This is a genomic window from Ruegeria sp. YKSF070 (genome assembly GCF_059612725.1).
Map to the genome: position 1 here is coordinate 1 of NZ_JBXWRD010000029.1, position 55,010 is coordinate 55,010.

The following is a 55,010-nucleotide window of genomic DNA, read 5'->3' on the forward strand; positions in this document are numbered from 1 at the left end:
CTGCAATGACGGGGAGTATGCCGATCATCGGGCGGACGGATGTTTCGCAGGCTTTCGTGTCTTGTGAACAACGAAACACATGGCGCGCGTCGGGCAGTGTCAGCCAGCGACGGAGCGAATGTCGATACCCATGCGTCCCGCTGCGCGCTTGAATTCGGATCGGGCCATTGCACGGCGATGTACCTCGTCCGGCCCATCGGCAAGCCGCAGAGCGCGCTGCGCCGCATACATCCACGCCAGCGGCGTGTCATCGCAGACACCGGCCCCACCAAAGGCCTGAATCGCATCGTCGATCACCTTTGCAGCCATGCTCGGGGCGGCAATCTTGATCATTGCGATCTCGTCTTTGGCCGCCTTGTTGCCGACAGAACCCATCATCCACGCCGCCTTGAGACAGATCAGGCGGGTCATTTCGATGTTCAAACGCGCATTGGCGACGCGTTCTTCCCAGACCGAGTGCATGCCGATGGCTCTGCCGAATGCCTTGCGGCTCAGCAGTCGGTCGGTCATCAGTTCCAGCGCCCGCTCGGCGGCACCGATAGAGCGCATGCAATGGTGGATCCGTCCAGGACCAAGGCGCCCTTGCGCGATTTCGAAACCCCGGCCCTCGCCGAGCAACACATTCGAGACCGGCACGCGCACCTCGGCAAGCGATACCTCCATATGACCATGTGGCGCGTCGTCATAGCCAAACACGGGCAGATGGCGTTCCACCGTGACACCGGGCGTGTCCGCGGGCACCAGCACCATGGATTGCTGCGCATGAACCGACGCCGAGGGGTCAGTCTTGCCCATCACGATAAAGATCCGACAGCGCGGGTCCCCCGCCCCGGAAGACCACCATTTCCGCCCGTTGATCACATAGTCGTCGCCATCGCGGCGCATTTCACATTCGATATTTGTCGCATCCGATGAAGCAACATCCGGTTCGGTCATCAGGAAGGCCGAGCGGATTTCACCCGCCAGCAACGGACGCAGCCAACGATCCTTCTGCTCCTCGGTTCCATAGAGAAAGAGCGTTTCCATGTTGCCGCTGTCGGGAGCGTTACAGTTGAATACTTCGGGCGCGATATGGCTGCGGCCCGTCAACTCTGCCAACGGTGCGTATTCCAGCACCGACAGCCCGGCGCCAAGTTCAGGATCGGGCAGGAACAGGTTCCACAAGCCCTCGGCGCGCGCCTTGGCTTTCAACTCTTCGATCACCGGCGGGACCGCCCAACGGGATGACGCCTGGCGTTGTTGTTCATGATACACCTGTTCGGCAGGATAGACATGGGCCGCCATGAAGGCGGCGAGCCGGGCTTCGTATTCTCTGGCCTTGGGGGATGGTGCAAAATCCATGAAACGGCCTCCTTGTCGTTGCCTAGGGTCAGCTTTGCGCCGCGATCTCTGCCAGGCGCATACGGTCCACCTTGTCCACGGGCGTGCGTGGCATGGTGTCGATCACGCTGATGCGCTTGGGCACCTTGAAATCCGCCAGCCGCCCCCTGCACCAGCCTTTGATCTCGTCGGCGGTCAACTCGGCGGCCAGTTCGACAAAGGCATGACCCACCTGCCCCCATTGCGGATCGTCAACGCCCAGTACGGCGGCCGCCCGAATGTCCGGATGCGCCTCGAGCGCGATCTCGATCTCGCGCGGATAGACATTGAAGCCACCCGATTTGTACATTTCCTTGCTGCGTCCGCAAAAAACGAGATAGCCATCCTCGCGGATCTTTGCCCGGTCACCCGTGTGCAGGAACCCGTCTGCCGTAAAGGCGGCGGCGCTGGCTTCGGGATTGCCCAAATAGCCTGCGAAAGGATGCGGGTTTCTGACCTGCACCTCGCCTTCGGTTCCGATGGGCACCGGAACATCGGCCTCGTCGGCGATGCGCAACTCAAGGCGAGGATCAGGTTTGCCCGTCGTCTGCAACAGGATGTCCACGTCTCGCGTGGGCGGGGTAAAGACGATGGGACCGTTGCTTTCGGTCATGCCGTATTGCTGCGAGAAAACCGCGTCGCTCGCGCTCATCAGCCGCTTTAGCACGGCCTCGGGGATGGGTCCCGCACCCCAGCTGATCGCCTTGATCGAAGACAGATCCGTCGACCCGAAGTCGGGATGATCGACAAGCCGCGCAAGCATCGCGGGAACGCCACTCAGGATCGCCAGGTTCTCTTGCTCGACCGTCCTCAGCGTGACTCCCGGATCGAACTGTTCCGAGAGGATCATTTTTCCGCCCGACACCATGGCAACGCCAATGCCACTGGCCAGTGCGCCGATGTGATTGACCGGCAGGTCGATAAGCTGCGTCGGGGCCGGCAGATCGAACCGGTCCGTGTGCAGTGTATGCGAGCGGAACGCCAGACCGACATGGGTGATCAGAGCGCCTTTTGGCTTGCCGGTCGACCCGGAGGTATAGATCACCACGGCTGGCTGTTCGGGGTCCAGCTGTTCGAGCGCCACATGCCACCGGGCCATGGCGGTATCGCGAGGGACCGGAGCAGGCAGGCCCTCGATCATAAACTCTTGCTGGAAGCGGATGATGTCGAGCCCCAGCTCAGCTTCATGGCCTGCCAGGTCTTCGGAAAGGTCCCGGTTGCCGATACGGGTCATCGACATCAAAAGCGTCACATCTGCGTCGATGAGGATTTGCGCCTGTTCACGGCGCTGATAGCGGGGATTGATACCAATCCACGTCGCCCCTACTAGCCAGCACGCGAGCATGGACAGGATGGCTTCGGGTCGCGGGGGAAAAATTGCGGCGACACGGTCGCCCCGTTTTACCCCGTGGTCGCGCAGAACATCGGCTTGCGCGACCGCGAGGCAGGCCATCTCGGCAAAGGTCAGGCGATGAGCGCCAAAAACAAGCGCTTCCTTGTCCGGTTCACCAGCCAGAAACGGTTGCAATGCATGTAGAAGCGATTGGGGCGGTTTCATGGTCGTCCTTTCCGGCATCTCGCTCAGCTCCTGGAGGCAGACAACAGGTCGTCCAGATGCGTATCGATGAAACCCGTCCATACGTCGCCACCCTTGAACGTCGGATTCGATGTGACGGCGATCAGGAAATCCCGGTTCGTGACAAGACCTTCGACTTCGGTCGCGCGCAGCGCTGCATTGATCCGACCGATGGCCTGATCGCGGCTGTCCCCATAGGCGATGATCTTGGCAATCATCGGGTCATAGAACGGGGTGATCGTGTCTCCCTCGCGCACACCCGTGTCGATACGGATGCCCTCCATCCCTTCAGGCAGGGTGAAACGTTCCAGTGTGCCGGGTGAAGGGAGGAACTTTTTCGCAGGGTTCTCGGCGTAAAGCCGACACTCGACCGCATGGCCTGCAAGGGGTCGACCGCTCAGGTCGTCGGTCAGATCCTCGCCTGCAGCCAGACGCAGCTGGGCAGCGACGAGATCGGTTCCCGTGACCATTTCACTTACGGGGTGCTCAACCTGAATGCGCGTATTCATCTCGAGAAAGAAGAACTCTCCGGTGTCGGCATCCAACACGAATTCGACCGTCCCCGCGCCGCTATAATGCACAGCGCCTGCCAGCGCGCAGGCGACCTCTCCCATCCGCTCTGCAATCGTCCGATCCAGTTGTGGCGCAGGGCTTTCCTCGACCACTTTCTGGAAACGGCGCTGCAACGAACAGTCGCGTTCGAACAGATGCACCGCGCGCCCGTCACCAAAGCCGAACAGCTGGATTTCGATATGGCGCGCGCGGGCGATGTAGCGTTCCAGAAAGATGGAGCCGTCGCCGAAGCTCCGCGCAGCGGCGGACTGGGTGCGTTCGGCGATCTTGCGCAGCTTGGCCGGGTCGTCGACGCGCTGCATGCCGATACCGCCCCCGCCGGCCGTCGCCTTGACCAGCAGCGGAAACCCGACGGCGGCGCCTGCCGCCTCAAGCCCGTCGAGCTTGCCTTCGGCGAAACTTTCCGAGCCGGGCAGAACCGGCACGCCCGCCTTGATCGCAAGAACGCGGGCCTGCCCCTTGTCCCCCATGTCCGCGATCGTTTCCGGTGAAGGACCGACCCATGTCAGGCCCGCCCCGGTCACCTTGCGGGCAAACGCTGCGCTTTCGGCAAGAAACCCATAACCCGGATGCACCGCATCGGCACCGGTTGACCGAGCCGCCTCGATAAGTGCCTCCTGCTTGAGGTAGCTTTGCGCCGCCTGTGGCGGGCCAAGGCAGACGGAACGGTCTGCCATCGACACATGCATCGCGGCGGCATCGGCCTCTGAACAGACGGCGACCGTTTCGATCCCGAGTGACTTGGCCGCCCTGATGATGCGGCAGGCGATTTCTCCTCGATTGGCAATCAGCAGACGTTTCATGGTGACCTCACATCCGGAAGGTGCGGCCCTTGGGGCCCAGCTGGTCCGGAATCAGCTTCCATGCGTCATCGAGCCAGTCATTGAGCAGCGCCCGGGTGTCGCGGGGGTCGATGATGTCGGGGATGCGGAATTTCTCTGCCGTCAGGAAGGGCGATTCCATGTGGAAGAAATGGCTTTCGATCTCGGCAAGGCGCACAGCGCGGGCCTCGGGATCAAGCGCGTCCAGTTCCTTTTTGAACGCGGCCTCTGCTCCGCCATCGACCGGGATCGAGCCCCAACGTCCAGAGGGCCAGGCATAGTGCAGGTTGATCCCCTGAACCCGGCCAAAGGTGCTGCCCGCAAGCCCGTAGCACCGCCGTGTGATAATCGCACACCAGGGGACCTGGCTCTGTTCGATGGCCATGCAGACACGGACCGAGCCCTTGACGGCGCCGGTGCGCTCGGCCTCGGGACCAACAATTGTTCCGGGCTGGTCAACCATGTGAACGATCGGCAGGTGGAACGTATCGCACAGGTCTATGAACGCCTCCATCTTGCTGGCAGAGGCCTTGGTCATACCACCGCCATATTGCATCGGGTCGGTGGTGATGACGCCGACGGGCCGCCCGCCAAGCCGTGCAAAACAGGTGACGATCGAGCGTCCGTAACCCTTGGTCAGTTCAAAGACCGATCCCTTGTCAAAGACCATGTCGAGAATCTTGCGCGACTTGTAGACCTTGCGCTTGTCGCGCGGGATGATCTCGATCAGCTCTTCCTCGCGGCGGTCCTTGGGGTCATCGCAGTCGATAACAGGCGGCATTTCGTACACGCTCGACGGCAAGTAGGAGAGGAATTTGCGGACCATCTCAAAGGCCTCTTCCTCGGTCTTTGCCTCGTTGCCCATCACGCCGCTTTCGCGGGTATGAACCTTGGAACCGCCCAGCTCTTCCTTGTCGACCTTGATCCCCATGCCGCGCTCGACAACCGGCGGGCCACCGGCAAAGACCTGGCTGGTGCCCTTGATCATGACCGAATAATGCGCCGTGGCGGCCTTGATCGCGCCAAGCCCGGCGCAGGGGCCAAGGGCCAGCCCCACCACCGGGATCGTTCCCATCATCCGCGCAAGGCTCCAGGTGGGATAGGCCGGCAACTTGGTCGCGGCGTTCTGGTCGAGGATCTTGACGCTGCCACCGGCGCTTTCGACGAGGCGGATCAACGGCATGCGCATCGCCTCGGCGTAATTCTCGGCATAGATCCATTTTTCCGAAACCGTCGCCTCGGACGATCCGCCCCGAATGGTCCAATCGTCCCCGTCGATCGAGACCTTGCGCCCGTCGATCTTGCCGGTGCCGATCACCGCATTGGCCGGGGTTACATCGATCAGGTTGTGATCCTTGTCATAGGTCGCCTTGCCAGTGAGCGCGCCGAGTTCCCGAAAGCTGCCTTTGTCGACGAGCATGTCGATCCGCTCGCGCACGGTCAGCCGCCCGGCATCATGTTGCCGCTTGACTGCCTCTGCGCCACCAAGCTCCTTCGCGATCTCGCGGCGCCTGTTGATCTCGTCAACTTCTTTCTGCCAGCTCATGAGGCGCTCCCTCCGGTCTTGTCACTCGGGTCGTTCATTCAGACTACACAAAATAAGATTGTTGACAATAAGAATGATTTAAAAAGAATGAAACCTGTCGTCGCCCGGGCCTGTCGGGCGCGCGGAAATCGTGGAGGATGAAGCATGAGTGACGAAACGATCGAATCCGAGATCGCGGGCACCGTCTGGAAAATCGAGGTCAAGGTTGGTGACACCGTAGAAGAGGAAGATGTCCTGATGATCCTGGAATCCATGAAGATGGAGATCCCGGCCGAGGCCAGTTGTGACGGCACCGTTTCCGAAATCCTTGTGGCGGAAGGCGACGCCATCTCGGAGGGTCAGCCGCTTGTGCGCATCACGCCAAGCTAATAAACTTTGCTAGGGCGTAATATGCAGCTGCAGGGACAAGTAGATGTATCAACAGACAACGGCACTGCATCGCGCGATGCTTGCTTCACTTAGGCCGTCGCTCGCAGGGGGAAGTGAAGCGCTGTCGATTTCCGAGCAGATCGCCATGCAATTGGCCGATGAGATCGTGAACGAGCGCTACATGCCGAATGACCGGTTGCAGGAGATCGGCATTTCGGAGCGCTACAAGGTAAGCCGTGGCCCTGTACGCGAAGCCTTGCGCATTCTTGAAAATGCCGGGTTGGTTACGATCGCGCCCAGGCGGGGGGCGATTGTCACTCAACTGTCCGCCAAAGAGGTTGCCGATGTTTTCGACATCCGCGCCGTGCTCGCGGGTCTTGGCGCGCGCCGGCTGGCCGAGACACGTAGCAAGGATGATATCGACATGCTGCATCGGCATCTTTCGACCTTGAACAAGCTTGCCAAGAAAACGGGGCCCAAGGCCTCGGCCGACTATGTCGACGCGGTGGTCGAGTTTGGGCTGTCCATCAGCGAGGCATCGGGCAATGAACGTCTCAACTCGATGGTGACACTGCTCTTTCACCAGACCCTGCGTTACTCACGGCTTGGCCTCTCGTCGCCGGAACGCCGAGTTCAGTCCTGCGAAAACTGGTCGGAACTGGTCGATCACATTGCAGCAGGCCGGGGCGCTCAGGCCGAACAGACCGCGCGGCGCCTGGTAGAGGAATCCAAGGTCCACGCAATCCGGTTGCTGCGCGAAGAAAAAGACGCGGCCTCCTGAAATCAGATCCTGTAGAAACGTTCAGCCGTGCCGATCAGCATGGCATGGCGTTCAGCCTCGGAAAAACCTGAGAGGATCTCGTCATAGGCTCGCCAGAGCCGACCGTAATCCGACATCAGTTTGTCGACGGGAAAGTTTGAGCCGAACATGATCCGGTCCGGTTCGAACGCATCGATGCAATGCAGAGCAAAGGGGCGAATGCTTTCGGTTGACCAGTTGTTATCCACCATACCGAAGCCGCTGATTTTCATCGACAGATTTGGCAGCTCGGCAAGGCGCATGACGGCCTGCCGCCAGCCCTCGATATTCGCGTCATCCCGTTCGGCAGGCATCAGCGCGTGATCAATAACGATGTCGAGTTCGGGGAGATCACCGGCCACTTCGATCAAGGCCGCAGCCTGTTGATGATAGATCTGCGCATCAAAGCTGAGGCCCATGTCAGAAAGTCTTTGCACCCCTGTCCGCCAGTCCGGGTTGGCCAAGAAATCCTGCGGCGCGCGGTTCAGTTTCGGATCGTCGTGCCGATTAAGCACCTGCCGCACACCGCGAAAGCGAGGGTGTTCCGCATGCGCCTCAAGCACCCGCCCCACATTCATCTTGGACAGATCGGCATAACCGACAATTGCGGTCGGCAGGTTACCTGACCCCTCTTCCTGCGCGATTTCTTCAAGCCATCGGGTTTCCCCCACCGGATTCGAGAAATCGAAATTGGCCTGCACATGGACCGATTTCAGAACCGTCACCCCACCCTCTCGGGCATCTCTTTGCAGTTCGACAGGCGTGTAGTTACGCATGAGGGCCGAGGTGTCGCCCCAGCCCCGGTCGCCGTGATCCTCAGTGTACCAAGGATAGCTTGCACCGTTCTTCTCTACATCCCAGAGGTGATGATGCGCGTCGATGATGTCCATGTTTCCCATCCTGAATAGGAACGAGACCTGCCGGGAGGAAGCAGGCCTCGCAAGTGGCAGGCTTAGAGCGCGCCGGCCTCTTCGAGCAGCCCGATCAGCTCGGTCTGACCCTGCTCTTCCAGAATGCGCCGCGCAAGTGCCGGATCATAGGTGCCTTTGACAGCGACCCAAGCGTCAACTGCGCCTTTCGACCATTCGGCCAGTTCCGTCTCGGTCGGGACATAGACCGCAACCTTGTCCTGCATCGCGGCGACGGCTTCTTCCTGCCAGGCCAGATCGAAGTTCAGTGCCTCGTTGGCAATGTCCACGGCAACCTTGTCGATGGCCTCCCTTGCCCAGTCGGGCAACTCGTCATAGCGCTGCTTGCTCATCATCACCGGACGGCCACTGTAAGAGCTTTCTACGCGGGTGACGAACTTGGTTACCTCATAGAACTTGGCCGCCGAGACGAAAACGTCCTGCAGATACATGCCCTGAACGACGCCGGACTGCAGACCCTCATAGAGCGAGGCCCAGGCATACGGAATGGGAACCCCGCCCCACCCCTGCACCAGATTGAATTCGGTCGGGCTTTTGGTCACCCGGATCTTGAGACCGTTGAGATCGGAGGGCACACGGACTTCGCGCTCGGTATTGACCACGTTGCGGAAACCACCGGACGACACCGTCGCCAGCACGTGGATGCCCATTTCTTCGGCCGCCTGCTTGGCAAGCTCATCGCTCAGCCAACCGCGCATGATGGTCTCGGCTTCTTGCTGACCTTTGAACAGATAGGGCAGGTTCAGAATGTCGAACGTTTTGCCAAACGCACCCATGTTACCCGCCGAAACGGTTGTCATGTCGATCTGACCAAGCCCCAACTGCTCCATGCAGGCCGCTTCGCTGCACAATGCGCCGCGTTGATGCACCTCCAGATCAATTCGGCCATCCGAGTATTTTTCGAGATTGGGTTCGATCACATCTGTCAGCAGCTTTCCGAAACCCCAGGTTGGTTGACCTGCCACGCCAAAGACCAACTTGATCTCGGCCTCGGCCCAGGCTGTTCCCGCAGTCAGAGCTGCCAGCGCACCTCCCAGCAGGGCGCTTCTCATCCGTTTCAATTTCATTTCAACCTCCTTGTTTCTTGTCGGGTTTGCACAATCGGCAAAGGTTCAGGGAAACTCCTGTTCGTCGGTATGGGGCTCTTCATCGAGCGGGCGGACAAACGAGAGGAGAGAGGCGACCAGGATACCCGCTCCGGTGATCGGCAGGATCATCATCGGGTAGGATTTCGGCAGGTTTCCAAGCTCCCAGTATGAGCCCAGAATACGCGAAGCGGCCTCATGGCCCTTGATCAGCAACAGCAATCCAAAGCCTGCAAAAACAAGCGCCCAAAGCTTGCGGAAAAGCCTGCCGTACCGTGCGGGGATCATCTGATAGAGCGCCTCCATCGCGATGTTCGACCGTTCGCGCACGGCGATAATCAGGCCAAGAAACACCATCCAGACATTGGCGAAAAGCGCCAGTGTGTCGCCCCAGAATGGCGGATTGAGAAAGACGGTGCGCATGACCACCGTGTAGGCGATGAAAACCACCATCAGTACCAGCATGAAACCACAAATCACGGGAAGGGCGCGAAGGATCACGAAATCCGCCAGATCAGCAATGCGTTTCAAAAAGTCCATGTCAGATGAACCCCAACAGCTGCGGCAGGAAGAGCGTCAACGGCGCCAGGAAAAGCATAAGCAGCAGAACGACGATTTCGGCCATTAGGAATGGCACGAGGGCTGCTGCGGATTGCTCCAGCCGACAGCCAGCAATGGCGGTCGCCGTGAAATAGCAGACCCCGACGGGCGGGGTGACCGTGCCCAGCAGGAAACCGACAACCACGACAAGCGCCGCCTGGACCGGCTCATAGCCGGCGGTCTCGCAGGCGGCGACCAGCAAGGGGCCGAGCACAATGATATTGGCGGCGGCATCCATGATCATACCGGCAAGCAGGATAAGGCCCAGCAGCATGAGCGCGAAGAGGAACGGCGTTTCGGCAAAGCCGAGAAGCCAGTTCTGCAACATCTCAAGCGCCCCCAAACGCGCCAGAAGCCACGTGAAGGGACCGGCCGCAGCGATGATGACAAAGACCGACGCCGACATCCGCACCGTACGATTGAGCGCTCCGAGAAAAGACGCCAGATCGAGATCGCGATAGACGACGGTTCCGAGGGTAAGCGCAACCAGCGCCGTGATTGCCCCCGCCTCGACCGAGCTGAACCAGCCACCAAAAATGCCAACCACCAGGATCAGCGGAACGCTGAGCGCCAAAGACGCGCCCCATGCCGCAGCGATGAAGGCACGGATGGTAAACGGTTCATCTCCACGCTCGTGGTCTTTGGCCTTGGCGATGATCCACGCCGTCAACATGAGCAGCAAGCCGATCAGGATACCCGGCAGGACCCCCCCGGCGAACAGCGCGCCGACCGACAGATTCACAGAGCTGGCCAGCACGATCATGGCGATACTTGGCGGGATGATGCCGCCAATGGTCGAGCCGATCGCCGTGATCGCCGCCGCATAGGCCGGGGTGTACCCTTTTGCCTTCATGTCAGGGATCATGATCGTGCCTATGGTCGCGGTATCGGCCACGGCGGACCCGTTCATTCCCGCAAAGAACATGCTGGCCACAATGTTGACCTGTGCCAGCCCGCCGCGCATCCGCCCGACGATGACACGGCTGAGCCGCATGATCCGTTCGGTCACCGACGAGCCGTTCATCAGCTCGCCCGTCAGCATGAAGAAAGGAACCGCCACAAGCGGGAAATGAGCAATGCCTTCGTACATCTGATGCGGTACGGTCAGCAGCGGCGCCGCGCCCGTCAGCAGGATGTATCCCGTCGGCATCACGATCATTGCCAGCGCCACAGGAGCGCCGACCAGCACGAGGATCACAAAGCAGACCACGAGCAGGATGATTTCCATCTGGCCCCATTCCTCCCATTTCGACAATCACCGCACGGCCTTTGCGAGCGGGTTGCGATACATGTTGTATGAGCCTAAGATGCGAACATAAAGATTGTCAACAATATTGGGCGAGAGATCTAGAAGCCCCAGAACAGAGGATGGACGCCTGTGAAAGCGCTCATGAGCCATACGCCCGGAGGCCCCGAAACGCTTCGGATAGATGACATTCCTGCCCCGACACCCGCCGCAGGTGAAGTTCTGGTCAAGGTTCAGGCGGTGGGCCTCAACTTTCCTGATCTGTTGATCATAAGGGATTTGTATCAGTTCAAGCCACCCCGCCCTTTCGCCCCCGGCTCCGAAGTTTCCGGTATTGTCGAGGCCGTGGGTGACGGTGTCACCGGTCTCGCCGTTGGGGACAGGGTTCTTGCCTTCTCGGGCTGGGGCGGCCTGGCCGAACGTGTGGTTGTCGGGTCCGACAAGGTTTCAAAAATACCCGATGACATGCCATTCGAGGACGCTGCGGCCTTCATGATGACCTATGGCACATCCTATCACGCGCTCAGGGACCGCGCGGCTTTGGGCAAGGGGGACACGCTGCTGGTACTCGGCGCCTCTGGTGGTGTAGGCCTTGCCGCCGTCGAACTGGGCAAGGTCATGGGCGCACGGGTGCTGGCGGCGGTTTCATCAGAGGACAAGCTTCGCACCGCGCTGGATGCCGGGGCCGATGATGGCCTGGTCTATCCAAGAGGGGATTTCGACAAGAAGGAACTCGCAAGCCGGTTCAAGGATCTCTGTGGCAAGGCGGGTGCGCATGTCATCTATGATCCGGTAGGTGGGGACTATTCGGAACCGGCCCTGCGCGCCATCGCCTGGGAAGGCCAATATCTTGTCGTCGGCTTTCCCGCTGGTATCGCCAAGCTTCCGATGAATCTGCCGCTGCTCAAGGCCTGTTCGATCACAGGCGTGTTCTGGGGCGCCGCCGTCGAACGCAATCCCGCGCGCCATGCCGAGGCAACCGCAGAGCTGTTCGGTTTCTACACCGCTGGCAAGGTGAAACCGAAGGTCGAGGTAATTCAGGGGCTGGAAAACGCGACTGCGGCGCTGGAAAAGCTCTCTCAGCGCACCGTGCAGGGCAAGCTCGTCATCAGTCTGGGCTGAGGCGCGTCACATGCCGAAACCGCTTCACCAGTTCGACCGGCAAGAGTTGTCGACCTATCTCGCCACGCATATCGACAATTTCGGTCAGCTCGACGAGATCGAACGATTTGGCGGTGGGCAGTCAAATCCCACCTACCGGATCGTCAGTGGCCCGCATGCCTATGTTCTGCGTGCGAAACCACCCGGCCGTCTCCTGTCCTCGGCGCATCAGGTGGACCGCGAATTCCGGGTGCTCGGCGCATTGGCAGACACGCCGGTACCCGTTCCGAGGGTCTATCACCTGAGCGGCGAGCAGAACCCGCTTGGCACGATGTTCTACGTGATGGAAATGCTGGATGGCCGGATCTTCTGGGACCCGGCCCTGCCAGAACTGGTCCTCGGGGAACGCGCCGATGTCCATGATCAGATTTGTACCGCGCTGGCGCGGTTGCACGCGATTGATCCGGCATCAATCGGATTGGCCGATTTCGGTGCACCCGGCAATTACTTCTCTCGACAGCTCAGACGCTGGACAAAACAGTATCGCGAAAGCGCCGACGGATACGCGGCCGGGATTGAACACCTAATCCGCTGGCTTGAGACCCATGAACCCGAGGACGACGGGCAGGTCAGCATCGTGCACGGCGATTTCAGGATCGACAACTTGGTCTTTTCCCATGATGCCGAAACCCTGATCGGTATTTTGGATTGGGAGCTTTGCACCCTCGGCCACCCGATTGCAGATCTGGCATATTTCTGCATGTGCCTCCGGTTGCCGGAAAATGGAGTCATCAAGGGATTGGGAAAGCTGGATCGCACCGCTCTGGGCCTTCCCGACGAAAGAGCATTTGTCGAACGCTACTGCGCGCAGCGCCGGATCGACCTTCCGCAAGACTGGACGTTTGCGCTGGCCTTTTCCTTCTTTCGCCTGATCGCAATTGCAACGGGGGTCATCCAAAGGGCGCAGCAGGGCAACGCGACCAATCCCGCCAGCATGACGGAGATGCGGCAGGCGGTCGATAACCTCACGGCGCTTGCCATCGAGGTGACCCAAGGCCGGTAAGCCAATCCGCGGCTGACGCCCGACGGGCGCACCGACAAGAACCGCTGCTCGACCCATCATTTCATGATCGTATCGGTGACGGATGGCAAAACCGTGGCACCGGGCCGCGACGTTCTGGTTGTCTGCCTCTCGTTCGTGTAGCGGCCGTTTCGGTTGGTCAAAAACTCATTCGGCTCGGTCGTGGAAAGAAATTGCCAAGCCGGTCAAGCTGTGGCTTCCGCAAGACGCACAAGCGTGGATCAAGAAAGGCTTCCATACGCCGACACGTGATGCGCAACCGTGATCGATGCGTTCAGATCCAAGGTTCGGGAGGGCGCGATCACTCTCCCGAACCTGAAAATCAAAGCCATGTGCGCGCGGCCTTGTCTGCCACTCTCTTCGAGAAAAAACGCAGCGAGTTTCCGAACATCATATCCAGTGAAAACGCGATAGGCAGCGCAATCAGAATGCTTTGCCCCCAGACCCGCAGCCACAGCCACGAGACACCGAACTCCAAGAGGCTGAAGACACCCGACAACGCCATCGACATGAAGGCGGACATGACCAAAGAGCTCGCGAGCCGTTGTAGACGATCATGACGCAACATGTTCGACAACCTCCTGCATGGACAATGCCTTGGCCGCGGCGGACAGATCGGCCAGCGCGTTCGGCTCGGTGATGCGCCCGGTTTCCGCGTCATAAGCGTCATGAAAGCTCGCAACGGAAACCGCCGCCTTAAGGTCCGCGCCGAAAAACGGTGCCGAACCTTTGGCCGCGGCCAGCACGCTTCCTGCGCCCCCCGGTCCGGGAGAGGTCGCAAGGTAGACGGTCGGTTTGTTCTGGAACACTTTCTGATCGATCCGGCTCGCCCAGTCGAAGAGGTTCTTGTAGGCCGCGGAATAGGATCCATTGTGTTCGGCAAAGGATACGATCACGCCGTCGGCGGAACCGATCTTGTGGTAGAATTCTCTGGCTGCTTGCGGTTGGCCGATCTCCTTCTCGATATCTTCGCTGAAGATGGGTAGATCATAGTTGTTCAGGTCCAGGATCTCGATCTCGGCATTCGGAACCAGTGTTGCGGTAAACCGCGCCAACGCCTTGTTGATCGAGTTCTTCGTGTTACTTGCGCCAAACGCTACGATTTTCATGGGTGTTCTCCGATCGTTATTGGAAGGTTTCAGTGAATTGGATCAATACGAGGTTGCATCCGCTCTGCGTTTCCAGTTCGAGCGCATCACCCTCGATGATATCGCCAGCCTTGACCGGCTCACCATTCGCTGTGGCGTGACCGTTACTGAGAAACGCCACGAAACGATGCCCGGTACGAGCGGTTTGCCCGGGGTTCAGAAGACCGATCTGGCACGTCATCTTGCTCTCGAATGTACCATCTGACCCGCCCAGCACGGTTGTGATCCGCCCCTGTTCAAGCGCGATGTCCCGGTACTCGGGCCTGAGCCCGCGTTTCGGAGGCAGAAACCAGATCTGCACCAGTTCCGTATGTTGACCGGTCAGATTGAATTCGGCGTGTTGCAGGCCCGTTCCCGCGCGTTGCACCTGGACACCCGGCCCTGTGATGGTCGTGCCGTGGCCGATAGTGCCTTCGTGGCCAATCTTGCCGTTGGGGATAAAGCTGATGATGTCCACATTCCGATGAGGATGCATCGGCGCGCCGTCTCCGGGCTTGTAATATCCCGTCGCCAGAAAGATGAAATCTCCCAATCCATGGCTGATACCGGGGCGCTTTTCAGCGCCCGGAAAGACGCGTGGGCTCTGCACCATGCGGGTCTCGACAATACCGGCAAAGCCACCTAACGGCAGGTCATCGCGGTGAATGATGCGTATGTTTGTCTGGGTCATCTCTGTTACTCGACTGTGTCCGAGAGCAACCTAGAACCGGCAATCAGCAATTGATAATATCGTTTCTTCACTATTATGATCTAATTATTAGATCACCACGAAGGCGCGACCATGACCCTGGAACAACTGATTGTTTTAAACGCCATTGTCGAACATGGCACATTTCGCGCGGCGGCAAGCCATTTGAACAAGGCTCAATCCGCCATCAGCCATATGATGAAAAAGCTTGAAGACGAGATCGGGTTCGAGTTGCTGTCGCGCGACGCCTATCGACCATCATTGACGGAACGGGGCGAGGTGATCTACCGACATGCCACACGCGTTCTGCAACGTGTACAGGAACTCAAGTCGATCGCGGCGACGTTGCGCAGCGAGCAAGAGGCCGAAGTGGCACTGACCGTCACGGCCACTTACCCGCTGCCTCCGATCCTGTCCCTGGTCAGCGAGATGACGGCCCGGTTCCAGGCCACTCATATCAAGATGTCACGCGACAACATGGGGGGATCGCTGGAAAGGCTTCTGGCCGGAGACGTGCAGATCGCAATCTCGACGCTGGATGACGTGCCGCTGGACCGCATCGAGGCGCTGCCTCTGAAACCGGTCATGATGATCCCCGTTTCACATCCCGATTTTCCTGCCGCCCAGGACGACCGGATGAAATCGGATACCGAGATGCAAACCCATATCCAGGTTGTGGTATCCGACAGCGCTCGTTCAGCCACGCAAAGCAGGGGCATCCTGCCGGGTGGCTTGCGCTGGACGGTGTCCGACTTCGCCACCAAAAAGGAGATCCTTATAGCGAATATGGGCTGGGGCGGTTTGCCCCAGCACATGATACAGGCAGAATTGGACGAGGGTTCTTTGGTGCCGCTCAACATCGAAGGCTACCCGCCCACACGGGTTTCGCATTATGCGATGCGCAGGCGTGATGTGACGCAGGGCACGGTTGCGCAAGCCATTTGGGACAGCTTGAGGATGCCGAAGACCCAAGACGCCTGACAAGACCCCTGCGACCAAGCTTTCGGTCGGACAAGACGCCAGAAACCTGCCTTGGGGATTGCCCTTGTGCCGCTTGGTCGCTGCGGCACGATAGAAGGGCTGCACATCATTGAACGCCGTGGAGTTCGCGACGGCGAAGGGCGGCCGCTCCCAGAGATCGAAGCGCATAGCACCATCCGAGAAAATGGCCGCTCCACCTTGGCAGACGAGTGTGAACGAGGTCTTTCCCGATGCGGTTATTCTTGAGGTTTAGGCGACACGTCGCGTGGAGCAGATCACGCCGGGGCGGGAGCAACCCCGGCGTGATCCTCCTCAGGCTCAGAGCCTGGCAAGATTCCAATCACCATCTGCGGCAGGAATGCCAAAGCTCTGGCGGGAGTGGGCCCAACAGAAACGTCACAGTCGCAGCACGTGCACGGTGCAATGGGCGTGCCGAACCACCAGCGCCGCCGTCGAACCCAGAAAGAACTCCTTCATTCCCGGCCTGTGAGAGGCGAGAACGATGCAGTCTATGCCGTTGTTGTTGGCAAACTCGGTGATCGCCCGCCCGGCCGACTGGCCTTCGAGCAGAAGAGGAATGACACCGGTTTCCCCTCGCAGCCGCTCAGCCAGACTGGACTGTGCCTTGTTGTAGGATTTCTCGGAAACACCTTCGTCCATGTAGTACATGATCTGCTTGTTAGGTGGTTCATGGACATGGACTGCGGTGATTTTCCCTCCCTCGGAAGACAGGGCGCGGGCTGCCGCAAGTGCCTGTTCACTGATGCCGTGTTCCAACGAAAGAGCGACCAAAATATTGCTGTACATAGTTATCCTCGCGTTTCGGGTTTCTGTCGTTTCGCCGGCTCTCCCAGCCTGCCGCTTGTTCTCAAGTGTCATTTGTCGGGCCGGTTGCCGCGCATCCCGGAACCCAATCCGGGATGCACGATTGTTGTCTTGATCCGGCGTGCCTTGGTCTGCGTGCCTTATTTCCCCAGCAGAAGGTCAGGCAAAAACAGGGCAAGCTCGGGAACGAACGTCGTCAGCATCAGCGTTGGCAGCCAGGCAAAGATGATGAAGATCAACGTCGGCCAAAGCATCCGCGAAACCGGCTCGTCACAGACCTGAGCACCCAGATAGAGCAAAGGTGCCGTCGGCGGGGTAATGTTCGCCATGCCGAGGTTTACGCCAATGACAGCCGCAAAATGGATCGGATCCATCCCGGTGCTTTGCGCGATGGGCAACAGGATCGGCGTTGCCAGAAGAAGGCCCGAGATATCATCCATCAGCATCCCGATCAGGATCATCACGACGTTGATCATCAGCAGGATGACGATCGGATTATCGGAAACCGAATAGACCAGGTCTTTGGCCAGCTGCGGCGCGCCCTGCGCGATCAGATTGTCCGATACGATCAGAACCATGAAGATCATGACCATCACCACGCCGATGGTGACGCCCGACCCCTGGATCGTTTGAGCCAGAGTTTTCCAGGTCAGGCCGCGGTAGAAATAGATCGCGATGGGGATCGAATAAACCACTGCGATACCCGCCGCTTCGGTGGGCGTCATGATACCACCATAGATCCCGCCGAGGATGATGAGAGGCATCATCAGGGCGGGCCCTGCCAGCCGTGCCTGACGACCGAAGGTTGGCAGGAAAGGCTTTGGCCGTTCCGTCAGGTTGATACCGTCGTATTTACGCAGCATGAACTGATTGACCACGATCAGCAGCGTGATCAGGATGATCGCCGGGATCACAGTGGACAGAAAGCACTTCAGAACGTGCTGCTGAGCAACCCATCCGTACAGGATGTGGGACGAGCTTGGCGGAATCAGAAGACCAAGTGGGCTTGCGGCAACAATGAGCGCTGCCGATTGGCCCCCCGGATAATTGGCCTTTTTCAGGTGTGGCATCATGATGCCGCCGATACAGGTCAGCGTGGCGTTGGCACTGCCGGAAATCGACCCGAAGACCCCGCAAGCCAAGACGCCGGCCGCGCTGAGACCGCCCTTGATATGCCCGATGAACATTTCTGCAAGTGCGACAAGAGGCGCTGCGATCTTGCCTTTCTCCATGATACCGCCGGCAATCATGAAGAGCGGGATTGCCAGAAGAACCAGTGACCGGATCCCCGTCGAACCCGTCGGCAGGTATCCCGTGATCGATTGATCCCCGACAAGAGCGATAAAGATCAGAACCGCCCCAAAGGCCACAAAGACACTGACACCAAGAAGCAGCATCGCGCAGACGATAAGAAGACTACCGGTGATGATCATTTTGCGGCCCTCCTGGACAGGTCGGATTTCAGCGGAAGGCCAAGCCCCTTGCGGATATGAACGTAGAGGTAGGCAGCGGTGAACATCGCCATGAAGCCGAAGGCGATCATGATCCCGATCCGCCAGCTCACGAACGGAATGCGCAACACCGGGGTTGCCCGCAAACGAGGGAACGAGAAATCGTCAAGCAGCGAGACATAGCACGCGTAAACAAGAAACAGGATCACCAGCAATTCGACCATCAGCACGACAAACCCGCGCCACCAGATCAGCCGGGGGTTCTGGATCACGATCCCAAGTATGTCTGCATTGATGTGCAGATTTCGCGCCGAGGCGAGGACAGCACCGGCAAAAAAGCCGACGATGCTGATCCCCAGAAGCCATTCCTCGTAGGCAAAAAGGTCGCCGCCGAATCCGTATCTGATCACGACCACGGCGCCGAATGTGAATGCCATCAGAAACCCTGTGAACATCACGATCTGCCGCATGACCAATGCTACCAACTTCATGGGATAGCCAATGACAGCAGGCAGTTCGTCGGTGATCCTTTGCGGGCGGTTGCTTTCCTCGTCGAGGATGACCGGCGGCCGTTCGTCCAATGTACTGGACATTTTCTCCCTCCCTTCCCTTTTACGCTGCAAAGCAAAAGGGGCCGGCTGCTGTGCCGGCCCCCGCTGGTCAGTTGTTCTTGGCTGCCAGCAGACGGTCGATGATGTCCTGCCCGACGTTCTTCGCCATTGACGGCCAGACCTTTTCCTGGACATGCGCAGCCATTGCGGCTTGTTCTTCGGCGCTCAGGCTCAGGATGGTGTAGCCCTTGTCCAGCAGCTTCTGCCCAAAGACTTCGTCGTTCTCGCGATTGTACTCAAAGAAGTCGTCCGACGCCTTGCTCATTGCCGCCTGGAGGGCATTGCGCTGTTCGTCATTCAGCTTGTCCAGCGTCCGCTGCGACGCATAGAAGGTCGTCAATTCAGAGATCGAGTTGTATTCGACGAAATGCGTACCGACGTCCGACTTTGCGAAGATGGAGTAGGTTGCGGTCTTTGTGCAGCAGATCGCGCCATCGACGATGCCGGACTGGATTGCCGGAAAGATGTCACCCCAGGCCATCGTGGTAGCCTGGAAACCGAGCTCTTCGACCATCGATTTCACGACACTCGAAGACCAGACACGAATGTTCATGCCCTTGTCTTCGAAAGTGTTCCAGTTGGTCGGTTCCTGCGTGGCAACGATTCCGACGAAACCTTCCGGGTTCTGGGCCATGATCTTGACCCCATATTCCCCGGTAATTTCTTGCAGGATCTTGTTATACTCGGAATCCATGTTGCGCATGATGTTGTTCATGTCGTCCCAGCCGCTCACAAGGAACGGCATCGAAAGGAACTCGAGCCGCGGATCGGTATCCGCATAGATAAAGGCAGCGGCCAGATCGATATTGCCGCGCGCCACGTCCTCGAACAGTGCCTCGCCCGAGCCGAGCTGGTTTGCCGGAAAGACTTCGATCGTCAGTCCGACATTCGCTGCCGCGACGTCGGCCGCGACCTGCTCCATCATCTTCGTGCCCTGATGGTCGATCGGGAAAACGCCGGCAAAGCGCAGCTTGATGTCATCTGCGGCTGCCGCGGTCGACATCACTGCGCCGATGGCGCCCGCAATCACGACGTTCTTGATCTTGTTCAAACTCATTTGGGTTTGTCCTCCTGTTGGCGAGTTGCGCCCGTCCCATGACGGGCAATGATTTGCTCAAGACAGCAAATTTCTGGGATCTTCGAATTTGTGAGTAATGGTGCGGAGCGCCGTGTTGGCCCCGTTCACCAGGCGGTCATTCCGGGGCAATGCCGCCTTGGGGCCGCTGTCAGCCAAAGACAGGGCACGCGGCAGGGTCACTTTGTCAGCGACACAGACCGAGGTGAGAGCGACACTATCCGGCGCTTTGGCGATGCAATATCGCACGACACCATTCACCACATGAGAAGGGTCGGCACGATTTGTCGCCTTGGACTTGGCAACGGCAACCGCTTGGCCCAATGTCTGCACGCCTACCAGCGGGACCCGCCCGGACCGCGCACCTGTCACGGGCTTGAAGACCGGTTGGGTTTCTTCTTGTTGTGGCGAAGCAGAGATTTGGCCACGCCTGTCGTGTCCGATCAAATCGATCGGGGGGGCATCTTTCATGATCTGGGTCCTTCTGGGAAAATCAGTCAGGGGTCATGGCAGGTCCGCCAGAACCTCGCCCAGTGTTTGGCACAGAGTTACGATTTCGGGCTCAGAGATGATCAGCGGCGGAGACAACGCGATGATGTCTCCGGTGACGCGGATCATGATCCCAGCGTCCCAGGCCCGTTTCATTGCCTCGTAGGCCCGCGCTCCCGGTGCGCCATCACGCTGCGCAAGTTCAATGGCACCGACCAGCCCCAGGTTCCGAATATCCATGACATTCGGCAAACCTTTCAGCGCATGCAGCTGTTCCTCCCAAACCCGCGACAACAACGCAGCACGCCTGAAGAGATCGTTTTGTTCGTAGCTCTCAAGCGTTGCCAGGGCCGCCGCGCAGGCCATCGGGTTGGCCGAATAAGTATAGCCGTGGAACAGTTCGATAGGCGCATCCGCGTTTTCCATGGCGGAATTGTAGATTTCGTCGCGCACGATCACGGCACCCATCGGGATGACGCCGTTTGTGAGCCCCTTCGCAGTGGTGATGATATCCGGGGTAACCTCGAAATACTCCGCAGCCGTGGCCGCGCCCAAACGGCCAAAGGCGGTGATCACCTCGTCGAAAATCAGGAGGATACCGTATCGGTCACAGATTTCGCGCAGACGTTTCAGATAGCCTTTCGGCGGCAACAGAACGCCCGTCGAGCCCGCCATCGGTTCGACGATCACTGCCGCGATGGTCGAGGCATCATGCAGGGCGACAATACGCTCCAGATCATCGGCAAGCTCTGCTCCATGAGCCGGGCAGCCACGCGAGAAAGCGTTACGCTCAAGGTCATGCGTATGCGGCAAATGATCGACGCCCGTCAGCAATGACCCGAAATACATCCGGTTCTTGACAATCCCGCCGACGGAAATGCCACCAAAGCCGGTCCCGTGATAACCGCGCTCCCGTCCGATCAGCCGAGTCCGCGACGCATCGCCCCGCATCCGGTGGTAGTGCAGTGCGATCTTCAGTGCAGTATCGACCGATTCAGACCCGGAATTGGTGAAGAATGCGTGGTTCATGCCTTCGGGCATCAAGGCGGTCAGCCTTGAGGAGAGTTCGAATGCCTGCGGATGCGAGAATTGAAAACTCGGCGCATAGTCCAGCTCTTGGACCTGGCGCTGCAAGGCCTCTACAATCAACGGATCGCGATGCCCAGCGTTGACGCACCAGAGACCGGCCGTACCATCCATGACCTTCCGACCGTCGGCGCTGGTATAAAACATGCCTTCGGCAGACTGGATCATCCGTGGGTCGCGCAGGAAATCGCGATTTGCCGTGAATGGCATCCAGAACGATGTCAAAGTGTTGCGCTTATCGAGCACCGGAAATCCCTCTTGGTGAATTTTAATATTGTTGACATGTTTGCAGATGCGCCGAATGCTGTGCAGCCGGTTTTGTAGAGATCTCTAAGGCGTTGAAAACTTGGGAGTGCGAAACTATTCTGCTTTTGATCGAAAGCAGGAAAGCGCCTTGGGAGAATCCGTCACATCAGATTTGGAAGTTGCACGGCGATTGCGATTGATTCGAACGTCGAAGGGTTTGAGTCAGCGTGAAATGGCCAAGAGAGCAGGCGTCGGCAGCGGTACGATCTCACAGATCGAAAGTGCCTCGACCCAACCGTCAGTAGCGCTTCTCAAGAAAATCCTTGCCGGTGTTGATGTGAATCTGGGTTTTTTCTTCAGCTTCGAGTTGAAGGACGACGAAGGCTTCTTTTTTCCCCATAGCGGTATGCGCGACCTTGGCTCTCACGGTATTTCCTACCTTCTCGTCGCGGGTGAGCGGCGGAATCGCAAGCTTCAGATGCTGATAGAAGAATATGAAGTCGGTGCAGAGTCCGGCCGGACCGCGCTTTCGCACGAGGGCGAGGAATGCGCGGTGGTCATCGAGGGCAGGCTTGAGGTTACTGTCGATGGCCAATCCCGTGTTCTGGGACCCGGGGACGCTTACTATTTTTCCAGCATCCTTCCCCATCGGTTCCGTAATGCAGGTGACACCGCCTGCAAGGTGATCAGCGCATGCACACCATCCTCGTTTTAGGATAAACACCTGTGCGTTCGGTTTTCACGCTGGCAACTCTACCCGGTCGATATCGGGCTACTCGTCCAGATAATCTCGACATTGACAGCACCCGCTGAACCTTCGCTCAGGCTGTGATTGCGACAAGATCGTCGCCGGTCCACCTGCCCGGCAGGCCAAACGACAATCGCATCCGGGATTCGACCGCTGGGCTGGAAATGGCGACGGTCTATGCCGCGCTGGGATCAGCGGTGTTGGTGGTCGAGTTCATGGACCAGATCGCCCCCGATGCCGAGGCCGTTCGTATCCTGCATACGGCGCTATAAGCGGATGGTATCACCCTGCATACCGGTACCAAGGTTGCCTCTGTCAAGGCGACCAAGTCGGCGCTGACACTGACATGCCAACATGCGTTCGAAGGCGCGATCAGGGCTGACGCCGTCATTCAAGCGGTTGGGCGCAGCGCCAGTGGCGACAAGATCTCGGTGACAAAGGCCAATATCGAGGTCATCGACCGGGGCGTCATCCCGGTCGATGGCTCGTGCGTCACCTCGAACCCGGCGATCTTTGCGATTGGCGATGTCACCGGCGACCCAATGTTGGCGTATCGCGCCACCGTTCACGGATTTAACGCCAGAGGATCGGGCTAATGTATTTTGTCCTCATGTCCCGAAATACGCCCTGTTCAGATCATCGTCCTCCATCAACTCCTCGGGCGTGCCACTGATGCGCAGATGGCCGGTTTCGAGGACATGGACCCTGCGCGCGAGCGACATCGCGAAGTTGATGTTCTGTTCGGTGATCAGAATGGTCAGCCCGTCCTCTTCATTCAGACGACGCAGTGTCTGGGCAATCTCCGAGCAGACCTTGGGAGACAGGCCAATCGTGGGTTCGTCTACCAGCAGAAGCCGCGGAGAGGTCATCAAGGCCCGGCCCACGGACACCATCTGGCGTTCGCCGCCGGATTGGGTCGCGGTTTCCTGATTGGCGCGGGCCTTGAGAACGGGGAACAGTTCGTGCACATGGGCCAGGTTGCGGGCGATGTCGTCGCGGGCGGTGTAGCCACCTACCAGCAAGTTGTCCTCGACCGTCATGAAGGGGAACAGATGCGCCCGTTCAGGCGCGTAGCCCACGCCCATCTCGACGATTTCGGACGAGCGGCGCCCAACCAGGTTCTGCCCGTCCAGCCGGATCGCACCGGTATTCGAGACCATGCCCATGATCGAATCCATCAGTGTGGACTTGCCCGCACCATTGGTTCCGATCACCGCGACGATATCCCCCTTGTCGACCGAGAACGAGACGTCATGCAGCGATTGCGCCCGTCCGTAGAAAGCCGAGAGATTTTCGATTTCCAGCAATGCCATTGCGTGCCCCCTCAATGCCCCAGATAGGCCATGCGCACGGCCTCGTTGCTCATGACCTCCTGATAACTGCCCTGGCAGACGAATGTGCCCTGCGTCATCGCGATGGCGCGGTCGATCAGAGGTTCGAGCGAACGCAGATCGTGGCTGACGATGACATAGGTCAGCCCCTCTTGCCGCTTCTCGTTGAGCAGGCCAGAGATTTGCGAGATCTCGCCCGCTGTCAGTCCGGCGAACACCTCGTCCAACAGCATGACCTCGGGCCGGGTCGCCAGGGTTCGCGCCAGTTCGAGCTTGCGCAGGTCTCCCATGCTCAGCTCTGCCGGGTCGCGGTGCAGGTCCGCTTCGCTCAGCCCGACCGACCGGGCCAAGGCGACTCCCTCCTTGTGGTCAAAGGGCGACAGCAGCATGCCCAGGATCGAATCCGGCATCAGTCCGACCTCGATATTGGCCAGCACGTCCATGTCCGCAAAGGGGCGTGGCACCTGGTAGGTCCGCGCGACGCCCCGGCGGATACGTTTGTGGGTCGGCAGGCGCGTCAACTCCTCGCCATGCAAGCGGATCGAACCGGAATTGACCTTGTGCTCGCCCATGATCAGGGAAAAGATCGTGGTCTTGCCTGCTCCGTTTGGACCGATCAGCCCCACGCTTTCGCCCTTGTCCACCGCGAATGACATGTCATTTGTGGCCACCAGCCCGCCAAAACGCTTCACCACATGTTCGAGTTCAAGGATCGTGCTCATGTGCGGCCCCCGGTCAATCCGGCGCGGCCCTGCCGGATCACTTCGTAGAGGCCTTTGGGCTGATACATATAGAGCACCAGCGCAATGCTCCCATAGATGAAGTATCGCTCGGCCCCTGGCAGGACGGGCCGGAGGTATTCCAGCAGGAAGGTCAGGAAAAATGCTCCGCCCAGGGGGCCGATGATCGTCGAGGCCCCACCCAGAAGGGCGGCCACGATGATGGTGAATAGAAAGTTGATGTCGAAGAGCGCTCGCGGTGCGATGGAGCCCAGATAATGCACGTAGAAGGCGCCGCCAATTCCGGCGACTCCGGCGCCGACGGTAAAGGCGAACAGCTTCAGCTTGGTGGTGTTCAGGCCTGAACCTTCAACCGCTTCCTCGTTCATGCCGATGGCTGACAAAGCCGTGCCGAGTCGGGTTTTCATCATCGCCCACAGGGACATGGCGATCACCCCCATCAACCCGAGCGAAATATAATAGTTGTTCTCAGCGCCCCTGATCAGGGTCTCGACCCCCGAAATGCCGCGCGTGCCGCCGGTCAGATCGGGGCGGATCACCTGCACCAACTGATACATCAATTCCATGAAGGCCAGTGTGACCAGCGCGAAATAGGTGCCCTTGATGCGTAAGGCCGGCAGGAAGAAAAGGATTCCCGCTCCCATCGTCACCACAACGGCAATCGGGATCGAGTATCCCAAAGGCACGTCGAAACGATAGCTCAGGATCGCGCTGGTATAGGCCCCGATACCGATCAGAAAGGGGTGGCCGAAACTGATATAGCCGGTGCGCCCTGACAGCACATCCCAACTCATGGCGAAAATCGCCAGGTAATTGGCAAAGATGATGGTGCGCAGCGTCCCCTTGCCGACCAGTTGCGGCAGCAAGGCCATGCCACCGAGGAACAGCGCCCAGTAAAGCATATGTTGCCATTTGATTGCGGGTGTCATGTCAGAGCTCTCCCCGTCCGAACAGCCCTTTGGGCATCAGAACCAGCACCGTGATGATCAACAACATGGTGAACACGCCGCGTAGCTCGGCCGCGATCAGCGTCGTCGAGATGATCTCCATGAAGCCGATTATATGGGCGACGATCAGCGTGCCTATGATCGACCCGATGCCGCCGACGATCACCACGGCCACGGCAATGATCAGGGGCGCCACCCACATCGACGGCGAAAGCTGCGTGTAAGAGGCGAAGAAAACGCCCGCCACAGCGCCCAAAGCGCCCGACAGCCCCCATGTGATCATGTTGATCCGGTCCGGATTTATGCCGGAGAGCGCTGCGCCCTTCACGTCCATGCTGACCGCCGAAATGGCGCGCCCGACATGAGTCCTTCGCACAAAATGATAAAGCCCGATCAGGATCACCCAGCTGGCGATGGTCGCCGCCAGAATGTTGTAGGTGACCGTCGCCCCGCCGACCCGCCAGACCCCGTTGACGATGGGGTGCATGATTTTCGGACTGTCGTTGAACACAAGGACGATGCCCGCCTGGATCACCACTGCAAGGATCAGCGTCGAAATTTCCACGGCAACCGGGTCCGATTTCAAGGGCTTCACGATCAGACGGTGTTTCAGAAGTCCGGCAAGAATGCCGACCGCGACAGCCACCAGAATCCCGGCGATCTTTGGAAAGCCCAAGCTTTGCACTACCCAGAAATAACTGTACCCGCCCAGCATCAGATAGGCGCCATAGGCGAGGTTCAGAACGCGCCCGACGCTGAAGATCATGGTGAAACCGATGGAGATCAGCGCATAGAGGCCGCTCAGCAGCAGGCCCTGGATCAGGATCTGGCTCATGAGGTCATCCTTTGGGAAAAGTCATCGTCATCGATCCGGGGGCGTGACGAAAACGCCCCCGGACCAGCGAGGGGTCACTTGACCCAGCTTGGGACCTTGAATTCGCCGGTGGCGTATTTCGGTGGATAGACAACGGCGTTCGTGCCGTCCTCGTACCACTGGATCACCACCATCGACGGCGCGCCATCGTCATAGGGCGGCGTAATGTCAAAGCGGATGTTGTGCGGATAGGTGCGCCCGGTGCGCGGCTCCACCTCGCCCGGTTGCCAAAAGCCGTAGCGCAGCCACATCTGGCCATCCCGTTCCAACACGATGTCCTGTTTCTCCATCGCCTCGACCCAGGTCGTGTTGTTGAACCCGCCCGCCTCTTCGGCAGCTGCAAATGCCTGGTAAATGCCGTGATAGGCGTTGAACCCGTTGAAATGGGGGAATTTCGGACGGCTGTCGCCAAACCGCTCCACGTATTTGTCAGCAAATGCCTTGCTTACGGGGTCCAACGCGAAGCCGACCGAGGGCACCGGCGACAAGGTCGAGATGCCACCCCCGGCGCCGCCGGTGTCTTCCCAGTATTCCTGGCCAAGTGCCGCCACGTTGACCCCGGTCATTGCCTTGGGCACCTGCAACTTCACGTATTGCGAGCTGACCACCTGCGAGTTGACCGACGAGATGATATAGATGAAATCCGCCCCGCTATCCACGGCCCGGTTGAAGATCGGCGAGAAGTCGACCGTCGCCACGTCATAGACGATGGTGTCCACCACCTCGATGCCCGCTTCGGGTGCCAGCAGCTGACTGACCAGCCCGTTGATGGCGCCGCCGAACGCGGTGTCTTCCTGAAGGATCACCACCGATTTCCAGCCCATCTGACCGGCCAGCACGTCTTTGCCGAAATCGATATAGAGTGTCGCCAACGCCTCGTCAGAGGCGACATTCATGAAATAGGGTTTGTAGTCGTCATAGTCCTCGACCAGCTTGTCGATGATGCCGATATAGCTGGTCCAGGTGTCCAGGGTCGGGATCTGATACTCGACCATACGCGGCAGCCAGCCAAGGCTCACATCGTCGATCGACCCGGATATGATGAAATCGACCTCTTCGGTTTCGGCAAGGTACTCATAGGCCTTGATGCCCTCGGTCACGTCCTCGCCGGTATCGGCCTCGATCAGGGTAATCTGCTGACCGCCAAGAACGCCTCCCCTGGCATTCAACTCGTCGATAGCGATCTGTGCCCCGCGCAGCGTGCTGCGACCCGCGTCGGATGCAAGCGATCCGATGAACCCCACCTTAACGTCCGCAGCGGCGATCCCGGCGCTCATCAAGCAGGCGAGCGAAACCGAACTCAGCCACAGTTGCGTGTTCCAATTCATGTTGATCCTCCCAGAGATGTGTATTCCGTATACAGTACACGGTATCCCAATTCAGTCAATCCTTGCATCCGCCGTGGAGAAAATCGTGACGCAGCCTGACGGCACACGGGCCCATCGAGAGTGCGAAGGGGTCAACCCTGACACGGCAACTCGAAAAGTCCCGCCATCGATTCGGCGAACCGCACACCTTCGGCGCCGCCATCGCAACTTGATCTCGCTTCGGCCAGCAGACCGGGCTCGACGGTATCGGCAAGCACCGCCAACATGCCCTGCATGTAGTCTGGGGTGATCTCGGGTGATGCTGGATGGTGAATACATGCGCTCCGATGGAATAGGCGCTGATGTCGGCCAGCAGATCATTGCCAAGCGTTATCGTGCCCTCGGGCAGACGGGTGACGATCTCGCTATGCGCGCGCCAGAAACGCATATCCTCCAGCCGGGGCTGCATCCAGAGCATCGGCGAAGCGGCTGGCAAACTCAGACACATCGGCGTCGCTCAGAAGAATAGATATTTTCATCGGTGGCCTTGCGGTGATGGCTTGACACTCGCGGCCGGTCAGGGCCCGCCAAACCAAATGCCCGGATGTCTTGTTCCGCTCCGCCGGGCGGGGCGAACAGGGGTGGCTCAGGTCAACGGAATCGTACCATTCTCGTCATGGATCACGGCGTCGACCATGATTTCCACAACCATGCCCGGCGTGGTCAGCCCGGCCTCGACCGCCGCCATGACCGGATTAATGCCTTTGAAAGTCTCGCCATGGGCACGAACCAGCCCGGCTGCCCCCGTGGCCATGTCGGTCAGGAACCCTGTTGTACGCACAACGTGGCGCATCTCGGCGCCCACCTCCTCCAGCGCCTCGCGAATGCGGCCAAAGATATAGACCGACTGCGCATAGGCATCCCCAGGCGCGTGCAGTTTGCCGTTGGGTTCGATGGCGGTGGTGCCCGCAACCCAGACAAAGGGACCGACACGCTTTGCCCGAGCATAAGAGCCCACCTGTTCGAACCTACCGCCCGAGAAATAGGTTGCCTTGGCCATCATTCCGCCAGCCTATTGCGGATCGCCTCGGCCGCAGCCTTGAGCGCGGCCAGTTCGTCCGGCAGGAGTTTCATTTCATCCACGCTCACCAGCCCGGACTGACCCAGATGACAAGGCACCCCCAGCACCACGCCGTCGATCCCGTATTCACCTTCCAACATGACCGAGACCGGCACCGTTCCTGCGCGCGCGCCGCGAATGTGGTCCATCACCTCGACCGAGCTGTGCGCTGGTGCGATCACCGCTGATCCGGTTTTCTTGAGGGCCACGACCTGGCCGCCGCCTGTTATCGCATCCTTGACGCAGGCGGCGATCTTTTCCTCGCTTAGGAACACGTCCAAAGGCCGCCCCTTTATGCGCGAGGCCGACACGATCGGCGCCATCTCCTCGCCATGACTGCCTAGCGTCACCGCCTCGACATCCGCAGTGGTCACGCCCGCAGCCATGGCCAGCGCATTGCGAAAACGCGAACTGTCCAGCGTTCCCGCCATGCCCAGCACCTGGTTGCGGGGAAACCCGGTCGCGCGCAGCATCTCGAAGGTCATTTCGTCCAGCGGATTGGTGACGACGATAACGATAGCGTTCGGCGCATGGGCAGCGATTGCCGCACCCGCGGCATGGATCACCCGGCGGTTCACGTCGATCAGGTCGGCGCGGGTCATGCCCGGCTGGCGCGGTCGCCCCGCCGTGACCAGTACCACATCGGCGCCTTCGACCAGGGACAGCGAGGTGCCGCCATTGGCCCGTGCCCGCGAGCGGGTTACGCCGCTGGCGTGGTTCATGTCCAGTGCCGTCGCCTCGGCGACGCCCGGTGAAATGTCGATCAGGGTCAGTTCCTCGGCCATGTCCGCATTGGCGCACAGATGCGCCGCGTTGGCGCCAACGCCACCTGCACCAATAAAGGCGATCTTGCGGAACCGGCGCGGCCGGTGACTGATCCGGTTCGACGGAGCCACCCATTTTGGCGAGCGCCGCCACAGCGCCCGGCGCGCGGCGGTGTTGCCGTCGGTGCGCACCGCAAGCGGTTTTTCCAACGGCCCGACCACCAGTGCAATGCCAAGGCGATCAGCCTGATCCCTGGCCTCGGAGGTCACGATGTCCCCCGGCAGGACCTCGATCATATTACGTTGGCGCTTGCGCGCCTCGGCGACCGTTTCGGCCCCTATGACGCGCCGCCTGCTCATTTCCGGGCGGTCCCGTCAATGGCCTCGATCGCAGCCGAAGCTGCCTCCAGCGCGTTCTTTACATCATCCTCTCCGCCCGAGACGAAGAGACGCCCGAATTTGCCCACCGCGCGCACCTCGACGATGTCGATATTGGCGGCTTTTTCGGCCTCGTTGGCAGCCTGCGTGATATAGGCGGCCGGTTCACATTCCACGATGCCCAGGGTCTGACCCGGCACGATCAGCGAGCCCTTGCGCCACTTGTTCAGAAGCTGCGCCTGATAGGGTTCGACACTGGTGATCAGCTGGGTCGAGGCGACGGTTGGTTTGATCCGGTCCGACATGCTCTGACCAAGCTCGGCCAGGATCGCATCGCGGGCCGCCGTCACTTCGGCGTTGGAACTGGACCGCAGGATGAAGAACCCGAACTCACGCTCGACCAGTTGCGTTGTGGTTTCCACCGACGACGCTTTGAGCGCCCGGTCGATCAGGGTAAACACTCCGTTGCCCGGCGCGAATTCACCGATCAGCACCGTATCGCCGGCCAGCGGAACCGACCCCTGGACGGTGGCACCGTTGAAAGCCGCGAATTTCGGTTGAAGGTTGTCGATCTGCACAAGCGCGCGAATGGTGATAGCCATTTATCAAGCTCCGTAATCTTCATAGATGTCGCGCCAGGGCCGGTTCTCGTAGGCCACGCGCTTGATGTTGATCAGGTGCAACGCCGTCACGTTGTCCGATGTGATCGAGCCCGACCATGTGCCGGTGCCCAGCATGAATGAGGGTTCCAGATCGGTGGAGTAGCCCATGCCACCCAGGATGCCTGGCGTGTTGACCAGGATGCGGCCCGTCGGAATGCGGCTGAACTCGGCCACGATCGAAGGATCGTCGGAATGGATGATCGACGAATGCCCCCAGCCCTCGAACTTGGCGATGCGCTCGGCGATGTTGACGCCTTCCTCGCTGGTCGGCGCCTCGAAGAACGCCAGCACCGGGTTCAGCTTTTCAGCCGTCAACGGACGGTGCCAGCCGATCTCGGATTCCTCGCTGACAAGGCAGCGCGTGTTGGGCGGCAGCGAAATACTGGCCTGACGGGCGAGGCTTTCGGGGCTTTGTCCCACGTTGCTCGGGTTCATCGCGTGCTTGCCGGAAAAGATAACCTTGGCCAGCCGGTCGGCCTCTTGCGGTGTGCAGAAATAGGCACCGCGCATCTTCATCTCCTGGCGCAGCTCCCGGGCGATCTCCTTGTCCGCCACCACGGCCTGTTCGCTGACGCAGGCGGTACCATAGTCGAAGCATTTAGAGGTGATGATCTGCTCGGCCACTTCGCCCAGCATATGCGCCTTGGATTTGTGGACATAGCAGGGCACGTTGCCCGCCCCCACTGCCAAGGTCGGCTTGCCCGAGCTATAGGCCGCCTTGACCATCGCCGGCCCACCGGTGGCCATGACAACGCTGGTACGCTTGTGCCGCATCAGTTCGGCGGTGCCTTCCAGTGTGACTTCCTCCAGGCACTGGATCAGCCCTTTGGGGGCACCCATGCTCTCGGCGACGTCGGCAAGTATCTTGACCGTCTCGATCCCCGATTTCAGGCCGCGCGGATGCGGCGCGCAGACGATGGCGTTGCCGGCTTTCACTGCGCTCAGCACCTTGTAGATGATGGTGGAATTCGGGTTCGTCACCGGGATCAATGCAGCCACCACCCCCATCGGCACCCCGATAGCCGCGATCTTGGCGGCATCGTCGCGCCACAACACGCCCAGTGTCGTAATCTCGCGCAGGTAATCGGCCACCGACAGGGCATTGAAAAGGTTCTTCACCCGCTTGTCGGGCACGTTACCGTATCCGGTTTCCTCGACCGCCAGCACCGCCAGCCGCTCGGCCTCGGGTTCGATCGCGCGTGCCATGGCATCGACGATTTCGTCGATCAGCTTGGGGTCGGTGCCCAGAAACTTGTTGTAAGCTTCCCACGCCCGTTCGACGGTGCGGCGGGCGCTGGCGATGGATTTGAGATCCTTATCCATGGAGGCCCCCGTTCAGAATTGCATCAAACTGGAGGCGCGCTGCGCTGACATCCGTCGCCGTTACGCCGATTGAGTTGAGACTGCGCCCGGCTCCGCGCAGGTCGCGCTCGAGCACGGTCATGGCCAAGTCGATCATTGCCCGCGTCATCGGCACATTGCGTCCGGTCAGATCGGCTGCCGACACCAACGGGATCAGAGACCCGATCACCCCGGCGCGCAAAAGCTCCTTCGCCTCGGCGCTGTCGGGAATCTGCCGGGCGCCCGCGCCGCGCAGATTACCCGCGACCCTTTGTGTGGCTGCCACCGCGTCCTCGAGACCGCGCACGCCAAAATCTGCGGCTACGGCGACACGTTCTTCCCAAAGCCGCGCGATCACGGCCTGATGCGCTGCGCCGATCAGAGTGCGGAAAGTCGCGTTTTCGGCCAACGGCACGCCACCTTGCTGCACCAACGGCGCACCGTCGGAGGCGGCCGGACCACCAATCAGCAGTGCCGGAAGCTCGACCGCCGCACTGGCGTCGTCAAAGCCGGAATGCACGCACGAGAGTTCCGCACTGGCGTTGGGAAACAAGGGCTTCAACCCGGAAAGCACGTCGGAGCGACCCTGGGGGAGAGTCGCCACCGGAACCGGACCGCAAGCCGACAGGACCAGCGCCGACCTATCCCGCTGGATCCAGTAGGGTGCACCGCCGCATTCAACGATGGTCACATCGGCGGCACAACCGCCTGTCTGCAACAGCCAGGCCACCTCGACAGCGCCCAGAGAGCGGGCGTTGGGCAGAACCAGGACCTGCCCGTCCCGCAGATGATCCGCAAGAACCATTGCATAGGTGCGCTGCTTGTGGAGCGGACCGGTCAGCAGGATCAGTTCGGCCCCGGCTACGGCCTGATCCAGCGCCGCAGTGGTGCGGATGGATGGCCCCGAGGGCTGGTTTACATGGAACGAACCAATCGGGCCCTCGCCACGCAGGGTCACGCTGCCGGCGCTCCGCAAGTCGTCCAGTTCCTGCCCGTAAGCCGAAAAGAGAGTGACCTCCCGGTTTTCCGCAAGGGCCAGAGCAGCATACATGCGCGCATCGTCCCCGCCGCCCAGCACGGTCACCCGCGTCAGGGCGCGACCTGGGGTTGCGGCGCGGGTACTTGTCCGGCTGCTCACCGTGTTCGCGAATTCTTCAAATCCAGCAACGCTCATCTGTCACCTGCGCATGGGAAGCGGGTCGGCGAACTGACTGTCCGCCGCCTTGCCACTTCAGCTCTTGTTTCGGGTTCAGTCGGCGCTGCCGCCGCCAAGCGCCGAAAGGAAGCTTTCAAGTTCCTCATGCGGGCGCGCGATGACATGAACGGCAACCACTTCGCCGACCTTGTTGGCGGCAGTGGCACCGGCATCAGTTGCGGCCTTGACCGCTCCCACTTCGCCCCGGATCAGCGTCGAAATCAGGCCGCCGCCGGATTTGGTCTGACACACCATGGTGACACTGGCCGCCTTGACCATCGCGTCCGCCGCTTCGATCGACGCAACCAGGCCACGGGTTTCAATCATTCCCAGGGCGGTCTGCCCTGCAGCCGTTTTCTGAGCCATGCTCATTTCTCCTTTGATGTAGCTGTCTTTTCTGTTTGGTTCAGACCGACACGGTGTCGATCACTGCAATCAGCGTTGCATCGACCGGAAGACCGGCCGCGCCCGCGGGTATTCGTGCCGAGGAACCCTGCACCATCAGACACAGATCGCCGCGCCCGGCGCCGACCGTGTCCACGGCGACCAGCGAAGGTTCGATCACCTTGCCCCTGGCATCCTGGACGTCGACGATCAGCAACTTGTGACCCGACAGTCCGGCCGCCTTGGCCGTGGCCGTAGCCGTTCCGATGACACGAGCAATCCGCATCAGAAATTCCTCATGTAACGGTCAATCTCGACCTGCGTGACCTGTTGGGCAAAGAACTCGACCTCGCGCTCCGCCTGCTGGATCAGGATCAGTTTGCGGTCTTCACCCATCACGCGGGTCATCAACTCACTGTCCTTGGCCGCGGCAATCGCGTCGGGCAGGTTCAACGGCAGTGGATCGGCGCCTTCGAACTCATAGGCGTTGCCCATGCAGGGCTCGGTCGGACGCAAGCCCTGTTCGATCCCGTCAAGGCCGGCCGCGATGTCACAGGCCAACAGGTAATACGGGTTACAGTCGGCCGAAGCATCCCGCTTTTCGATCCGGACCGCGCTGGCATCGCCTTCGATCACCCGCAACCCGACGGTGCGGTTATCATAGCCCCAGCTGTTGTTGGTCGGGCAGAAGGTATAGGGCTGACGGCGGCGATAGGCGTTGGGCGTACTCGACCCGGCCAGCGCGATCTCGGCCATGTGCTTTTGCAGACCAGCCAGGAACGACAAACCGGTATCATTCAGCTTGCCATCGTTTGAAAACGCGTTCCTGCCGTCTTTCCACAAAGAATAGTGGGTGTGGAACCCACTGCCCGATTGATCGATGAAAGGCTTGGCCATGAAGGTTGCCATATAGCCTTCGGACTGTGCTAGCTGCCGTACAAGCGAGCGGAACATGATCACCTGATCGGCCGATTTCAGCGCCTCGTCATAGCGGATGTTCACCTCGACCTGTCCTGGTCCGTATTCGGGGTTGGACTGCTCGATGGCGATGCCCATCTCGTTGATCTGCTGACGGATCGGCCCGAGAACGTGCTCCAGCCGAGCCGCGCGGGCCAGACTATAGACCTGAATTCCCGTATCCTTTGGTCTCAGCGTTTCGGGATCGAGAAGGTAGAATTCGAGCTCTGTTCCGGTCTTGACCTCGAACCCCATTCTTGCGGCCCTTTCGACCTGAGCCACCAATGCGCCGCGCGGGTCGATCGGAACCGGCTTGTGGTCCATTCCTTCGGCCCGTGCCATGCAGAAGGCCACACCGGGTTCCCACGGTGTCGCCACCGGCTTGGTCAGCGGGAACATGTGCATGTCAGGATAGCCATTGTCGAAATTGACATAAGGCGTGTCCCAGACATCCGACGTCATATCCAGCGCCAGAAGAGCAATCGAAAGCGCATTGCCGCTCTTGCACGTCGTTTCCCAATGGCTGGCGGGAATGCGCTTTCCGCGCATGATGCCATTTAGATCGCCCATGCCAAATGCCACCGTATGAGTGCCAGGCGGCAAGCTGTAATCCTGTTCGCTCAATATTTTTTCCTCCCGGTTCGCGACAAAAGTCTTTTGCGCTCACGTTATGTATACTGTATACAGAATGCAGCACCGTGCAAGAAGAAAGTTGGACGAGATGAAAAAACCCCAAGCAATCGTTGCCGGCGGGGGAATTGCCGGCCTCATGACCGCTGTTTCCCTGGCCCGCCGTGGCGTTCAGGTCGAGTTGATCGACCGATGGGAACCCGGCCACGCCCGCGCCACGTCCTCTGACTACAACCGTGTGATTCGCGCCATTCACGGCAAGGATCATTTCTATACCCGCTGGGCGCGCGAAGCGCGGTTGCGATGGCTCGAGCTCGAGCAGGAAACCGGGCAGAAACTCTATTACGAATGCGGAGCACTCATTCTTGCGACCGAGGGGCATTGCGCCTGGGAAGACAACACCTGCGCCACCTTCGACGCACTTGGCGTGCCCTATCACACCTATCGCCCCGATGATGTCAGAACCTTCTTTCCGCAGTTCGATCCGAAGGGGATCAAATATGCGATTCATGAACCCGAGGCCGGCATGATCATGGCGCATCGCGCCCTGATCACGGCTGTGGCCCTGCTCAAGCGGCTGGGTGGCACGATCCGGCGCGGGCATGTCACCACGGACGCGGCCGAACGCCCCTGTCTGGATGGCAAGCCGCTGGAGGCGGATCTGGTCGTTGTGGCCACCGGTCCCTGGATGGCCGCCATGTTCCCGCGCACGGTCAAGCCGATCTCGGTCGTGGCCGGGGTGAACGTTCTCTATCACTCAACGCCGGACGGTTCGGAACTCTTCGACCAAAGCCGGATGCCTTGCTGGATCGACCACGGAAAAGGCAGCTTCGGCCTGCCATCCGTCGAAGGCTCGGGTGTCAAGGCTGCGGTCGTGATCCCCGACCAGATCGACCTGGACAACGACGAACGGCTGATCCGGCAAAAGATGATTTCGCGCACCCGGCAATACATTGACCACCGCCTGCCCGGATTGAAGGGGCAGCGCGTTGTGGACAGCAAGTTCAACCAGATCATCATCACGCCCGACACCCACTTCATCCTGGACTTCCACCCCGAGCATAAAAACGTGCTGCTGGCCGGTGGATGTTCGGGGCACCTGTTGAAGCATGGGCCTGTGTTCGGCGAGTTTGCCGCCGGTGTCGGGCTCCGCGATTTCGGAACTCCGGACCGGTTCAAGCTGGGACCGCGCAAGAAGCTTTCTCCGAACGAAAGCCCTTCGGGGAGATAAAGCACCTCGGCTGGTTGCACCGCCCGGCGCGATCAGCCGAAGGCGATCCCGACCCAGTTCCCGAGGATACGTTCAGCATCCGCTTCGAACTGCGGCGCGCGGTGCCGGTTCGTCACGATAAAGTCGCGCACCCCATCCTCGCCCAGCATCGCGTCGAAATCCGCCTTGTATTCGGGCAGCTTCAGGCAGGCGTCGATCATCTCCGGTGTCAGCTCCATGTGAAATTGCAGGCTGAACGCCCGGCGACCTGCTTGCATGGCCTGAACCCCGCATGCGGGTGACCGCGCAAGTGAAATCGCCCCTGGCGGAAGTCGCGAAACCTCGGCTCCGTGCCCCTGCACGCAGGTCATGACCGGACCGAGGCCGGAGAACAACACGTGCGCGGCACCGTCTTCCGTCAAGTCGACGGGCAGGATGCCGACTTCGGGCGATTTGCTTGGCCCAACCTCGCCGCCCAACGCGTCGGCAAGCAATTGATGGCCAAGACACAGCCCGAAGAACGGCAATCCGAAATCCCGAACTGCGGTGCGGATTGCCGCTTTCTCTGTCACCAACCAAGGGTATTGCTGCTCTTGCCATACCTGTTGCGGACCACCCAGAACCCACAACCCGTCAAATCCGCTCAGGTCGGGCACAGCCTCGCCCTGATCCAGTTGGACGGTGACCGGAACCAGACCATGCGCATCGAACATCGGCAGGAAACGTCCAAGATGCTCGGCGGGATGATGCTGGAACACCAGAATGCGGTGACGCGCCATTACCATTCTCCTATGAAAAAGGACCGCGCCGGGGAGATGGCACGGTCCTTCACAACCAAGGGCAAGTCCAGAACGAACTCAGCCCTTGCGTCCGCCCGCCCAATCGAATGGGCGGTCGATGCCAGCCATCTTGACGCCGGTAAAGGCCGATGCCTCGAAGCTCAGCGCGCGCAGGTCCTCGGTTTCGAGATTGTGCACAGACGACTTGCCGCAGGCTTTCGCCAGCGCCGTTACTTCCATGGTCATCGCGGTCAGCAGACGGGCGATCCGCTCGGCCCCGGCGGCCACGTTCATGCGCGCTTCCAGTTTCGGGTCCTGCGTGGCGATGCCGACCGGACAACGCCCGGTGTGGCAATGGTGGCAGGCTCCGGGTGAGGTACCAAGCGCCAGATAGTCCTCGAGATACCGGGGCGAGTTGCAGCCCAGGCCCATCATTGCGCCATTGCCGATCATCACCGCGTCGGCCCCAAGCGCCAGCGCCTTGGCCACGTCGGTTCCGGTGCGGATACCGCCGGCGGCCACCAGCGAGACCTTGCCGGACATGCCGCATTCGTCCAGCGCCTCGCGCGCGGCCGGAATGGCGGACATCGCGGGAATGCCGGTGTGGTTCAGCAGCAGTTCGGGTGAAGCGCCGGTGCCACCTTCGGCACCGTCGACCACGACCACGTCCGCTCCTGCCTTGGCGGCCACCGCCACGTCATAGCGCGGGCGGGTCGCACCCATCTTGACGAAGATCGGCACCTTGTAGTCGGTGGCGATCCGCAGCTCCTCGATCTTGACCGCAAGGTCATCCGCACCCAGCCAGTCAGGGTGGCGGATGGTCGACCGCTGGTCGACACCTTCGGGCAGGGTGCGCATCTTCGACACGCGCGGAGAAACCTTCATCCCCAGAAGCAGGCCGCCAGTGCCAGGTTTTGCGCCCTGCCCAACCACCAGTTCCAGTCCGTTTGCCCGGCGCAGGTGATCCAGGTCCAGCCCGTAACGCGCCGGAGACATCTGGTAGACCAGCGTCTTCGATGCCGCGCGCTCTTCCTCCAGCATGCCACCCTCGCCGGTGCAGGTCATCGTGCCCGCCTTGGACGCGCCATGACCCAGTGCTTCCTTTGCGCTGGCCGACAGAGCGCCAAAGGACATCGACGCGATGTAGATCGGGATATCCAGCTCGATAGGGTTCTCCACCAGCCCCCGGCCACCGCCCAGCACTGTCCTGGTCTCGCATTTCTCGCGATACCCTTCCAGCGGCAGCCGCGTCATGGTGGCCGGGACAAAGGTCAGGTCGTCCCAGGTAGGCAACCGTTTGTTGAAGGTGTTGTAACCCCGGACCTGATATCGCCCCAGCTGCGCCAGCGCGTGCATTTCCGAGATCGCTTCGGGTGTCCAGCGGGTCGAACCGCCTTCGTCATAGGATGACGGAACACCGGCGGGCCGCCCGTCTATGGCTCCGTCACCGAACTTGATCAGTTCTTCCGATGCTTCCTCGAACGGGAACTCGTAGGGTTGTTTTATATCATCAGCCATGCTTTTGCGTCCCTGCTTTCGAAGTACCAAAGGCGCTGTCCGGCAACGATCCGGCGCCAGTTGCGAGAAGTGTCTTTCAGACCCAAGGGATCGAGGATCGCATCGACCTCGGACACCTGTTCGGCCGTGGGTTCGGTCACGACAGCGTCAACCCCGAGATCCTCGATATCGCCTGTAACCCAGACCTCCCCTTGCCACAGGGCATCGGCACAGGACGGCCCTGCACCGCCCAATGCGATGATCTTGCCACCATGCGCCATAAAGCCCGACTGATAACCGATCTTGCCTTCGACAATGATGTTGCCGCCCTTCATGGCGACACCGGCGCGAGGGCCGCAGTCTCCCTTGACGTGGATGGTTCCGCCCAGCATCGCAGCACCAACCGACATGCCGGCATATCCGCCAACGGTGATAAGGCCCGAGTCCATGGCCTCTCCGCAGCCCCAGCCGGCATTGCGCTGGATCTCGATGGTGGCGCCGTTGTTCAGGCCACCGCAATAGTAGCCCACCGACCCCTCGAACCGGATCTTGCAACCCGCGGGCAGGCCGACACCCAGATTGTGGCGCGACATCGTGTGGCGCACGACGATCGACTTGCCCGCCTTGGCCGCGGCCTGAATCTCTTCGTGGACTTCCCGGACCGGACGGTCGCCGACTTCGATGATGACGTCGCTCATGCCGCCGCCTCCCGGTTGCCGACACCCCAGATGCCGTGCAGGCTGGGACCGTCGTAATTGATAATATCGACGTCATCTTGGTCGAACACGCGACGCACGGCCTGTTCTTCGGTCGCGGCGGCGATGTCGCCATTCTGATTGACCACAACCAGCGGCTTCATCGCGAAGCGGTCCTTGGCCCAACCGATCCGGCCCGGCATTCCGATCATGTAGGTGAACACGCCGTCGATCTCCCTGATCGAACGGGTCAGCGCGGCCTCCAGGTCCAGCCCCTGTTTCATCCGGTCCGACACCCAGACGGCGATCAGCTCGCTGTCGTTGTAGGTCAGGAAGCGATAGCCCTTTCGCTGCAACCTGTCGCGCCAGGAGTAATAGTCGGTGATCTGACCATTGTGCACGATGGCCACATCGGCAAACGGACGTGCCCAGAACGGGTGGCTGGCATTTGGACGAACGTCGCTTTCAGTCGCCAGGCGGGCATGGCCCAGCCCATGTGTACCGATCATGTCGCGCACACCGTGCTTGTCGGCCACGGCATAGGCGCCGCCGGTGTCCTTGATGATCTCCAGCGACCGGCCCACGGATTGCATCTCCAGCCGGTCGCAGATCTCGTCGGCGGCTTGTGTCCAGTGGGCCAGATCCGCAGGATCCGTGATGGTCATGCGCACCGAATAGTGCTTGTCGCGGCTGTCATCCCAGGTCGGGTCATCGACGAAGTCGCCGCCGTGTTCCCGAAGGATCGCGTGAAAATCCTCAAGGTCCTTGCCCAGGGTGGCGCGGTCAAATCCCATCGCGCGCACGACATAGCCGCTGTCCCTCGGGACACCGTAGATCGCAAATCCGGTGGAATCCGCCCCGCGATGCTCTTGCGCATGCATGAGCTCCACGAGATCGCGCCCCACCTTGCCCGGCGCGTTCAGTATTCGCCCAGCGATTCCGCACATATTCGTTTACCTCCAGTATTCGCCCATGGCGCACGGTTTCTTTCTCCGTATACTGTATACAGTACTCAAGAATGCGCAAGGGAAATTCGTCGCGTTCACACTTCCGCCGGACAGTTGTATCCTGTATCCCGGAACAAAAGGGCACATTGCATGGCTTTCAAATCTTTGTCGCAACCCCGACTTCGACTGGCGGATCAGGTCTATGAGCAGATCATGGCCGCGATTCGGGCGGGCGATATCTCCGCTCAGGATCGGATCGTTCAGGAAAAGCTTGCCGAACAGTTCGAAATCAGCCGCACGCCGGTCCGCGAGGCTCTGTTCCGGATGGAGCAGGAAGGCATTCTCGAGGTTGCCGGCCACGGCGGTTTCCGTATTCGTCAGCTTGATCTGGCCGAGATCCGCGAACTCTATGGCTCACGCTGCGCGATCGAAGCCTACGCCGCTCGGTTGCTTGCCAGCAACGGAAACAAGGCCGTTTACGATTCTCTGCGTGAAACGATTTCCAAGGCAGAAGACCTCCGAAACGACTCGGTTGAAGCCTATTTCATGGCCAACTACCAGATTCACCGCGCCATCGTGGAAGCATCGGAAAACCGCTACCTGCTGGAGTTCTCGGAAAACATCTGGAACCGGGGATCTTCCTTTACCGTGTTTTCGACGATCCGGTCCGGCGATCTGGCCAAATCACTTGGCGGGCACATGGCACTGATCGATGCCATCGAGACCAAGGACGGCTCGATCGCCGCTGCGGCCATGATCGACCATATCAACGACGGACTGGAATTGCAGATCGCGTCCGGCCAGTGGGAATAGTGGTTCTGACTTTGCTCGGTGGCTCAAATGCCGCGCAAAGAGTGTAGCAGCGACGACAGGCTTGCCCGGTTCGCGACCCCCAGCTTGGCATAGATCGCCTGTGTCTGGTTGCGGATCGTCGCCGGCGCCACGCCGAGGATGCGGGCAGCTTCCTTGTGGCTTTTGCCTGCCGCCAGAACCCGCGCGACCTCGCGCTCGCGGTGAGTCAGGAGGTCCAGCGGGCTGAGTCGTCTGAGGGTAAGCTTTCGCAATCCCATTCCACCGAGTCCGGGGGCCTCCTCGCAAGTCACGACCATATCCCGCTCGGTCATGATGTATTCGCCCGGTGTCTTGACCAGACGGCGCAGATGTTCGGGCAGCAGATCATCTTTCCATTCCGGCCAGAGCGTGCCCAATTGGTCCCGCAAATTGCCAAGCCCAAGAATGCCAATGCCGTTTTCGTTGACAAATATCGTCACGGAGCCTGCGCTTTCTCCACGCCCGGGCTCAGCGGTCGAAAGTTTCATCGCTTCCGACAGTTGATCCACGGCGCATTGCAGAAACTGCTGTTCGGTCTCGGACCAGTCCCGCACGTGACGACCCGTGCGGTAACTGGATAGATAGAACGAGGCGATGCGCCCCGGACGCATGTGCATCGCGGTGGCGAGTTTCGTCAGCCCGTAGGTGTCGGCCAAATGCACCATTCCCTCGGTCTGATGCGGGCCGGACCGGCTGTAGGTCGCGATCCCGCTCGGATCTTTCAGGAACTTTTCCGCCAGAAGATCGTCGTCGGCAATCGTCAGCCAGGTGTCGTAGAAATCATCCGGCAGGTTGACGGTGGCGTTGGCGTGCACCACCACCCCTTCCGGATTGATGTCGGCCCAGCCGTACCAAGCAGCATCAAACCCCAGGGTTTCTGACAATTCACCCACGGCCCAACGGGCAAGGCCTTCAGCATCGTCCGTCCGAACCCGGTCGTGGATCTCGGACACGAAACTGGAAAACGCGTGCAGGCTGTTCTTCATGCGGCTGCCCCCCTTTGGACAGCGGGCTCTATCGCCATAGTTTTTCGTCGCCAGTATACTGTGTACCGGGTAATTTGCCATCCTTTATGAAGGCGTTCAGCACGTTGCGCATGATGGTGCCAACATTGTTTTCACCCCCGTGGCACGGCAAAGCCTGGCTCCATGCGATGGAACCCGCGGCAAAGACCGCGCCATTGTTCGGCGTGGTGAAATAGATCATGTCGCCACGCACCTGTGCGTCCTGGGTGCCGCCGCGACCCGGAAAGGCATAGGTAACCTCTTCGCTGACCAGCGGATAATTGTCGGAGTGACCCCAGCTCGAAGCCAGCAACATCGTGTGCGGAGGCGTGCCCAGCACAAGGTCGTACCGGTCAAGTTCGACCCCAGCTGCGCCGCCGAGGGCCAGCCCGAAATCGCCGATCGATTCCTGGTCGCCGATGCCTTCCATGATCCAAGAAACCCGCTTGTGGAACGAATCCGGCATCCGCTCGAACGACTCGCTGGAATCCATCCCTTCGGTGGTAAAGCCCAGACCCACGATCTTTTGTGGCGCTCGCCCGCGCGACCGCCACAGACCCGAACGCTCTCCGGTACAGGCCAGGTGCCCTTCTCCCGGTTCCGCCTGCCAAGCACGGCTGCCGGCATCCAGCTTGCGCACCTCGATGCAGTGCGGCTCGTCCTCGCGGGTGCCTGTGACCCAGTAATATCCGTTGCCACCAAGATACATTACCCGCCCCCCTTCGCGCAGGTAATCTTCGGTCCCGTCCATCATCTGTTCCGAGTAGTATTCGGGATGGGTACCGTTCAGGACCACTTTATAAGGGCGCAGGGCCGCGACACCTTCGGCATGCAGGTCATGATCGGTCAATACGTCATAGTCATAGCCCGCATGCTCAAGCCACCACAGCAGCGACAGGTCAGCCGGCAGCGCCCAGGGGAATCCCATGGCCGGAAGACGGTATTTCGGCCGCATCGAAATGATAGGCCGTCGCCAGGACGAATAGCAGCAGCCCGCACCATCGGTGTGATGGTCATAGGTCGACAGGCCGAATTCCTCGAGTTTCTTGAACTCCAGGTCCTCGGCGGTGACGATCGGCGTATGGCCGGTAATCGCCTGGGCGATCGGTGCCTCGTAGCTGAGATGTTCGTTGGCATAGGCCAGATAGGTGAAGGTCGGCAGCAGGAATGCGATCCGGGCGCGCGGGGTCCGGGGCCGCACGATAAAGGGAATGTGGTCCTCGGCCTCGCCGGCGCGCAGGCGCAGGGCATAGACCCCGCTGCGCAGATCGGCGGGCAGGGTCAGGGAATGTGTTTTCTCCCATTTGCTGTCGGTCAGGGCGTCGTCGTGAAAATGCACGCCCCCATAAGTTTCCGGCGCCATGTGGAAGCTGTCGGCCCCACGCCAATTCACCCCAGTCATCAGGCGCACCGGGCGGTTCACACCCTGCAAATGCAGCCCATGCGGCCCGGTGTCGGCAATTACATCCCCAACGCCCTTGGGCCTGATCCCCTCCGTCGGGTCCCAATAGGCGATCAGCTTGTCTTCACCGGGCTTGCCGCCGGAGGCCAGCGCCGCGATCTCGTCTCGCGTCAGAACCCGGCCGTAAACGCCGGAGCGGTCCAACTTGCCGTTGAACAGGAAGGACGCATATGAGCCGCGCTGAGAGTTCCACGCCGTCGCGGCAGCCAGTTTGAACGGCGCATCCGCGCCGGTGTCGACCGGCTTGATCCGCAACACTTCCTCGACCCAGGTATCGTCCTCGAACGGCACCACGGTCGAAATGCGCGAGTTCCAAGCGTTCACGCAGTTGATCACGTGCAGCGCAGCTTGTCCCGTCGTGGAGTCAAAGCTGGCCGCGATAAAATACCAGGCGTAGGGCACCAGAGAAATCTCGGTCGTGATCTGGTCGACCTGCTTGCCGTCGCCCAGCCACAGCGAAACATGCCCTTCGGGGTCGATGCCCAGGCCATAGCCCCGATTCCCCTCGATCGCCCAACGACCCATGATCATCTGCCGCTCGGTCTTGGCCAGCGTTGGATAGACATGGGCAAAAAGGGTGAAGCTCTTGAGGCCTTCCAGACGCCCATCGGGGTCGTCGCATTGCGCAAAGGCCCCGATCTGGGTGTATTGCCGTTTCGCGTCAAGCCAGCGGGGCAGATCGACCTCGACCTCCTCTTCGATGAAACCTGGACCATCCGGGTTCTGGTCTCCGTGAACCAGACGCACCAGCTTTGCCTCGACCTCGTGGCGGCCTTCGACCGAAATCATGAAGTCGACGTTTTCCCCGGCCTTGGGGTTCAGCGGGTCGGCATAGCCGAAAATGCGGGTATTGGTCATGTCAGCTTTCCAACAGGTCGTTCACGCGCAGCAGGAACACCGCGTGATAGGCATCGTTGAGGTTTTCGTAGAGCTTGTCGTCCACCAGCCGCGGCGGTGCCCCTCGTACGCCCGAAAAGGCGACGATCTTGTATTTGTGGAACCCCTCGGGCAGGCGCATGATGGCATATTTGTCCGCCATCTCGCCGCGCCGGAAATAGTTCAGCACCCGGTTCAGGTTGTCGGAATGCTTGCCCAGCGGATCGCGCCGGTGCTCCTCGATCAGATCCTCGGTGATCAATGATTTCAGGTGATCGCGAAGACGCTTGTGAAAGCGGCGATAGTAGATCTCCTGCTTGTCAGTAAACTCAATCGCCTCTTCCGGCATGACCTCACCTCCCTTTTCCGTGCGGCGCGCGCGCGCCTCTGATTTCTTGCGATTGCGATAGCCCCGGAACTGGTCGCGGATGCCGACGATGCCGTTATGGGTCCACAAAGTGACCCCCAGCATGATGGTCGCGATCAGCAACACGCGGAGCGGGCCCAGATCCAGCATGCCCTTGTCGATCAGCACCACGATGGCGGTGCCGATCACCGCGCCCTCGGACCGGCCCAATCCACCGATCACGATCATCGCGAACAGGAGAAGCAACTGGTCCAGCGAAAAGATCGAAGGCGAAATCGACTGGTAGAACATGGCATAGAACGCCCCGATCACCCCAAGCCCGGTCGAGGAGATCAGGAACACGTGCATTCGTGCCCGGCGGTAGTCGATGCCGATCGCCTCGGCAAAGGCCTCGCCGCCCACCTCTTCGCGTGAGGTTTGCAGCAGCATGCCAAGACGTTCGGAATTGACGATCCGGAACGTAAGCAGCGCCAGCAGCAGCAGGACGAACGCCCCGGCAAACCCCATCAGCAAACCGGGCCGTTGCAGGAACCACGCTTCGGGGATGAAACTGCCTACGTTATTGATCGAACCGTTGGTCGGACCCAGCACCTTCAACTGAACCACGAACAGGCGGCAGATCTCGGCAAATCCCATGGTCAGCAGGGCATAGTAGAGCCCGTCCAGCCGGGTCGACGGCAGGGCGAGCACCCCCCCGATCATCAGCCCGGCCATCCCGCCAGCCACGAACATCAGCGGCCATGGCAAGCCAAGCCAGACGTTCAAAGCGGCGGCCGCATAGCCACCGATGCCGACGATCGCAAGCGTGGCCAACGAAAAGATGCCCGCAGTCCCGATCACCAGCGTCCACAAAACGTTGATGGCCGCAAACATGCAGAAGATCGCCGCGATGGTCAGCATCGAATTCGACAGAAAGGGCGCAGCCACCAGAAGGCCACCCAGGCCCAGCGTCCACCACAATGGCCGTTTGTCGGCCAGCCGACGCTCTTGCCGCAAGGACTTGGGATTGGCGCGGCTGCGCCATTTCAGCAGGTGCCGGCGGGTGAAGGGCAACCGATAGCGGCGCATCGGCGCATCACTCGCCGGATAGAACAGCAACTCCTGCGGGCGCGTTCCGATCTGATAAAAGGTCTTGGTCTCGGACATGTGCTATTCCCGCGTCTCGTCCAACAGCCCACCCAAACCGCGAGGGCGGATGATCAGGACCGTGATGATGAAAATGAAGCTGGCAAACAGCACGTATCTCTGGCCCAGGAAGGGGATGGCCCCGACCGTGGCCTCGAGGAACCCGATAATGACGGCCCCGGCCACCGCACCGGGAACCGAACCCAGGCCGCCCAGCAAAGCGATGGTCAATCCTTTGATCAGCGGCAAGGCGCCAGAGGTGGGGCTGACGAATATCGTCTGGGAGAGAAGAATCGCCGCCAGCCCCGCCAGGGCCCCGGTCAGCATCGTGACCGGAAGCGCCGTCCATCGCACCGAGATCCCCGACAGCACCGCGCCTTCGGGATTCTGCATCATCGCCCGGATTTCCAGCCCCTTGCGCGACATCCTCAACCACAGCAACACCAAGGTCAGGATCACTGCGGTCGACAGGATCGCGCCGGCCTGGTCGTAGCGCACCGGAATGCCCAGAACCTCGAACTTGCCGAAGCCAAAGAGCTTGGGCAGGCCGCGCTGACGCGGACCGAAATACCACAACAGCAACTGCACCGTCGCCAGGTTGATCGCCAAGGTCATGATCAGCGACCGCACTGCGAAATTCGGCTTGTCATGGATCGGCAGGAAAGCCAGCAGGTAGATGAGCGCACCGAAAACCGCGCCAGCCAATATCCCTGCCCCAACCGTCACGCCCGCCGTTGCCAGCGTGGCCGCCAGCGTCTTGCCAAAAGCGGCGGCGATGACCGGCTTGGCGGCGGCTGAAGCCAGCCAGGCGACATAGCCCGATACAGCAAAGGTGGCTCCATGGGCCATGTTGATCATGCCCACGGATGACCACAGGATCGAGATGCCAATCGCCATCAGCCCGTAGATGGCCGCCAGGTTCAGGCCGTGAATGATCGTTCCGAAAATGTCCATCGTCCCTACTCCAATCCCACGTGGCCGACATCGCCGCGCATGCGCCCCGCATGCATGCCGATCATCCGGTCGACCCGGCCCGACAGCAGCGCCACGTTTTGCTCGGCGATCACCATCGCGCGCCCTTCGGTCGGAAGGGAGAACAACGCCTCGACCACGCTGGCCGATATCTTGGGCGCTAGGCCCAGCGATGGTTCGTCGATCAGGTAGAGAGACGCCTCGACCATCAGCGCCCGGCCGACCGAGACCATGCGCCGCTCGCCACCCGACAGTTTTCCGACCAGCGCATCTTCCAGCCGTCTGAGCGGTGGAAAGATGTCCATGACCATCTCGCGGCGCTGACGACGCTCGCGCCAGGCAAGCCGCGTATAGGCACCGCAATCGAGGTGCTGGCGCACCGTGAGGCCGGGAAAGATGGCATCGCCCTGCGGGGTCATGGCCAAGCCGAGGCGCACGATTGCGGGCGTCTTGCGCCCCGGTCCGGTGGACCGGGTGCCGCCGATCTCGACCCCGTTCAGCTTGATCGAACCGCTCTGCCACCCGACGAGATGCGACACGGCGCGAAAAAGCGTGGTCTTGCCGTGACCGTTCAGACCGACCAGCCCGACCCGTTCGCCTTCGCCGACGCGAAAATCGATCTCGTGCAAAACCCGAAGCGGACCATAACCCGCCGTCAACCCGGAAATCGTGAGCACATCAGGCATGTTCCGGCTCCTCGAAATAGGCGGCATGCACGCGCGGATCGTCGAACACCTCGCGCGGGGTGCCGGTGGCGATCACCTCGCCCAGGTCCAGCACGACGGCCCGGTCGGCAATTGCCGACAACAGTTCCAACCGGTGTTCGATCAGGACAGCACCCAGGGCGTATTCGTCGACCAGGCGGCGGATGATCAGGTCAAGTTCGTCGATCTCGGAATTGATCAGGCCTGAGGCCGGTTCATCCAAGAGCAGCACCTTGGGCTTGCGCATCAGGAGGCAGGCCAGGAGAAGCTTGCGCCGGTCGAAGGTATCGAGCGCACCACAGGGCGTGTCCCAGCTGCGGTGGAAATGCGCCAGGTGGCAGCCCCATTCCGCATCGAACCTCGTCAGATAGGGTTTATGCGAAAAACGCGCCGCGCGGAACACCTCGCTCGCGGTCATGGCCGAAGGCACCACCGGGCTCTGGTACGTGCGCGCCAGGCCCAGCCGAGCCCGGTCGTGCACCGCGTGGTCGGAAATATCGGTCCCGTCCAGCCAGATCTGCCCCGCAGTGGGTGTGTACCGTCCGCACAGAACCTCGAACAGCGAGGTCTTGCCAGCGCCGTTCGGCCCTACAAGTCCCATCACCTCGTGGTTTTCGACATGCAGAGCGACGTCGTTCAGGATCGGACGGCCGCCAAAGGATATTCCTATCCCCCGGCAGCCGAAGATGCCTTTGGTGTCCGCGATGGTCACTGCAAATGCCTTTGCTTACATCCACCAGGCGGGCTGGAACCCGGACTCTTCGAAAGGCGACGGAGCGATGATCTTGTGCTCACCGTCCTGCACCTGGAAGAAGAGATGCGCCTGTCCGCCTTCGGGATCGTCGGTCTGGTTGGGATAGCTGGTACCCGACTGGGTATCGTTATCGAACCGGTACAGCCCGCTCACCCCGCGATGCTGGATCGACCGGATGGCGTTGCCCACCGCGTCGTAATTGCCCGGATCAGTCTCGGCCCAGACCTTGGCCATCAGGTGCACCGTGTCGTAACCGGCACCGCTATAGACCAGCCCCATCGTACCGGGGAACTTCGCCTGATAGGCCGCGCGGAACGCCGCGCCCATCTCGTCGTTATAGGCGCCGATGACCGACCCCCAGACAAAACCGTTCGCCGCCTCGCCCGCGAGGTCAAGGAATTCCGGCTGTGACGGTCCGTATTGCAGGTAGACCAGCGAGCCTTCGACCGGGTCCACCGCAAAGGTCTGCGCGAAAGAGGCCAGTTCCGCTGCGACCCAGTGGTCGATCATGATCGCGCCCGCATCTGTTTCCTTTAGCGCCCGCATGACCGGAGCCCAGTCCTGCACCGGGAACTGGATGTCGGTGACTGCGCCTAGCTCCCATTCGCCGCCCGAGGCCGCAATCGCATCTTGCGTCGCCTTCGAGATCGCCTGGGTATAGCCGATCTGCTCCTGCACGATGTGGATCTTGTTGTTCTTCGGCGTCCATGCGCCGCTGGATTTCAGATCCGAAAGGAACTTGACAAAACCCGAACCATAATAGGTTTCGGCCACATCGATCTGGAAAATGTTGCGGTATTTCTGCGGGTCGGACTTGAACAGGTCCAGCGAGGCCTGTTGGGTGTTGCCGTGAAGATAGGGAATGCCGGTCGCCGCTGCGGCCTCCATCGCCGGCTGCGGGATCAGTACGAAGGGCGACAGGATCGCGTGCGCGCCAGCCTCGTTGAGGTTCTGAAATGCAGCCAGCGTGCCCTCGGGTGTCAGGATGTCGATATCGACATTGTTGATCTCGAGCATGCGGCCCCCAACGCCGCCAGCGGCATTGATCTCTTCCACCGCCATGGTGACGCCGTTCATCCAGTCCTTCTGATCGGCAACACCAACCGGTCCGGACTGCGCCGTTGGCACGCCTAGAATGATCGGGTCTGCCGCGAGCACAGGTGCGGCAATGGTTGCTGCCGTGACCGCCATCGCTGTCGATTTCAAGAAAAGTCTTCTGCTGATAAATGGCATTTCCGTTTCCTCACTGTTCACTGACCGTGAAGGAAACATCACCCGACCGCGTTCGGTCTATGGTGCAAATGCACTATGAAATCGGCCCTCCCGGAACGCGCAATCGCGGTCTGTAGTTTCCAAAGATTTACATATCTTCAGGCCGTATCAGGCTTTTTTGCACAAATTCTGTGAGGGATTAATCTTGTGAGTTCAATATGGTAGCCGTTCGGCACGAACAGTTGGACACCCCAGGCTTTCAAGACCAGAAACTGGCCAACCTATAACGAAGCGCGCAAACGCCAGAGCTTGCTGACGATCTGGCTCGATCCCAAGATGCGCTGGGTTACCGCTCTGACGGGCAGGCGCGACTGACGGCGGAGCCACCACAACGCCGCCACTCAAACCAGCAGGTCGATGAAGGTTTCAGCATGGCGCTGCGGGCTTTGAGGTATCTGGGCCGCGCTATGCTGCGACGAAGGAGCGGATGCCACCGCCGAAGCCGCGTCGAAAGAAAGTAGCATTGTGTGAAGCGTCTGGGCCAGCGGTTGACAGCGCGAGATTTCGATTGCCAGATCGCCTAACCCCAAAATCCGCGGCGCCATTCTAAACGACTACGACGCCCTCGGCATATGTCCACGGACCAACCTACCCAACTACCCGAAAACCCAACTATTACCATTCCTGGCGGAATGGACGGCAACGCCGTCGATGCGACCGTGGTCGTTTGGTCGAAGTGCAAGGATTGGCTGGTCTCGCAAGGTGTCCATGTTCGGCAGGCCCGCAGCGTCATTGGCAAATGGCTCAAGGGGAGTTTGGCCAGCGAAGTTCGGGCGGCCTTCATTGAAGCCCAGCACGCCAAAACCTGCGATCCGATCCCCTCTACATCACCGCGATACTTAGCAAGCCTGTACAGCCGACCACGGCTGAAATGATGGCGATGGCGAGGGAAGTAAATGCAAGACGATGACTATGTTCGAACACAAGCGGCGGGAAAACTTCTTGACCGACAAGATCACTGGCTACCTCGACCGCAAGGCCCCGCCTCGCAGCCTCGGTGCTCAGGCTCAAGCTGACGAGATGGCCTCACTGGTTAGTTGCCTGATGCGGTTTGCTCCGAAAGACGGTTACGACGATTGGTGGTCGAAATTCGAAAATCGGCTTGACGAAGATGCCAAGACCCGCGCATGGCCCACCGCCGGGGAAATCAAGGCGGCGGCGCTATCATTCACTCGTCCACAGTCCCGGCGCATAGCCGAGGGAGACGATACTGACCAGTTGGATGTGAATGCACGGCGTCTGAATTCTGGTGAGGCGGTTTCCGATGGCAATCTATTTGGGCGTCTAGCTGTCGAATTGTTGGCAAGTGGGAAGGTCAGCGAAGGCCAAATGCGTCGCTATCGTTCGGTATTTATCTTTCAGCTCAAGAAGACCTACGACGAACCCATTGTGCTTGCGAAAGTGGCCGAGTTGCAGGCTCGCCACGCCGCTGCGGAAGCCGCTACGCGTGATCCAATCGAGCCGCGCGTCTTGCCCAAGCCGCAACTCAACATGATGACCAGACACGAATGGGACGGCGCAGCATGAACGCAACGGCAAAACTCGCCGCTTTAGAAAGCAAGGCAGCAGCCAAGAACCTCTTTTCATCGCGCGTTATGGGGTTCCCTGATTATGTTGAGAATTGTTGATGTTTCCGATGGGGCGACCGACCAGATTCGAAACAATGATGCGCGAGTGCTTCAAGTCGGAACCGATCAATTGGGAGTCACTCCGATCGCGTTGGCGCCCATGCCCTGCGGAAGAACACAAGCACCCGAACTATCGGAAATCCTGCTCACAATGCCTCGGAGCAATCTGCAAGCGGATGGCTGGATTGGGTCTCGATGATGACGGAGCCCCTACCCAAGAACGGGCGTCCATCCTGCGGCGCGAAAAAACGATCTTGCGTCAGCAGCCCTGCGCGAGACCCGCACTGGGAAGAACACGCTACATCGGCTTGACGGGTTGTTCCGACAATCTGTGTTCAGGCGGCTGGACGGATACGAGGATGTCAACGACGCCGACCGGCTGGTCATCGATCCCGTGATGCGTCATATCGTGGGTGGCAGGGCTGTCGATGCGCAGGCGGCATCGGCCTCGCAGATGGGTCGGTTCGAGACCGATACACTGGCTATGGCCGAGAACCGGACGGCGCTGGCCGACTTGAACGGCCAATGGATCGACCGGTTTCATGACCGCAACGGGCTGAAGTATGCAGTGCTGGACATGGACAGCTCGGTCAGCCCGACCCATGGTGACCAGGAGGGCGCGATCTGGAACGGACACTTCGATTGCCCCTGCTATCACCCGAATTTATTGTTCAACCAGTTTGGCATGCTGGAACGCTGTGCCCTGCGCCATGGCAACGTGCACAGTGCAGACGGTTGGCGGGACGTCCTCGACCCGGTCATCCCCCGGTACGCCGGCCGCGACCTTGGGGGTCGGTTCTTCCGAGCCGATGCCGCCTAAGCGATCCACGCGATCAATGAGCGGCTGGAAGAGGCGGGCTGATTCTACGCCATCCGTTTGCCTGCAAACGCGGTGCTCAAGGACAAGATCGCGCGCCGGCTGAGGCGCGCTGATCGGCGCCCTCGTACGCCGGCTGATCGTCCAGACGCTGGCCGAGGATCTGCGCGTGTTCACCGCGTGGGAGGATAGTGCGCTCCTTGGCGGCATCTTCTTCACGCGCCTCACCTACGAGAACGATCCGCGCACGGTCTTCATGATGGCCCCCGTGGCCGTGGCAACGGCACATCAGGGCAAGAGGATCGGGCAGCGGCTGATCGCGCACGGCCTCGATGCGCTCCGGCAGGAGGGCGTGGACATCGCGTTCACCTATGGCGATCCGGCCTTCTATGGCCGCGTTGGGTTCGAGCCCGTCTCAGAGGCTGACCTTCCCGCGCCGCAACCGCTCAACCAGCCGCAGGGCTGGATCGCCCAGTCCCTGACCAAAGTGCCACTGACACCCTTCAGCGGGCCAGTCCGCAGCGTTGCCGCCTTCGACGATCCGGCGCTTTGGTAAGCCCACGGGGCGCGATTACCCTGCTGATATGCCGGACTTCGCGCGCTCGGTCGAGCCGCGTGCGGAACAGAAAGAGCCTACTCTTGCCCCCCGCTTCCGATAGCAGCTGCGAATCTCCATGTCCGCAGCAGCAATGCAATCAAGCAGCCTCCGCACTGCGCCCTGCCCTACCCGCCTCAGATTGTGCGATCAGATAGTCACAGGCGCGCTGCGCATCCGCGGCGTGCTTGAAGGTCGCGCCCTTGTCCGACCGAAGAACGCGCAACCAGTTGTGGAGGTAGGCGGCATTCATCTCGAGCGTATGCGCCGTGAAGCCGAGCGTCTGACCCGGGAACACCGAGGTCAATTCCGCGACGATCTCCTCGCGCGCGTAAGAGGTGTTGCCGAACTTCGAGAACCCGAAATCGCGGTTCAGCCGATGCGGGGCTTTTGTGGCATGGGCCTTATGCCGATGTCGGCATAAGGCCCATAATGCCGATGTTCGGATTATGCCGCCTTGCCAAGTAAAGCCCAACGGAATTTGGCATGCGCACCGCTTTTACGCGGCATAATTGGGGATGCGCCTGGGGCGAAGGATCAGGCTTCGTTCGGGTCGGGCCCAAGAAGCGCTATGAACTCCGAGAACGTGTTTGCGACTGGATGGAGAAATAGAGCCTCTTCGTAGTCGTCTTCGTCTTGAAAGCCTGCGTCGTCTACCTTTAGCGCCTTGTTTGCGGGGCGTGCCAAAATGTAAATCTTGCCGTGCATCGGGCCTTCTCGAAGATCCATGTAGATGCCTTGCGAGCCAGTGTAGGCGATCTGAAGCAGGTGCGAATGGATGTAGGCCGAAAAATTGTTGTAAGGGTCGTCTTCGATGGAGTTTAAGGGATTTCTGGTAATACCATAAAGTTCCTCAATGCTCAGCAAGTTGAGACCTTGCACCTGAAAAAAAGCATTGGAATCGTCGGGGCGGCCACCATTGCATCTTAGGAGGAACGCTCTGTAGTCCGCAGGCAACCTGAGGGCTCTGGTTACCTCAAATCCGTTGATTCTTGCATCATCGATTGGTTCATTCTGCCTCTCGAAGTTCATTGATTTCTCGCTCTGGATGCGCCGCCTTGGTGGAAGAAGTCTCGGTTTATAACTCGGGGGATCAGCTGCATCGTACGTGCATCTTCAACATGGTGCCAAACCCAGTCTTCAGGTGCCTCGCGTCCCCATTCCGGCTTTCCGGCGGCGATATTTGCCCGGCGGTTGTCGGTCCTTCCATTCCCAGAAACATCAATCTCAACGGACCGCACACCACTTGGATGGGTCATGAATGGGCGGAAATCGGGGTATCCGTCCGGGTATTCGACGGAAACACGTTGAGGCTGTCCCAGAAGGTCGATGTCCGCAGAGTAGCGGAAATGGCCCTCTGGCATCAGTTCAACTGTGCCGCCACGGTTGATCCACTTCTCGAATTTTGGAGAGTAGGGACCGGCATTGGTGACGCCTTCGAAGTCCGGATCGTTTCTGAGGCGGTCGAGCGTGAGTTCCTCAGGGGCGGTTAGTCCCTCGGCACGACGCCGCACTCTGCCAAGGGCGGCAACTCCAGCAAGTACTTCTGGCAGCCCATAGCCCAATGCTCCAGCATAATCGCCTACTGCGATCCTTTCGCGGAACGGCTCCACCATCGCTTCGGGCAAAGATGATGGATCGGCATAGATGGCCTCGGCCACACGGCGCAGGTCATCCAGACGTATGTTGGGAATACCTCGTATCGCCTCAGCGACATCCACCAGCGAAGTAGCGGTGCCCCCGACGAACCGGTCTATTGGGCTGCGGGCTTGTGTGAGTGCCCGATCGACAAGCTCATTAGACGCTCCGGCAGCTGCCAGAGTGGCTGCCGCCGCCAGGGCGTCGGGGTTTGATATCCCAAAGACCGATGCCAGGCGTCCCAGTCCGTCCCCGTGGCGCCCTAGAAGATTAAGGAAAGCGTCCGGGTTATCTTTGATGGCGTCTCCCAACTGCTGGAAAGCTGATGCCAAATCGCCTTGCGTCTGGATGTCGAGCATCTCACCATCAATCGTGATGCCGGGTTCTGGTTGGAAAAGGTCGCGTACGCGTTCACCGAATGTCTGAGGCCGAACGCCGATGCCTGCAGAAAAGTCGCCACCGAGATCGCTCAGGAACCTGTCAAGCAAACCAACAGGCCCAAGAAGGCCAATGTCAGCGCCGGGCGGCACCGGGAGGGCGGAACAACGACAGTTTGACGCTTCGCCGGGCTTCTCGTCGTTCGTGTCCCATCGATACACGCCACCGGCACGAGCAGAATGCGAGGCCCGGACCTTCTCATCGCCAACGGTTTGCCAAACATACTGCTCAATGCCGAGGTCACGTTGCCTGATCTCATTGATCAGACCAGCGAAGCTCCGCAGCAGCCGTTCTTCCATGGCTTGCCGAACAGGTCGGAGCCTTTGAGGGTGCGTG

The 55,010-nt window shown here is 60.2% G+C and carries 59 protein-coding genes and 3 pseudogenes (1 of these 62 running past the window's edge); 17 read left to right on the top strand and 45 right to left on the bottom strand.

Annotated features, from left to right (window positions below):
* Window positions 1-99: 99 nt before the first annotated feature.
* The 4 genes from AC2FL1_RS14595 to AC2FL1_RS14610 are packed head-to-tail and all read right to left on the bottom strand — an operon-like array spanning window position 100 to window position 5,875.
* Window positions 100-1,341 (bottom strand): acyl-CoA dehydrogenase family protein, encoded by a 1,242-nt coding sequence (locus AC2FL1_RS14595; RefSeq protein WP_496877427.1) that lies wholly within the window; start codon window positions 1,339-1,341, stop codon window positions 100-102.
* Between the two features lie 28 nt (window positions 1,342-1,369).
* Window positions 1,370-2,917, bottom strand: coding sequence for a class I adenylate-forming enzyme family protein (locus AC2FL1_RS14600; protein WP_496877428.1), 1,548 nt, complete (start codon window positions 2,915-2,917; stop codon window positions 1,370-1,372).
* A 23-nt stretch (window positions 2,918-2,940) separates the two neighbouring features.
* Window positions 2,941-4,311, bottom strand: a complete 1,371-nt coding sequence (locus tag AC2FL1_RS14605; RefSeq protein WP_496830062.1) for an acetyl-CoA carboxylase biotin carboxylase subunit — start codon at window positions 4,309-4,311, stop codon at window positions 2,941-2,943.
* Window positions 4,312-4,318: 7 nt separating this feature from the next.
* Window positions 4,319-5,875, bottom strand: coding sequence for an acyl-CoA carboxylase subunit beta (locus AC2FL1_RS14610; protein ID WP_496877429.1), 1,557 nt, complete (start codon window positions 5,873-5,875; stop codon window positions 4,319-4,321).
* A gap of 144 nt (window positions 5,876-6,019) precedes the next feature.
* On the opposite strand from AC2FL1_RS14610, the gene AC2FL1_RS14615 reads away from it, so the two are divergent.
* On the top strand, window positions 6,020-6,244 hold the full coding sequence (locus AC2FL1_RS14615; RefSeq protein ID WP_234143790.1) for a biotin/lipoyl-binding carrier protein: 225 nt from the start codon (window positions 6,020-6,022) through the stop codon (window positions 6,242-6,244).
* A gap of 43 nt (window positions 6,245-6,287) precedes the next feature.
* On the top strand, window positions 6,288-7,025 hold the full coding sequence (locus AC2FL1_RS14620) for a GntR family transcriptional regulator (RefSeq protein WP_496877430.1): 738 nt from the start codon (window positions 6,288-6,290) through the stop codon (window positions 7,023-7,025).
* A 2-nt stretch (window positions 7,026-7,027) separates the two neighbouring features.
* Here the strand turns inward: AC2FL1_RS14620 and AC2FL1_RS14625 are convergent, their stop codons facing one another.
* From AC2FL1_RS14625 to AC2FL1_RS14640, 4 genes are all read right to left on the bottom strand, one after another.
* Window positions 7,028-7,933 carry an amidohydrolase family protein gene (locus AC2FL1_RS14625; RefSeq protein ID WP_496877431.1) on the bottom strand — a complete coding sequence of 302 codons (906 nt, stop codon included), beginning with the start codon at window positions 7,931-7,933 and terminating at the stop codon, window positions 7,028-7,030.
* 62 nt (window positions 7,934-7,995) lie between these two features.
* On the bottom strand, window positions 7,996-9,039 hold the full coding sequence (locus tag AC2FL1_RS14630; RefSeq protein ID WP_234143787.1) for a TRAP transporter substrate-binding protein: 1,044 nt from the start codon (window positions 9,037-9,039) through the stop codon (window positions 7,996-7,998).
* Between the two features lie 45 nt (window positions 9,040-9,084).
* A complete protein-coding gene (locus AC2FL1_RS14635) occupies window positions 9,085-9,597 on the bottom strand; it encodes a TRAP transporter small permease (RefSeq protein ID WP_496830053.1) in 513 nt (170 codons plus the stop codon).
* Window position 9,598: 1 nt separating this feature from the next.
* On the bottom strand, window positions 9,599-10,885 hold the full coding sequence (locus AC2FL1_RS14640; protein ID WP_496877432.1) for a TRAP transporter large permease: 1,287 nt from the start codon (window positions 10,883-10,885) through the stop codon (window positions 9,599-9,601).
* Window positions 10,886-11,047: 162 nt separating this feature from the next.
* Here AC2FL1_RS14640 and AC2FL1_RS14645 point away from each other — a divergent pair, with 162 nt between their 5' ends.
* The gene (locus AC2FL1_RS14645) at window positions 11,048-12,025 is read left to right on the top strand and encodes an NADPH:quinone oxidoreductase family protein (RefSeq protein WP_496830049.1); all 978 of its coding nucleotides are present in this window, start codon (window positions 11,048-11,050) and stop codon (window positions 12,023-12,025) included.
* Between the two features lie 10 nt (window positions 12,026-12,035).
* Entirely contained in the window at window positions 12,036-13,067 is a 1,032-nt protein-coding gene (locus tag AC2FL1_RS14650) for a phosphotransferase family protein (RefSeq protein WP_496877433.1), read from the top strand.
* A gap of 340 nt (window positions 13,068-13,407) precedes the next feature.
* On the opposite strand, the gene AC2FL1_RS14655 is transcribed toward AC2FL1_RS14650, so the two are convergent.
* Genes AC2FL1_RS14655 through AC2FL1_RS14665 form a run of 3 tightly spaced genes read right to left on the bottom strand, consistent with a single transcriptional unit; the run spans window position 13,408 to window position 14,903 of the window.
* Complete coding sequence (locus tag AC2FL1_RS14655) at window positions 13,408-13,755, bottom strand: DUF2798 domain-containing protein (protein ID WP_496877434.1); 348 nt, start codon at window positions 13,753-13,755, stop codon at window positions 13,408-13,410.
* A complete protein-coding gene (locus AC2FL1_RS14660) occupies window positions 13,640-14,194 on the bottom strand; it encodes an NADPH-dependent FMN reductase (RefSeq protein WP_496830043.1) in 555 nt (184 codons plus the stop codon). Before AC2FL1_RS14660 ends, AC2FL1_RS14655 begins: the two co-directional genes overlap by 116 nt.
* 16 nt (window positions 14,195-14,210) lie before the next feature.
* Window positions 14,211-14,903: a pirin family protein gene (locus tag AC2FL1_RS14665; protein WP_496830041.1), complete on the bottom strand. Its 693-nt coding sequence runs from the start codon at window positions 14,901-14,903 to the stop codon at window positions 14,211-14,213.
* 111 nt (window positions 14,904-15,014) lie between these two features.
* On the opposite strand from AC2FL1_RS14665, the gene AC2FL1_RS14670 reads away from it, so the two are divergent.
* On the top strand, window positions 15,015-15,902 hold the full coding sequence (locus AC2FL1_RS14670; protein ID WP_496877435.1) for a LysR family transcriptional regulator: 888 nt from the start codon (window positions 15,015-15,017) through the stop codon (window positions 15,900-15,902).
* 396 nt (window positions 15,903-16,298) lie between these two features.
* Here AC2FL1_RS14670 and AC2FL1_RS14675 read toward each other — a convergent pair whose 3' ends face one another.
* The 6 genes from AC2FL1_RS14675 to aptA all read right to left on the bottom strand — a co-directional run bounded on the left by AC2FL1_RS14675 (window position 16,299) and on the right by aptA (window position 21,685).
* On the bottom strand, window positions 16,299-16,781 hold the full coding sequence (locus AC2FL1_RS14675) for a universal stress protein (protein ID WP_496877436.1): 483 nt from the start codon (window positions 16,779-16,781) through the stop codon (window positions 16,299-16,301).
* Window positions 16,782-16,867: 86 nt separating this feature from the next.
* Window positions 16,868-18,160, bottom strand: a complete 1,293-nt coding sequence (locus AC2FL1_RS14680) for a TRAP transporter large permease (RefSeq protein ID WP_496877437.1) — start codon at window positions 18,158-18,160, stop codon at window positions 16,868-16,870.
* Window positions 18,157-18,771, bottom strand: a complete 615-nt coding sequence (locus AC2FL1_RS14685) for a TRAP transporter small permease (protein ID WP_496877438.1) — start codon at window positions 18,769-18,771, stop codon at window positions 18,157-18,159. The genes AC2FL1_RS14680 and AC2FL1_RS14685 overlap by 4 nt, the downstream gene beginning before the upstream one ends.
* 67 nt (window positions 18,772-18,838) lie before the next feature.
* Entirely contained in the window at window positions 18,839-19,846 is a 1,008-nt protein-coding gene (dctP, locus tag AC2FL1_RS14690) for a TRAP transporter substrate-binding protein DctP (protein ID WP_496877439.1), read from the bottom strand.
* Between the two features lie 57 nt (window positions 19,847-19,903).
* The gene (locus AC2FL1_RS14695) at window positions 19,904-20,335 is read right to left on the bottom strand and encodes a hypothetical protein (RefSeq protein WP_496877440.1); all 432 of its coding nucleotides are present in this window, start codon (window positions 20,333-20,335) and stop codon (window positions 19,904-19,906) included.
* A gap of 33 nt (window positions 20,336-20,368) precedes the next feature.
* Entirely contained in the window at window positions 20,369-21,685 is a 1,317-nt protein-coding gene (gene aptA, locus AC2FL1_RS14700) for an omega-aminotransferase AptA (protein WP_496877441.1), read from the bottom strand.
* Between the two features lie 232 nt (window positions 21,686-21,917).
* On the opposite strand from aptA, the gene AC2FL1_RS14705 reads away from it, so the two are divergent.
* The 3 genes from AC2FL1_RS14705 to AC2FL1_RS14715 all read left to right on the top strand — a co-directional run bounded on the left by AC2FL1_RS14705 (window position 21,918) and on the right by AC2FL1_RS14715 (window position 23,029).
* A complete protein-coding gene (locus AC2FL1_RS14705) occupies window positions 21,918-22,400 on the top strand; it encodes a cupin domain-containing protein (protein WP_496877465.1) in 483 nt (160 codons plus the stop codon).
* A 113-nt stretch (window positions 22,401-22,513) separates the two neighbouring features.
* On the top strand, window positions 22,514-22,705 hold the full coding sequence (locus tag AC2FL1_RS14710; RefSeq protein ID WP_496877442.1) for an NAD-binding protein: 192 nt from the start codon (window positions 22,514-22,516) through the stop codon (window positions 22,703-22,705).
* Between the two features lie 15 nt (window positions 22,706-22,720).
* Window positions 22,721-23,029, top strand: coding sequence for an FAD-dependent oxidoreductase (locus tag AC2FL1_RS14715; RefSeq protein ID WP_496877466.1), 309 nt, complete (start codon window positions 22,721-22,723; stop codon window positions 23,027-23,029).
* Between the two features lie 12 nt (window positions 23,030-23,041).
* Here AC2FL1_RS14715 and AC2FL1_RS14720 read toward each other — a convergent pair whose 3' ends face one another.
* From AC2FL1_RS14720 to AC2FL1_RS14745, 6 genes are all read right to left on the bottom strand, one after another.
* The gene (locus tag AC2FL1_RS14720) at window positions 23,042-23,746 is read right to left on the bottom strand and encodes an ABC transporter ATP-binding protein (RefSeq protein ID WP_496830027.1); all 705 of its coding nucleotides are present in this window, start codon (window positions 23,744-23,746) and stop codon (window positions 23,042-23,044) included.
* 11 nt (window positions 23,747-23,757) lie between these two features.
* The gene (locus AC2FL1_RS14725) at window positions 23,758-24,486 is read right to left on the bottom strand and encodes an ABC transporter ATP-binding protein (RefSeq protein WP_496830025.1); all 729 of its coding nucleotides are present in this window, start codon (window positions 24,484-24,486) and stop codon (window positions 23,758-23,760) included.
* Complete coding sequence (locus tag AC2FL1_RS14730) at window positions 24,483-25,433, bottom strand: branched-chain amino acid ABC transporter permease (RefSeq protein ID WP_496877443.1); 951 nt, start codon at window positions 25,431-25,433, stop codon at window positions 24,483-24,485. The genes AC2FL1_RS14725 and AC2FL1_RS14730 overlap by 4 nt, the downstream gene beginning before the upstream one ends.
* Before the next feature lies 1 nt (window position 25,434).
* Window positions 25,435-26,286: a branched-chain amino acid ABC transporter permease gene (locus AC2FL1_RS14735; RefSeq protein ID WP_234143769.1), complete on the bottom strand. Its 852-nt coding sequence runs from the start codon at window positions 26,284-26,286 to the stop codon at window positions 25,435-25,437.
* Between the two features lie 74 nt (window positions 26,287-26,360).
* Complete coding sequence (locus AC2FL1_RS14740) at window positions 26,361-27,653, bottom strand: ABC transporter substrate-binding protein (protein WP_496877444.1); 1,293 nt, start codon at window positions 27,651-27,653, stop codon at window positions 26,361-26,363.
* A gap of 131 nt (window positions 27,654-27,784) precedes the next feature.
* Entirely contained in the window at window positions 27,785-27,928 is a 144-nt protein-coding gene (locus tag AC2FL1_RS14745) for a hypothetical protein (protein WP_496830018.1), read from the bottom strand.
* A 23-nt stretch (window positions 27,929-27,951) separates the two neighbouring features.
* Here AC2FL1_RS14745 and AC2FL1_RS14750 point away from each other — a divergent pair, with 23 nt between their 5' ends.
* Window positions 27,952-28,161: a hypothetical protein gene (locus tag AC2FL1_RS14750; protein WP_496877445.1), complete on the top strand. Its 210-nt coding sequence runs from the start codon at window positions 27,952-27,954 to the stop codon at window positions 28,159-28,161.
* A gap of 117 nt (window positions 28,162-28,278) precedes the next feature.
* On the opposite strand, the gene AC2FL1_RS14755 is transcribed toward AC2FL1_RS14750, so the two are convergent.
* The 8 genes from AC2FL1_RS14755 to AC2FL1_RS14790 form a co-directional block, all read right to left on the bottom strand.
* Window positions 28,279-28,695 (bottom strand): Rid family hydrolase, encoded by a 417-nt coding sequence (locus AC2FL1_RS14755; RefSeq protein WP_234143766.1) that lies wholly within the window; start codon window positions 28,693-28,695, stop codon window positions 28,279-28,281.
* Complete coding sequence (locus tag AC2FL1_RS14760) at window positions 28,692-29,876, bottom strand: malate dehydrogenase (protein WP_496877446.1); 1,185 nt, start codon at window positions 29,874-29,876, stop codon at window positions 28,692-28,694. The genes AC2FL1_RS14755 and AC2FL1_RS14760 overlap by 4 nt, the downstream gene beginning before the upstream one ends.
* Window positions 29,873-30,496, bottom strand: coding sequence for a BMC domain-containing protein (locus AC2FL1_RS14765; RefSeq protein WP_496830014.1), 624 nt, complete (start codon window positions 30,494-30,496; stop codon window positions 29,873-29,875). Before AC2FL1_RS14765 ends, AC2FL1_RS14760 begins: the two co-directional genes overlap by 4 nt.
* Window positions 30,497-30,499: 3 nt before the next feature.
* Window positions 30,500-31,879: an aldehyde dehydrogenase family protein gene (locus AC2FL1_RS14770; RefSeq protein WP_496830012.1), complete on the bottom strand. Its 1,380-nt coding sequence runs from the start codon at window positions 31,877-31,879 to the stop codon at window positions 30,500-30,502.
* Entirely contained in the window at window positions 31,872-33,071 is a 1,200-nt protein-coding gene (locus AC2FL1_RS14775) for a hypothetical protein (protein WP_496877447.1), read from the bottom strand. Before AC2FL1_RS14775 ends, AC2FL1_RS14770 begins: the two co-directional genes overlap by 8 nt.
* 75 nt (window positions 33,072-33,146) lie before the next feature.
* Window positions 33,147-33,458, bottom strand: a complete 312-nt coding sequence (locus tag AC2FL1_RS14780) for a BMC domain-containing protein (protein WP_234143761.1) — start codon at window positions 33,456-33,458, stop codon at window positions 33,147-33,149.
* A gap of 40 nt (window positions 33,459-33,498) precedes the next feature.
* Window positions 33,499-33,762 (bottom strand): EutN/CcmL family microcompartment protein, encoded by a 264-nt coding sequence (locus AC2FL1_RS14785; protein WP_234143760.1) that lies wholly within the window; start codon window positions 33,760-33,762, stop codon window positions 33,499-33,501.
* Complete coding sequence (locus AC2FL1_RS14790; RefSeq protein ID WP_496830008.1) at window positions 33,762-35,057, bottom strand: glutamine synthetase family protein; 1,296 nt, start codon at window positions 35,055-35,057, stop codon at window positions 33,762-33,764. Before AC2FL1_RS14790 ends, AC2FL1_RS14785 begins: the two co-directional genes overlap by 1 nt.
* Before the next feature lie 97 nt (window positions 35,058-35,154).
* Here AC2FL1_RS14790 and AC2FL1_RS14795 point away from each other — a divergent pair, with 97 nt between their 5' ends.
* Window positions 35,155-36,294, top strand: coding sequence for an FAD-dependent oxidoreductase (locus AC2FL1_RS14795; RefSeq protein ID WP_496877448.1), 1,140 nt, complete (start codon window positions 35,155-35,157; stop codon window positions 36,292-36,294).
* A gap of 32 nt (window positions 36,295-36,326) precedes the next feature.
* Here AC2FL1_RS14795 and AC2FL1_RS14800 read toward each other — a convergent pair whose 3' ends face one another.
* From AC2FL1_RS14800 to AC2FL1_RS14815, 4 genes are all read right to left on the bottom strand, one after another.
* Window positions 36,327-37,052 (bottom strand): type 1 glutamine amidotransferase, encoded by a 726-nt coding sequence (locus tag AC2FL1_RS14800; protein ID WP_496877449.1) that lies wholly within the window; start codon window positions 37,050-37,052, stop codon window positions 36,327-36,329.
* Window positions 37,053-37,130: 78 nt separating this feature from the next.
* Window positions 37,131-38,570, bottom strand: a complete 1,440-nt coding sequence (locus AC2FL1_RS14805) for an FMN-binding glutamate synthase family protein (RefSeq protein WP_234143756.1) — start codon at window positions 38,568-38,570, stop codon at window positions 37,131-37,133.
* Window positions 38,555-39,247 (bottom strand): hypothetical protein, encoded by a 693-nt coding sequence (locus AC2FL1_RS14810; RefSeq protein ID WP_496877450.1) that lies wholly within the window; start codon window positions 39,245-39,247, stop codon window positions 38,555-38,557. Before AC2FL1_RS14810 ends, AC2FL1_RS14805 begins: the two co-directional genes overlap by 16 nt.
* On the bottom strand, window positions 39,244-40,191 hold the full coding sequence (locus AC2FL1_RS14815; protein WP_496877451.1) for a class II glutamine amidotransferase domain-containing protein: 948 nt from the start codon (window positions 40,189-40,191) through the stop codon (window positions 39,244-39,246). The genes AC2FL1_RS14810 and AC2FL1_RS14815 overlap by 4 nt, the downstream gene beginning before the upstream one ends.
* 150 nt (window positions 40,192-40,341) lie before the next feature.
* Here AC2FL1_RS14815 and AC2FL1_RS14820 point away from each other — a divergent pair, with 150 nt between their 5' ends.
* Window positions 40,342-41,004, top strand: a complete 663-nt coding sequence (locus AC2FL1_RS14820; protein ID WP_496877452.1) for a GntR family transcriptional regulator — start codon at window positions 40,342-40,344, stop codon at window positions 41,002-41,004.
* A gap of 23 nt (window positions 41,005-41,027) precedes the next feature.
* Here AC2FL1_RS14820 and AC2FL1_RS14825 read toward each other — a convergent pair whose 3' ends face one another.
* From AC2FL1_RS14825 to AC2FL1_RS14855, 7 genes are read right to left on the bottom strand one after another with little or no spacing between them, the layout of a single operon-like run.
* Window positions 41,028-42,008 (bottom strand): response regulator transcription factor, encoded by a 981-nt coding sequence (locus tag AC2FL1_RS14825; RefSeq protein ID WP_496829996.1) that lies wholly within the window; start codon window positions 42,006-42,008, stop codon window positions 41,028-41,030.
* 28 nt (window positions 42,009-42,036) lie between these two features.
* On the bottom strand, window positions 42,037-44,346 hold the full coding sequence (locus AC2FL1_RS14830; RefSeq protein ID WP_496877453.1) for a N,N-dimethylformamidase beta subunit family domain-containing protein: 2,310 nt from the start codon (window positions 44,344-44,346) through the stop codon (window positions 42,037-42,039).
* Window position 44,347: 1 nt separating this feature from the next.
* Window positions 44,348-45,877 carry a branched-chain amino acid ABC transporter permease gene (locus AC2FL1_RS14835; protein WP_234143750.1) on the bottom strand — a complete coding sequence of 510 codons (1,530 nt, stop codon included), beginning with the start codon at window positions 45,875-45,877 and terminating at the stop codon, window positions 44,348-44,350.
* Between the two features lie 3 nt (window positions 45,878-45,880).
* Window positions 45,881-46,810 (bottom strand): branched-chain amino acid ABC transporter permease, encoded by a 930-nt coding sequence (locus AC2FL1_RS14840; RefSeq protein WP_496829992.1) that lies wholly within the window; start codon window positions 46,808-46,810, stop codon window positions 45,881-45,883.
* A 5-nt stretch (window positions 46,811-46,815) separates the two neighbouring features.
* Window positions 46,816-47,514 carry an ABC transporter ATP-binding protein gene (locus AC2FL1_RS14845; protein ID WP_496877454.1) on the bottom strand — a complete coding sequence of 233 codons (699 nt, stop codon included), beginning with the start codon at window positions 47,512-47,514 and terminating at the stop codon, window positions 46,816-46,818.
* Window positions 47,507-48,244 carry an ABC transporter ATP-binding protein gene (locus tag AC2FL1_RS14850; RefSeq protein WP_496829988.1) on the bottom strand — a complete coding sequence of 246 codons (738 nt, stop codon included), beginning with the start codon at window positions 48,242-48,244 and terminating at the stop codon, window positions 47,507-47,509. Before AC2FL1_RS14850 ends, AC2FL1_RS14845 begins: the two co-directional genes overlap by 8 nt.
* Window positions 48,245-48,259: 15 nt before the next feature.
* Window positions 48,260-49,492: an ABC transporter substrate-binding protein gene (locus tag AC2FL1_RS14855; RefSeq protein ID WP_496877455.1), complete on the bottom strand. Its 1,233-nt coding sequence runs from the start codon at window positions 49,490-49,492 to the stop codon at window positions 48,260-48,262.
* A 440-nt stretch (window positions 49,493-49,932) separates the two neighbouring features.
* Here AC2FL1_RS14855 and AC2FL1_RS14860 point away from each other — a divergent pair.
* The 5 genes and pseudogenes from AC2FL1_RS14860 to AC2FL1_RS14880 form a co-directional block, all read left to right on the top strand.
* Window positions 49,933-50,131 (top strand): annotated as a pseudogene (locus AC2FL1_RS14860) (IS5/IS1182 family transposase); the annotation flags it as partial.
* A 59-nt stretch (window positions 50,132-50,190) separates the two neighbouring features.
* Complete coding sequence (locus AC2FL1_RS14865) at window positions 50,191-50,433, top strand: hypothetical protein (protein ID WP_496877468.1); 243 nt, start codon at window positions 50,191-50,193, stop codon at window positions 50,431-50,433.
* A 67-nt stretch (window positions 50,434-50,500) separates the two neighbouring features.
* A complete protein-coding gene (locus tag AC2FL1_RS14870; protein WP_496877456.1) occupies window positions 50,501-51,085 on the top strand; it encodes a hypothetical protein in 585 nt (194 codons plus the stop codon).
* Window positions 51,086-51,433: 348 nt separating this feature from the next.
* A pseudogene (locus AC2FL1_RS14875) lies at window positions 51,434-52,129 on the top strand (transposase); the annotation flags it as partial.
* A gap of 37 nt (window positions 52,130-52,166) precedes the next feature.
* The gene (locus AC2FL1_RS14880) at window positions 52,167-52,559 is read left to right on the top strand and encodes a GNAT family N-acetyltransferase (protein ID WP_496877467.1); all 393 of its coding nucleotides are present in this window, start codon (window positions 52,167-52,169) and stop codon (window positions 52,557-52,559) included.
* Window positions 52,560-52,698: 139 nt separating this feature from the next.
* On the opposite strand, the pseudogene AC2FL1_RS14885 reads toward AC2FL1_RS14880, so the two are convergent.
* The 3 genes and pseudogenes from AC2FL1_RS14885 to AC2FL1_RS14895 form a co-directional block, all read right to left on the bottom strand.
* Window positions 52,699-53,001, bottom strand: a pseudogene (locus AC2FL1_RS14885) (zincin-like metallopeptidase domain-containing protein); the annotation flags it as partial.
* Between the two features lie 134 nt (window positions 53,002-53,135).
* Complete coding sequence (locus AC2FL1_RS14890; RefSeq protein WP_496877457.1) at window positions 53,136-53,630, bottom strand: SMI1/KNR4 family protein; 495 nt, start codon at window positions 53,628-53,630, stop codon at window positions 53,136-53,138.
* Entirely contained in the window at window positions 53,627-54,973 is a 1,347-nt protein-coding gene (locus AC2FL1_RS14895; RefSeq protein ID WP_496877458.1) for an HNH endonuclease, read from the bottom strand. Before AC2FL1_RS14895 ends, AC2FL1_RS14890 begins: the two co-directional genes overlap by 4 nt.
* Here AC2FL1_RS14895 and AC2FL1_RS14900 point away from each other — a divergent pair.
* Window positions 54,920-55,010 carry the start of a tyrosine-type recombinase/integrase gene (locus tag AC2FL1_RS14900; RefSeq protein ID WP_496877459.1) on the top strand. It continues 728 nt past the right edge of the window, so only the first 91 of its 819 coding nucleotides appear in the window; it begins with the start codon at window positions 54,920-54,922; its stop codon lies beyond the right edge, outside the window. The two genes, AC2FL1_RS14895 and AC2FL1_RS14900, sit on opposite strands and share 54 nt — an antisense overlap.

Coding starts and splice junctions, on each gene's coding strand:
- AC2FL1_RS14595 (WP_496877427.1), bottom strand. CDS start 1,341: ATGGATTTTGCACCATCCCCCAAGGCCAGAGAATACGAAGCCCGGCTC.
- AC2FL1_RS14600 (WP_496877428.1), bottom strand. CDS start 2,917: ATGAAACCGCCCCAATCGCTTCTACATGCATTGCAACCGTTTCTGGCT.
- AC2FL1_RS14605 (WP_496830062.1), bottom strand. CDS start 4,311: ATGAAACGTCTGCTGATTGCCAATCGAGGAGAAATCGCCTGCCGCATC.
- AC2FL1_RS14610 (WP_496877429.1), bottom strand. CDS start 5,875: ATGAGCTGGCAGAAAGAAGTTGACGAGATCAACAGGCGCCGCGAGATC.
- AC2FL1_RS14615 (WP_234143790.1), top strand. CDS start 6,020: ATGAGTGACGAAACGATCGAATCCGAGATCGCGGGCACCGTCTGGAAA.
- AC2FL1_RS14620 (WP_496877430.1), top strand. CDS start 6,288: ATGTATCAACAGACAACGGCACTGCATCGCGCGATGCTTGCTTCACTT.
- AC2FL1_RS14625 (WP_496877431.1), bottom strand. CDS start 7,933: ATGGACATCATCGACGCGCATCATCACCTCTGGGATGTAGAGAAGAAC.
- AC2FL1_RS14630 (WP_234143787.1), bottom strand. CDS start 9,039: ATGAAATTGAAACGGATGAGAAGCGCCCTGCTGGGAGGTGCGCTGGCA.
- AC2FL1_RS14635 (WP_496830053.1), bottom strand. CDS start 9,597: ATGGACTTTTTGAAACGCATTGCTGATCTGGCGGATTTCGTGATCCTT.
- AC2FL1_RS14640 (WP_496877432.1), bottom strand. CDS start 10,885: ATGGAAATCATCCTGCTCGTGGTCTGCTTTGTGATCCTCGTGCTGGTC.
- AC2FL1_RS14645 (WP_496830049.1), top strand. CDS start 11,048: ATGAGCCATACGCCCGGAGGCCCCGAAACGCTTCGGATAGATGACATT.
- AC2FL1_RS14650 (WP_496877433.1), top strand. CDS start 12,036: ATGCCGAAACCGCTTCACCAGTTCGACCGGCAAGAGTTGTCGACCTAT.
- AC2FL1_RS14655 (WP_496877434.1), bottom strand. CDS start 13,755: ATGACGCTTATGACGCGGAAACCGGGCGCATCACCGAGCCGAACGCGC.
- AC2FL1_RS14660 (WP_496830043.1), bottom strand. CDS start 14,194: ATGAAAATCGTAGCGTTTGGCGCAAGTAACACGAAGAACTCGATCAAC.
- AC2FL1_RS14665 (WP_496830041.1), bottom strand. CDS start 14,903: ATGACCCAGACAAACATACGCATCATTCACCGCGATGACCTGCCGTTA.
- AC2FL1_RS14670 (WP_496877435.1), top strand. CDS start 15,015: ATGACCCTGGAACAACTGATTGTTTTAAACGCCATTGTCGAACATGGC.
- AC2FL1_RS14675 (WP_496877436.1), bottom strand. CDS start 16,781: ATGACACTTGAGAACAAGCGGCAGGCTGGGAGAGCCGGCGAAACGACA.
- AC2FL1_RS14680 (WP_496877437.1), bottom strand. CDS start 18,160: ATGATCATCACCGGTAGTCTTCTTATCGTCTGCGCGATGCTGCTTCTT.
- AC2FL1_RS14685 (WP_496877438.1), bottom strand. CDS start 18,771: ATGTCCAGTACATTGGACGAACGGCCGCCGGTCATCCTCGACGAGGAA.
- dctP (WP_496877439.1), bottom strand. CDS start 19,846: ATGAGTTTGAACAAGATCAAGAACGTCGTGATTGCGGGCGCCATCGGC.
- AC2FL1_RS14695 (WP_496877440.1), bottom strand. CDS start 20,335: ATGAAAGATGCCCCCCCGATCGATTTGATCGGACACGACAGGCGTGGC.
- AC2FL1_RS14705 (WP_496877465.1), top strand. CDS start 21,918: ATGGCCAAGAGAGCAGGCGTCGGCAGCGGTACGATCTCACAGATCGAA.
- AC2FL1_RS14720 (WP_496830027.1), bottom strand. CDS start 23,746: ATGGCATTGCTGGAAATCGAAAATCTCTCGGCTTTCTACGGACGGGCG.
- AC2FL1_RS14725 (WP_496830025.1), bottom strand. CDS start 24,486: ATGAGCACGATCCTTGAACTCGAACATGTGGTGAAGCGTTTTGGCGGG.
- AC2FL1_RS14730 (WP_496877443.1), bottom strand. CDS start 25,433: ATGACACCCGCAATCAAATGGCAACATATGCTTTACTGGGCGCTGTTC.
- AC2FL1_RS14735 (WP_234143769.1), bottom strand. CDS start 26,286: ATGAGCCAGATCCTGATCCAGGGCCTGCTGCTGAGCGGCCTCTATGCG.
- AC2FL1_RS14740 (WP_496877444.1), bottom strand. CDS start 27,653: ATGAATTGGAACACGCAACTGTGGCTGAGTTCGGTTTCGCTCGCCTGC.
- AC2FL1_RS14745 (WP_496830018.1), bottom strand. CDS start 27,928: ATGCAGGGCATGTTGGCGGTGCTTGCCGATACCGTCGAGCCCGGTCTG.
- AC2FL1_RS14750 (WP_496877445.1), top strand. CDS start 27,952: ATGCTGGATGGTGAATACATGCGCTCCGATGGAATAGGCGCTGATGTC.
- AC2FL1_RS14755 (WP_234143766.1), bottom strand. CDS start 28,695: ATGATGGCCAAGGCAACCTATTTCTCGGGCGGTAGGTTCGAACAGGTG.
- AC2FL1_RS14760 (WP_496877446.1), bottom strand. CDS start 29,876: ATGAGCAGGCGGCGCGTCATAGGGGCCGAAACGGTCGCCGAGGCGCGC.
- AC2FL1_RS14765 (WP_496830014.1), bottom strand. CDS start 30,496: ATGGCTATCACCATTCGCGCGCTTGTGCAGATCGACAACCTTCAACCG.
- AC2FL1_RS14770 (WP_496830012.1), bottom strand. CDS start 31,879: ATGGATAAGGATCTCAAATCCATCGCCAGCGCCCGCCGCACCGTCGAA.
- AC2FL1_RS14775 (WP_496877447.1), bottom strand. CDS start 33,071: ATGAGCGTTGCTGGATTTGAAGAATTCGCGAACACGGTGAGCAGCCGG.
- AC2FL1_RS14780 (WP_234143761.1), bottom strand. CDS start 33,458: ATGGCTCAGAAAACGGCTGCAGGGCAGACCGCCCTGGGAATGATTGAA.
- AC2FL1_RS14785 (WP_234143760.1), bottom strand. CDS start 33,762: ATGCGGATTGCTCGTGTCATCGGAACGGCTACGGCCACGGCCAAGGCG.
- AC2FL1_RS14795 (WP_496877448.1), top strand. CDS start 35,155: ATGAAAAAACCCCAAGCAATCGTTGCCGGCGGGGGAATTGCCGGCCTC.
- AC2FL1_RS14800 (WP_496877449.1), bottom strand. CDS start 37,052: ATGGCGCGTCACCGCATTCTGGTGTTCCAGCATCATCCCGCCGAGCAT.
- AC2FL1_RS14805 (WP_234143756.1), bottom strand. CDS start 38,570: ATGGCTGATGATATAAAACAACCCTACGAGTTCCCGTTCGAGGAAGCA.
- AC2FL1_RS14810 (WP_496877450.1), bottom strand. CDS start 39,247: ATGAGCGACGTCATCATCGAAGTCGGCGACCGTCCGGTCCGGGAAGTC.
- AC2FL1_RS14815 (WP_496877451.1), bottom strand. CDS start 40,191: ATGTGCGGAATCGCTGGGCGAATACTGAACGCGCCGGGCAAGGTGGGG.
- AC2FL1_RS14820 (WP_496877452.1), top strand. CDS start 40,342: ATGGCTTTCAAATCTTTGTCGCAACCCCGACTTCGACTGGCGGATCAG.
- AC2FL1_RS14825 (WP_496829996.1), bottom strand. CDS start 42,008: ATGAAGAACAGCCTGCACGCGTTTTCCAGTTTCGTGTCCGAGATCCAC.
- AC2FL1_RS14830 (WP_496877453.1), bottom strand. CDS start 44,346: ATGACCAATACCCGCATTTTCGGCTATGCCGACCCGCTGAACCCCAAG.
- AC2FL1_RS14835 (WP_234143750.1), bottom strand. CDS start 45,877: ATGTCCGAGACCAAGACCTTTTATCAGATCGGAACGCGCCCGCAGGAG.
- AC2FL1_RS14840 (WP_496829992.1), bottom strand. CDS start 46,810: ATGGACATTTTCGGAACGATCATTCACGGCCTGAACCTGGCGGCCATC.
- AC2FL1_RS14845 (WP_496877454.1), bottom strand. CDS start 47,514: ATGCCTGATGTGCTCACGATTTCCGGGTTGACGGCGGGTTATGGTCCG.
- AC2FL1_RS14865 (WP_496877468.1), top strand. CDS start 50,191: ATGGACGGCAACGCCGTCGATGCGACCGTGGTCGTTTGGTCGAAGTGC.
- AC2FL1_RS14890 (WP_496877457.1), bottom strand. CDS start 53,630: ATGAACTTCGAGAGGCAGAATGAACCAATCGATGATGCAAGAATCAAC.
- AC2FL1_RS14895 (WP_496877458.1), bottom strand. CDS start 54,973: ATGGAAGAACGGCTGCTGCGGAGCTTCGCTGGTCTGATCAATGAGATC.